Below are 57197 nucleotides of genomic sequence, written 5' to 3'. Positions count from 1 at the left end.
GACTTCCTCGAAATAGACGGCCAGCTTGTCGGTCAGATGGATATCGCAGTTCATCACACCGGCCATGAATTCGACCGGATGGTTCGCCTTCAGCCAGCCGGTCTGATAGCTGACCACAGCGTAAGCTGCGGCGTGGGATTTGTTGAAGCCGTAGTTGGCGAATTTCTCCAGCAGGTCGAAGACCTCGGAGGCCTTCTTGGCATCCACGCCATTCTCGCCCGCGCCCTTTTCGAATTTCGGGCGTTCGGCATCCATCGCCTCTTTGATCTTCTTACCCATCGCGCGGCGCAGCAGGTCAGCACCACCGAGGCTGTACCCGGCCATGACCTGCGCGATCTGCATCACCTGTTCCTGATAGACGATGATGCCCTGAGTTTCCTCAAGGATGTGATCGATCAGCGGATGCACGGATTCGATTTTGCGCAGGCCGTTCTTGACCTCGCAATAGGTCGGGATGTTCTCCATCGGGCCGGGGCGGTACAGCGCCACGAGGGCGACGATATCCTCGATACAGGTGGGCTTCATGCGCTTGAGCGCATCCATCATGCCCGAGGATTCCACCTGGAACACCGCCACCGTCTTGGCCGCTGAATAGAGTTTATACGTCGCCTCGTCATCCAGTGGGATGGCGTTGATCTGGTTCTCGGCCCCGTCGGCGGGTTCATATAGTTCCGTGCCATCCGCCGCCACGTGCAGGGGACGTCCGGATTTGAAGATCAGATCCATCGCGTTCTGGATCACGGTCAGCGTTTTCAGACCCAGAAAGTCAAACTTCACCAGCCCGGCCTGTTCCACCCATTTCATGTTGAACTGGGTCGCGGGCATATCGGACCGCGGGTCTTGATAGAGGGGCACCAGCGCGTCCAAAGGCCGGTCCCCGATTACAACACCTGCCGCGTGGGTCGAGGCATTGCGCAGCAGCCCTTCGACCTGCTGGCCATAATTCAGCAGCCGTTCGACAACCTCTTCGTTTCGCGCCTCTTCGCGCAGGCGCGGTTCGTCTTTCAGCGCCTTTTCGATGGAAACGGGTTTGACCCCCTCGACCGGGATCATCTTGGACAGGCGATCCACCTGCCCGTATGGCATCTGCAGAACCCGCCCGATATCGCGCACGGCTGCCTTGGACAGCAAGGCACCGAATGTGATGATCTGCCCCACCTTGTCGCGGCCATATTTCTGCTGCACGTAGCGGATCACCTCTTCGCGGCGGTCCATGCAGAAGTCGATGTCGAAGTCGGGCATCGAAACCCGCTCGGGATTCAGGAACCGTTCGAACAGCAGCGAATAGCGCAACGGGTCAAGGTCGGTGATCGTCAGGGCATAGGCCACCAGCGACCCCGCACCCGAGCCCCGCCCCGGGCCAACCGGGATGTCGTGGTCCTTCGCCCATTGGATAAAGTCCGCAACGATCAGAAAATAGCCGGGGAACCCCATGCCTTCGATGATGCCAAGTTCGAAGTCCAGCCGCTCTTGATACTCTTCCGTGCTCACCGCATGGGGGATCACGGCCAGACGTTTCTGCAAGCCTTCGTTGGCGATCCGGCGCAGCTCGGCCACCTCGTCATCGGCGAATTTCGGCAGGATCGGATCGCGGCGATACGCCATGAAGGCGCAACGTTGCGCGATCTCGACCGTGTTCTCAATCGCCTCGGGCAGGTCGGCAAACAACGTCACCATCTCCTGCTGCGACTTGAAATAATGCTGCGCGGTCAGGCGGCGGCGGCCGTCCTGCTGATCGACATAAGCCCCTTCGGCAATACAGATCAGCGCATCATGCGCCTCGTACATATCCGAGGTCGGGAAATAGACGTCGTTGGTGGCGACCAGAGGCAGGTTCTTGGCATAAGCCATCTCGACATGGCCGCGCTCGGTCAGGCGTTCAGCCTCGGGCTGGCCATCCTCGCCGGGATGGCGCTGCAATTCGATATACAGACGATCCGGGAACATTGCGGCCAGACGATCGACCAGAGCCTCTGCCGCCGGGCGCTGCCCCTGTTGCAGCAGGCGGCCCACCGGGCCGTCCGGGCCACCGGTCAGGCAGATCAGGCCCTCGGACCGCGCTGCCAGTTCCTCGAGTGTGACCTGCGGCAACTGCCCGCCCTTGTCCACATACAGACAGGAACTGAGCTTCATCAGGTTCTCATACCCCGCCTCGGACTGCGCCAGCAGCACCAGCGGAGCGGGTGCTTTTGGCTTCTCGCCGGGCTGCGGCTGCACATATGTCAGATCGACCTGACAGCCCATGATCGGCTGCACGCCCGCCCCGCTGGCGGTCACGGAAAACTCCAGCGCCGAGAACATCGAATTGGTGTCCGTCACCGCAACGGCGGGCATCTCTGCTTTTTCGCACAAAGCGGGCAGCTTTTTCAGCCGCACAGCGCCTTCCAACAGGGAATATTCGGTGTGAACGCGGAGGTGAATGAATCTAGGGGTACTGCTCATGACGCCTACGCTATCCCAGCCAGCGGCGCTGCAAAAGCGGGAACCGCAGCATTGAAATGGGCAAACAATCACCGCCTATTATTCGGAAATTTCAGAAGGTGCTTCGGGTGACGGCACATTCAGCAATCAGAAAATACTTTAGTTTCAAGCAGCTGATCCCTAGAAATACACGACACACCGCCGTCGGCTGGGTTCAATGATGTATCGTGCAGGTAGTTTTTCTTGCCAGATGAGGCGCGCTGTTTCTAACATCTTACGGCAAGCTACCGCCCGCCACTCTTTCTACGTCGCATCGAAGGAGGGCCGAACGGGCGCAACCGGGTAACGCGACGGGTTTCTCGTATGAATATCACGTTTCTTCTGAACGGAGAGACAGTGGAGTTGTCGGATGTCAATCCGACGGCCACCCTGCTGGATTGGCTGCGCGAGGATCGCGGCCTGACCGGCACCAAGGAAGGCTGCAACGAAGGCGATTGCGGTGCCTGCACCGTCATGGTGACGGATGAAGACGGCCACAAGGCGCTGAACTCCTGCATCCTGTTTCTGCCGCAACTGCACGGCAAGGCAGTGCGCACTGTCGAAGGGGCAAGCGGGCCCAATGATGAGGCGCACCCGGTGCAACAGGCGATGGTCGACCTGCACGGCTCGCAATGCGGCTTCTGCACGCCGGGCTTCGTGATGTCGATGGTCGCCAGCCATGCCAATGGCGCGACCGATCACGACACCCAACTTGCCGGAAACCTCTGCCGCTGCACCGGTTACGCTCCGATCATCCGCGCCGCCAAAGCTGCCGAGGAACAGCCTGTACCGGTCTGGGTCAAGGACAAACCGGTCGCTGCGCAAGTATCCTCACCGAGGCTGCCGGGCTCGTCCGACGAATTGGCCAATGTGTATGCCGAACACCCGAACGCGACGCTCGTCGCCGGAGCCACGGATGTAGGCCTCTGGGTCACCAAACAATTGCGCCATCTGGACCCGGTGATTTTCCTGAACCGCTGCGACGACCTGAAACAGATCGCCATCACCGAGGATGAAATCCGATTTGGCGCCATGGTCGACATGAACCGCATGGGCGACGCGCTGTCCGATCTGCACCCCTCTTACGCCGAGATGATCCGCCGCTATGCCAGCGTTCAGGTGCGCCATGCCGCGACCGTGGGTGGCAACATCGCCAATGGCTCGCCCATCGGGGACAACCCGCCCGCGCTGATCGCCTTGGGCGCAACCCTGCATCTGCGCAAAGGCGATGCACGCCGATCCTTGCCTCTTGAAGATTTCTTCATCGACTACGGCAAACAGGACCGCGCCCCGGGTGAATTCGTCGAGGCCGTCAGCTTCCCGCGTCAGCCGGACAGGTTGAAAGCCTATAAGCTCAGCAAACGGTTCGATCAGGATATCTCGGCTGTCTGCGGCTGCTTCAATATCACCGTCTCGGACGGCACTGTCACACAAGCGCGGATTGCCTTTGGCGGCATGGCGGGCATTCCCAAACGCGCCACGAACGTCGAGGCCGCGCTGGCCGGCAAACCGTGGACGCACGAGACCGTACAGGTCGCTCTGCCGGCCTTTGCCGACGACTTTACCCCGATGACGGATATGCGCGCCTCGGCCAATTACCGTCTGGAGACCGCCAAAGCGATGCTTGAACGCTATTTCTTCGAGGATCAGGGCGAAGTGACCAACGTGCTGGAGGTATCGGCATGAGCGTGACCAGACCCCTTCCCCACGACGCGGCCCCATTGCACGTTTCAGGAACCGCGCGCTATGTGGATGACATCCCGACACCCAAGGGCAGTTTGCATCTGGCCTTTGGCCTCAGCCCGATTGCCAAGGGCAAGATCACCGCAATGGACCTGTCTGCGGTGAAGGCTGCAGAAGGCGTCGTGATGGTGATGACGGCGGATGATCTGCCCTTTGCCAACGACGTCTCTCCTTCGATCCATGATGAGCCGCTGCTGTCGGACGGCACCGTCCACTACATCGGTCAGCCGGTGTTTCTGGTCGTCGCCACCAGCCATCTGGCCGCCCGCAAGGCAGCTCGGTTGGGTAAGATCGACTATGCCGAGGAAACCCCGATCCTGACGGTCGAAGAGGCTCTGGCCGCCGACAGCCGGTTCGAGGACGGCCCGCGCATCTATGCCAAGGGCGATGCGGATGCGGCCATCGCCGGGTCCGCCCATGTGATCGAAGGTGCCTTCGAGCTTGGCGGGCAGGAGCATTTCTATCTGGAAGGTCAGGCCGCTTTGGCCGTGCCGAATGAGGGCGCGGATATGCTGCTCCACAGCTCGACCCAGCACCCGACCGAGATCCAACACAAGGTGGCGGATGCATTGGGCGTTCCGATGCACGCTGTCCGGGTCGAGACCCGCCGGATGGGTGGCGGCTTTGGCGGCAAGGAAAGCCAGGGCAACGCTTTGGCCGTTGCCTGCGCCGTGGCCGCCCGCACGACCGGCAAGGCGTGCAAGATGCGCTATGACCGCGACGATGACATGACCATCACCGGCAAGCGCCATGCGTTCCGCATCGCCTATAAGGCCGGATTTGATGAGAACGGCCATATTCAGGGCGTCTCGTTCCATCAATATGCCATCTGCGGTTGGGCGCAGGACCTGTCCCTGCCCGTCGCCGACCGCGCGATGCTGCATTCAGACAATGCTTATCTGCTGCCCAATGCGCGGATCGAAAGCCACCGGCTGAAGACCAACACCCAATCCGCCACCGCCTATCGCGGCTTCGGCGGTCCGCAGGGCATGGTGGGAATCGAACGCGTGATGGACCACGCCGCGTATGAGCTGGGTCTGGACCCGGTGGAACTGCGTCGCCGGAACTACTATGAGCCGGCCCATGCGGTTGCCGAGATCGATCCGTCCGAGAAGCCTTTGGGTCATCCCGAACCGCATGAGGACCTGACCAGCCGTGGCGCGGTTGAAACCGGGGACGCCCCCGTGCGCCCTCTGCCCGCTGGCGGCAATACCACGCCTTACGGGATGGAGGTCAGCGATTTCGAGCTGCACGGGATGACTCAGGCCCTGCTGAAATCCAGCGACTACGAATCACGCAAGGCCGCCATTGCGAAATGGAATGCCGAGAACCGCGTGATCAAGAAGGGCATAGCCTTCTCTCCGGTCAAGTTCGGGATTTCATTCACACTGACCCACCTGAACCAGGCGGGCGCGCTGGTGCATGTGTATCAGGACGGCTCTGTCCACCTGAACCATGGCGGCACCGAGATGGGTCAGGGCCTGTTCCAGAAGGTCGCGCAGGTGGCCGCCTCGCGCTTTGGCATCCCGCTGGAGTTGGTGAAGATCACCGCCACGGATACGGCCAAGGTACCGAACACCTCGGCCACGGCGGCGTCCTCGGGCAGTGACCTGAACGGCATGGCGGTGAAAGCAGCCTGTGACACGATCCGCGACCGGATGGCGGACTATCTGGCCGAACGGCACCAAGCCGACCCATCGGTGGTGGTCTTCGCAGATGGCCATGTGTCGGTCGGCGAAGAACGCTACACCTTCGCAGAAGCCGCAGCGCTGGTCTATCAGGGCCGGGTCAGCCTGTCGGCGACCGGTTTCTACAAGACACCCAAGATCGAATGGGACCGGATCGCCGGACGTGGCCGCCCGTTCTTCTATTTCGCCTACGGCGCGTCGATCACCGAGGTCGCGGTCGATACTCTGACCGGTGAGAACCGTATCCTGCGCACCGATATCCTGCATGACGCGGGCGCATCGCTGAACCCTGCACTGGATATCGGGCAAGTGGAAGGCGGTTATGTGCAGGGCGCAGGCTGGCTGACGACCGAGGAACTGGTCTGGGACGGCAAAGGCAATCTGCGCACGCATGCGCCATCGACCTACAAGATACCGGCCTGCTCGGACCGGCCGGACATCTTCAACGTGTCTCTTTGGGATGGCGAGAACCGCGAGGATACCATCTATCGCTCGAAAGCGGTGGGCGAGCCGCCCTTCATGCTGGGCATCTCTGCGTGGCTGGCGCTGTCCAATGCGGTGGCAGCCTGCGGAGACAGCTATCCGGCATTGGATGCACCGGCCACGGCCGAAGAGGTCTGGAAGGGCATCCAAAGGATGAAGGGAGGCATCTGATGGGATTTGACCTGGAAGCTTTGAGGGAGGCGGTCAAAACCCACGGAACGGTGACCCGGGTGGTCATCGCCGGGATCAAAGGGTCGTCTCCGCGTGAAGTTGGCGCCGCGATGCTGGTCTGGAATGGCGGGCAATCCGGCACCATCGGAGGCGGCACGCTGGAATATCAGGCCGCCGAGGCCGCACGGACGCAAGCCGCCGCAGCCCGCCTGACGCATCACGCGCTTGGGCCCGACATGGGGCAATGCTGCGGCGGGGCGGTTTCCCTGCTGAGCGAGATCTATGACGAGAAAACCGTTGAGGTGCTGGACGACACCGTCATCGCACGGTCAGCCTCGGGCGGAGATATGCCGCTGTCGGTCAAACGCGTCCTCGCGGCCGCACGCGGTCAGGGCATTGTTCCTGCACCACAGCTTGTCGACGGCTGGATGGTCGAACCCGTTCACAAACCGAACCGCCAGTTTTGGATCTGGGGTGCGGGCCATGTGGGGCGTGCTTTGGTCGATGTTCTGGCACCGCTGCCTGATCTGGCGATCACCTGGGTCGATACCGGCCCCGAACGGTTTCCGGATGCAATTCCAGCCAGTGTAACTGCGGTTCCGGCTGCAAAACCCGCCGAACTGGTACGCCATGCGCCGCACGATGCCGAACATCTCGTGCTGACATATTCGCACAATTTGGATCTGGAGTTGTGCAACCGCCTGCTTTCGCACGATTTCCGCTTTGCGGGACTGATCGGCTCGGCTACGAAATGGGCGCGATTCCGGTCGCGGCTGGCGGCTCTTGGACATCCGCCCGAACGGATCAGCCGGATCACCTGCCCCATAGGGGATCCCGGCCTGGGCAAGCACCCGCAGATGATCGCCGTGGGCGTCGCAGCACAACTGCTGCGCCCCGCCCGGCAAAACGATTTGAAGAAGGACCTGAGCGCGTGACCACTCCACTTCTGAGCCTGCAAGGGCTGACCAAAGCCTATCCCGGCGTCGTGGCCAATGATCAGGTGTCTTTTGACATCGGAGAAGGCGAAGTTCATGCCCTGCTGGGCGAAAACGGCGCGGGAAAATCCACGCTGGTCAAGATGATCTATGGGCTGGTGAAACCCGACAGCGGCACGATGCTGCTGCGAGGTCAACCTTTTGCCCCTCCCGAACCGCGCGCCGCGCGGGCCGACGGGATCGCCATGGTGTTCCAGCATTTCTCGCTGTTTGACGCGTTGAACGTGGCTGAAAACATCGCGTTGGGGATGGAGAACCCACCCCCGATGGGCGATCTGGCTTCGCGCATCCGAGAAGTGTCGGAAACCTATGGCCTGCCGCTGGATCCCTATCGCACGGTAGGCGATTTGTCCGCAGGTGAGCGGCAACGGGTCGAGATCATCCGCTGCCTGCTGCAGGACCCCAAACTGCTGATCATGGACGAACCGACCTCGGTTCTGACGCCGCAGGAGGTGGATATCCTGTTCGAGACGCTGAACAAATTGCGGTCCGAAGGCACCTCGATCCTGTATATCTCGCACAAGCTGGAGGAAATCCGCACCCTGTGCGACCACGCCACGATTCTGCGGCTGGGCAAGAATGTGGGCGAATGTGTGCCCGCCGAAACCTCGGCGCGGGATATGGCCGAGATGATGGTGGGCTCGACCCTGCAAACCCCGGAACGGTCGGGGCGTGAATTCGGCGAAGTTGCGTTGGACGTCAGCGGACTTTCGGTACCTTCACCGTCCGAGTTCGGCACCGCGCTGAAGAACGTACACATGACCGTGCGCAAGGGCGAGGTTCTGGGAATCGGCGGCGTTGCCGGGAACGGACAGGACGAGTTGCTGGGCGTGCTGTCGGGCGAAATCCCGACGGCGGCAGATGCGATCAAGTTCAACGGGCAGCGGATCGGCAAACTGGGTCCGACCGCGCGGCGCAAACTGGGCGTACTGACCGCGCCCGAGGAACGGCTGGGCCATGCGGCAGCGCCGGACATGAGCCTGACCGAAAACGCGCTGCTGACCGGCTCGGTGCGCGAAGGGCTGGAAAACAACGGCTTTCTGAAATGGTCCGAGACCAAGAGCTTTGCCGAGAAGATCATTCAGGACTTCGACGTCCGCACGCCCGGGCCCGAGAACGCGGCACGGTCGCTGTCGGGGGGCAACCTGCAGAAATTCGTCATAGGCCGCGAGGTGTTGCAGAACCCCGATGTGCTGGTAGTGAACCAGCCGACATGGGGGGTGGACGCGGCAGCGGCGGCGGCAATCCGGCAGGCCATTCTGGATCTGGCAGCCAAAGGAACGGCGGTGATCTGCATCAGCCAAGATCTGGATGAGCTGATGGAGATTTCGGACAGTTTTGCCGCGCTGAACGAAGGGCGGCTGAGCGCGCCGCGCCCGACCACGGGTCTGACCGTGGATGAGATCGGCCTGATGATGGGCGGTGCCCATGGCATGGAGGTGGCACATGTGTGATCCGTGGCGTCGCCTTCGGCGAGAGAATTTGAAAAAAGATGAAGAACGCAGGGGGATGAGCAGATGATAGTGTTGGAGAAACGGCCTCAGCCGTCCAAGGCGTGGTCTTATGCGACCCCCTTGGTTGCGGTGATCGCCACGATGGTGTTCGGCGGCATTCTGTTCGCCATTCTGGGCAAGAACCCGATCGAAGCAATCGGAACCATTTTCTGGGAGCCCCTGTTCGGCGAATTCGCCTTTTACTATCGCCCGCAATTGCTGGTGAAAGGGGCGCCTTTGGTGCTGATCGCCATTGGTCTGTCGCTGGGCTTTCGGGCTGGTATCTGGAATATCGGCGCCGAGGGACAGTATATCATGGGTGCCATTTTCGGTGCTGCTGCGGGATTGGCCTTCTATCCGCTGGATGCCTGGTACATCTTTCCGATCATGATCATGGCCGGGGCCCTGGGAGGCTGGATATGGGCGATGATTCCGGCCTTTCTGAAGGTCCGTTTTGGCACCAATGAAATCCTCGTCTCGCTGATGCTGGTCTATGTGGCCGAGCAGATGCTGGCCTCGGTTTCGCTGGGTTTGCTGAAGAACCCCGAGGGGTTCGGCTTTCCCGGCTCGCGCAACCTGCAATCCTATGACAGCGCGCATAATGCCGAACTGATCGCCGGATCGGGGATGCACTGGGGCGTCGTGACCGCGCTGATTGCGGTGATCTTTGCCTATATTCTGCTGAACCGGCACATGCTGGGCTTCCACATCCGCCTGACGGGCGAGGCCCCTAGGGCGGCGAAGTTCGCCGGTGTGAATCCGGCGCGTCTGATCCTGTTCTGTCTGGGACTGTCGGGCGCTCTGGCAGGGCTTGCGGGGATGTTCGAAGTCTCGGGTCCCTCGGGCGTGGTCAGCATCGACTTCAACGTCGGCTATGGCTTTACCGCGATTATCGTGGCCTTTCTGGGACGCCTGCATCCGGTGGGTATTCTGTTGGCCGGTGGCCTGATGGCGTTGACTTACATCGGTGGTGAAATCGCGCAGTCTCAACTGGGCCTGCCTGCCGCCGCCATTCAGGTGTTCCAGGGGATGCTTCTGTTCTTCCTTCTTGCCTTCGATCTTCTGACAAACTACCGCATCCGTGCGGCCCGTAGCGAGGTAGCGTAACCATGGACCTTGGTGAAATTAACCCCATCCTTCTAGTCGCCTCGCTGATGGTGGCCGCAACCCCCCTGCTGCTGGCCGCGATCGGAGAGCTGGTTGTCGAAAAGGCAGGCGTTCTGAACCTCGGCGTCGAGGGCATGATGATCGTGGGCGCAATCAGCGGCTTTGCGATTTCGGTCGAGACGGGCTCACCCTGGCTGGGCTTCGTCGCCGCGGCCATCGGCGGCGCCGTTCTGTCACTGCTGTTCGTGCTGCTGACACAGGTGGCGCTGGCCAACCAAGTGGCCAGCGGTCTGGCGCTGACGCTGTTCGGTCTGGGGTTCAGCGCCCTGATGGGGCAGAGCTATGTCGGCGTCAAACCTCCCAGTATGGGCGACATCCACATCCCGGTGATCAGCGATATCCCGGTGATTGGCCCGATTCTGTTCCAGCATGACCCGATCCTCTATGTCGGGATCGCGCTGACGGCAGCTGTCTGGGCGGTGCTGAAATATACCCGTGTCGGCCTGATCCTGCGCGCGGTGGGTGAAAACCACGATGCGGCGCACGCGCTTGGCTACAAGGTCATCAAGATCCGCATCATGGCAATCCTGTTCGGCGGTGCCTGCGCGGGCCTGGGTGGGGCCTATATCAGCCTGATCCGCGTGCCCCAATGGACCGAGGGCATGACCGCCGGTGTCGGCTGGATCGCCCTGGCACTGGTCGTGTTTGCCAGCTGGAAACCATGGCGGGCGTTGCTGGGTGCCTATTTGTTCGGCGGAATCACCGTGTTGCAGCTGAATCTGCAGGCCGCAGGCGTTGCCATTCCGGTCGAGTATCTGGCAATGTCGCCCTACATCATCACGATCCTTGTGCTTGTGATCCTTTCGGCCGACAAGAGCAGCGCACCTGCCGCACTGGGCCGGACATTCCATGCCTCGCACTAGGGGCCAACTGAACCAACCTGGGGAGTAACCACATGAAATTCAAATCACTTCTGACAACCGCTGCGATAGCGTTGGGTCTGGCGACCGGCGCTGTGGCGCAGGACAAGACCAAGGTCGGGTTCGTCTATGTCGGCCCGGTGGGCGACGGCGGCTGGACCTATGAGCACAACAAAGGCCGTCTGGCCGTGGAAGAGCATTTCGGCGACAAGGTTGAAACCGTGTTCGTTGAATCGGTGCCTGAAGGTCCGGATGCCGAGCGTGTGATGACTCAGATGGCGCTGGAAGGCGCGGACCTGATCTTTACCACCTCGTTCGGCTATATGGACCCGACCATCAACGTGGCGAAGAAATTCCCGAACGTGAAGTTCGAGCACGCCACCGGCTACAAGACCGCCGACAACGTCTCGGTCTATTCGGCGCGCTTCTATGAAGGCCGCGCCGTGCAGGGTCACATTGCGGGCAACATGACCAAGTCGAACATCATCGGTTATATCGGCTCGTACCCGATCCCCGAAGTGATCCGTGGCATCAACTCGGCCTATATCCACGCCAAGAAGGTGAATCCGGACGTCGAGTTCAAGATCGTCTGGGCCTACACCTGGTTCGATCCGGCGAAAGAGGCTGACGCCGCCACCGTGCTGATCGAACAGGGCGCGGATGTCATTCTGCAGCACACCGATTCAACCGCACCGCAGGCCGCCGCGCAGGAGGCTGGCAATGTTGTCACCTTTGGGCAAGCCTCTGACATGAGCGAATACGCCCCCTTCCCGCGCGTCTCGTCGATCATCGACGACTGGGCACCCTATTACATCGCGCGCACACAGGCGGTAATGGACGGCACCTGGGAAACCGTGAACACCTGGGACGGCATCCGGGAAGGCATGGTCGGGATTGGTGAGATTTCGGACGCTGTTCCGGCGGATGTCAAAGAAGAAGCGCTGGCATTGAAGGCTGCCATGGCGGCTGGCGAATACCATCCCTTCACCGGCCCGCTGAAAAAGCAAGACGGCAGCGACTGGCTGGCCGAAGGTGAAGTGGCCGATGACGGAACGCTGGCAGGCATGAACTTCTATGTCGAAGGGCTGGAAGGCGACATTCCACAGTAAGCCCATAAGGTAATCAACAACATCAAGGCCCGCGCGATTGCGCGGGCCTTTTTCCGTGCACCGAATATCAAGCGGAGGTCATCTGAAAGAAGTGCGCTTTCAGCGGCATGGTCGAAGGTTCCTGACCAAATCGCGCACGCATCAGGCCCGCAAGTTCACGCGCGATTTCATCATGATCGCCGCTGCGTTCGAGCACTTCAAAATAGGCTGGGCTGCCAAGCATCAGGCCCTGTGCGAAGCTGTAGTAACTATCCACAGACGGGGCGTGTTCAACGATCTCATGGTGTGGATCAACGAACCCCGCCTGGGCCACCTCATTCAGAATTTCCGGCGCATCGTTCAGCGAAAACGGAACCTTCATGAAACCCGGCGGGTCACCTTCGAACGCTGCTGACAATGTCTCGATCACCATCTCGGAATACGGGTTTTCAGCGTTTGTTCCCCATGTCGAGAACAAATACTGCCCCCCTGGCTTCAATACCCGCGCCGCTTCGGCATAGGCCTTGTCACGGTCGGGAAAGAACATGTGCCCGAATTGGCAGACTACCGCATCAAATGTCGCGTCTTCAAACGGCAGGTCCTGCGCGTCGGCGGTTTGAAAACGCACGTTATCCGCTTCAGAAAATTTCCCGCGTGCGATGTCCAACATCGGTTCGTTCAGGTCGGTGGCGACCACATGTGCGTCACCCAAAACTGTCGAAAGGTGCCGTGTTACGATCCCTGTGCCAGCCGCCAGTTCCAGTACGCGCTGCGGTGCAATGGCTGCAGTCTTATCAGCCATAACGCGGGCCATGTGATCGAATATGACCGGCCCCATCCCCCTGTCGTAATTTCCCGGGATATCACCCACAAATGCGGTATTCGTATCAACCATAGCAATCTCCAATCACCAAACCCATCCCCTGCCAGAAAAGCGGCCGAGGATAGGCTGGAGAAACTATAGCACAAACTGCACGCCCCCAGAGAAACCGTGACGTTCATAAACAAACCGCTGGCGGTTTACTTTGGCTGAAAGGCGACTTCGGGACGTAATCAATGCCCTCCCAGCACCAGCGTGTTCACCGGCATCAGGATCAAGCGCAGGCGCAGGCCCGCTGCGTGAACCACGCCAATCGTGTCGACCACATGCAGGAAGGACTTCTCCCAGAATCCGAGGCCTTCTTCTTCAAGCTTGGCATGGTTATCCGTGTAGACATTCGCCAGACAGTTGCTGCCCGGCGGCACATCATCGGCCATGTTCTTGTAGAGCGGCTCAAGATAGACAAGGATCGAACCCGGATTGGTATTGGTCTGCACGTCGCGCAGCTCATCCGTGGGGCGAATCTGGCCCGAGGGGATGACATCCTGCACCTCAACCACCACGACAGGAATCACGGTGAAGGGTTTGGTCATGCAGCCCAGCTCTCCGATCATGCCGGGTTTGATGACCTGCGCGGAAAGCTGGTTGAACGCGGCCTGAAACCGGTTGTGGCCCGATGACGAAGGCACAAGGATACCGGCGGGGCGCAGCAGCGGACTGACATAGTCGCCGACCTGAAGGCCGAACTGCTCGACCCGGCCCGTCACCCCGGCATTGATCACGGTCTTGTCCAGTTCGGTCAGGGCCGCATCCAGTTGGGCGTTGGCACTGTTGAGCTGCGCCGGGATCAGTTCCTCGATCTGTTGCACCACGGCGGCGCGCTGCGATTGCGCTGCGACCACTTTGGCCTCTCGCTCGGCCACGAGGTTTTCCAGCCGGTCAATCTCGGCCATCCGCACCGCGCTGGAGCCTTCGTCGCGCAGGGTGGTGTTACGCTCAAGATCTTCCAGCGCCTGATCCAGTGCCGCCTTGGCCCCGGCGATACCCGCCTCGGCCTCGGCCAGATCGGTCTCGGCCACTTTCAGCGAGGCCTGAACCTGCGCGATCTGCGCGTGCGCCGCCTCGACCTGTGCGGTCTGGGTGAAATCCTCGATCCGGAAAATCGGCTGGCCTGCCGTGACATGCTCGTTATTGCGCACATACACCTCGGACACGCGCCCGCCCAGTTGGGGCAGGATTGTCACGGTGCGGAAATAGGATGCCGCGGTTTTGCTGGAGGGGTGGAAGTAAAACAGCGTGGTGATCACCGTCAGCGCCAGAATGGCGCAGGTGGTCAGACCCCAGCGCAATTCATACCACATGGTGAACAGAGTAATCTCGTGCCCGATCCGTTTGCCTTGCACGAAGCGGCGGAACAGATAGTCGGGAAGCACCGTAATCAGGGCGCACAGCATAGTCTCGATCATGGTTCAGTGCCCCTGTGCCGTAGTTTCGTTGGTTTCAGGTTCTGGCTCAGGTACCGGTGCAGGGACCTGCCCCGGCGCCAGCGACCGGATTGCATCGGCAATCGAACGCAGGGGGGCTGCGAAATCGGGGAACTGGAAGCCTGCGACCAGAACCGCCGCAATCCAGAAGATGCCGTTATGGGTAAACAGCGCCAGCAACGCCAGAATGCCAACCAGCTGGAATTGCGGGTGGTTGGTCTCGTGCGCCATTTTTTCCGGGATCGAATGCAGCGTGAAATACGCCACCCCGATCAGGACGACCACCGCAATAGTGAAAATCAGCATAAAGGTAAAAAGAAAATCACTGCCGTCGGCTTGTGTAACATAAGACGGAATGTGGCCCGTCGCCATTGGATGAAGGTCTGCCGAGTCCACGTCTGTCTCCGAATCCGTTGTTTGGTGCACTTCAACCAGTCTGGCGGCATGCAATCAAGTTTCCAATACCCTGAACTTGTGTCTTTTCGGACGGCGATGCCCGTGCAATGGTCCGCGCAGGACAGTTTGTGCGGTTCCGAACACCGGAATCAGAAAGGTGCGAATGATCGATTTTCTGGTTATCGGCGGCGGCATCGCGGGCCTGAGCGCAGGGGCCCGTTTGTCGGCGCATGGTGCAGTCACCGTGCTCGAGGCCGAGGACGCCTTGGGCTATCACACATCAGGCCGCTCCGCCGCCTTGTTCGAACCGGAGTATGGACCAGAGACAGTTGTCGCGCTGAGCAAGGCGAGCGCCACCTATTTCGAAGAAAACGATTACCTGACCCCGCGCGGGCTGATGCTGGTTGGCGCGAAGGATCAGGGGGACCAATTCGAAAAAGACGTCGTTGATCTTGGTGTTGAGCCGATAGGGTTGGAAGAGGCGCAGCATCGCATCCCGATCCTGAATCCTGCGACGGTAGGGCATACCGCGCTCAGCTACAGCGCCCGGGATGTCGACACAGACCGCGTGCTGCAGGATTTCGCGCGCAAGATCCGGGCCAACGGAGGCCAGGTCCTCACGCGCCAGAAAGTGTCAGGTATTCGCAAGTCCGGGCACTGGATCGTCGAGGCGCACGACACGTTCGAAGCGCGCGATATTGTGAACGCCGCCGGAGCCTGGGTGGATGAAATCGCGCTGATGGCCGGGATTGAGCCGATCGGGATCAGCCCGCGCCGCAGGTCGGTCGCGCGCATCCCCGCCCCGGGTGGCCATGATGTGCGCAACTGGCCGATGATGCTGGGTGTGGGTGAAAGCTGGTATGCCAAACCGGATGCCGGAAAGCTGCTGGTCTCGCCCGCGGAGGCCGACCCAACCACGCCGCATGACGCCTATGCCGATGATATGGTGTTGGCCGAGGGTCTGGCCCGTTATGAGGAAATGGTGACCGAGGCCGTTACGCGTGTTGAAAGCAACTGGGCCGGTTTGCGTAGTTTCTCACCCGATGGAACTCTGGTTCTGGGGCCGGACCCGGCGGACCGGTCATTCGTCTGGTCTGCAGCACAAGGCGGATACGGGTTCCAGACCGCGCCTGCCGCGTCCCAACTGGTCGCCGATCTGGTGTCGGACTCGACGCCTCAGATCGACCCGGCCGTGGTTGCTGCGCTGAAGCCCGAAAGGCTGCGTCGATGACCGAAAGAAAACTGCCTGCAAATGCCAGCGTGGCCCATGACGGCGACGGCGCGAAACTGATTGCGCCTGCGGCCAGCCGGAATGCCGCCGTTCTTTGCGATCTGTTGGACCGCATCGCGCCTCACACGGGCAATGCACTGGAACTCGCAAGTGGCACCGGGCAGCACGTCCAGGCGTTTGCCCAGCGCCTGCCCGGCCTGACCTGGCAGCCCAGCGAGATTGCCGAGGAACGGCGCGCCAGTATCCGGGCCTATACTGACGGGCTGAGCAACGTCGCCGCGCCGGTCCATTTGGATGCAACCGCTGCGGGCTGGCACACCCGATTTGCACCCCAGGACCTTATCGTTCTGATCAACCTGCTGCACCTGATCAGCTGGGCCGAGGCAACGACACTGATTACCGAGGCTGCGCTGGCCCTGAAACCCGGTGGCCGCCTTGTCCTTTATGGCCCGTTCATGCGTGACGGCAAGCTGACCAGCGACGGAGACCAACGCTTCCACGATGCGCTTAGACAGCAAGACCCCGAGATCGGCTACAAAAACGATGCCGAGATACTGGGGCTATTGCATAGAAATCAGCTCGGGTTGATTGAAGTCGCTGAGATGCCCGCCAACAATCTGGCTTTCGTCGCAAAAAAGCCTGCGATCTGATCAAGATCAAAGCCGCGCAGGCTCCTCCTCATTCATATGCTGTTTTTGATATATATTGAAAGGACAGCATCATGACATGGCAGGACACATTGGACGGAACCCGCAAAGGTCTGCGCAATCTGAACGGCGCCATTCCTGACACAGCCCGTGCCTTTGGGGCATTGGGGAAATTGGTCAAGGAAGGCGGAATTCTGGATTACAAAACCAAGGAATTCATCGCGCTGGGCATGTCGATCGCCGTAAGATGCGAACCCTGCATCACATTGCACACCGAGGCCCTGATCAAAGCCGGCGCGTCCCGGGAAGAGGTTTCGGACGTGCTCGGCATGGCCATCCAGATGGGCGGGGGCCCGTCCATGATGTATGCCGCAAAAGCGTTGGAGTGTTTTGACGAACTGAACACGTGACAAACCCGGGAAACGCTGCTTATCCGGGCGGCAAAGACAAATGCCGCCCCTTACGGCACCCCTGCTGGGGTAATGAACTCAACTGCTTACACAGTACAGGCATTCTTGCCCCCGCATAGCCGGAGCCGAACCCGGTGCCAGATCGTGACTTTTTCGGCCTTTCTTGCTAGGATACACACAGAGGTGTAGCCGCGATGAAAGTCTTACTAGCTATACTGTTGACGCTGTTTCCCGCGCAGTTGCTGGCCCAGGACGATCCGATCAGGGGCCGTTTTCTCTGCGATGTTCTGGCCAGCCGATTTGTACCTGCTGATAAAAGTCAGGCGATTTCGGAGGTTGAACTTCCCAGAGGTTACACAGCCGATACGACTTTGATTGTTGACTATACGCATGATCCGGGAAGCGGCCTGACAATCTATCTTGGGGAGCCAAACCGTACGAATGTCCTGATCGAGGAACCGTTTCCCGAAACCAGTTTCAAAGGTATTTCCAAGATTACCCGCAAAGCTGAATACCGCTCGACCTTTAGCGAGGTTTCTCTTGGAAAGTTCTCAGTAAACTACAAAGGCAACGACCAGCTTAACATTAAAAGATCCTGCAGCGCCGGGTGGTCAGGCCACTACGTCCAGACCTATGTCAGCGGACGTTTCATTCAGGTCGTTTCGCTTGAATGCCGCCCCTTGGTTAACGCAGCAGAGGCCTTGTTGGCGCGATTGAAACTGTACAACTAAATCATTTGACGTGTGTGGCAGGCAGAATTTCCCGCCGCGCCCATGAATAAAGCCCCGGTTTTCACCGGGGCTTTTTCAATTTAACCGTCTTTGCGGATGGTTTCGTTCTTCGGGTCGTAGGGGCTGTCGCAGGTCACGACCGCATCCCACAATCTGTCCTGAATCTTGACCTGCAGCTTGGTGCCCTCAACCGCCAGTTCGGGTTTCACATAGCCCATGCCGATGGATTTCTCGAACGCAACCGAGTAACCGCCCGAGGTCAGACGGCCAACACGCTCACCTTCCGGAGTATACAGCACTTCGCGACCCCACGGATCGGCATCGTCCGGCCCGTCGATCAGCAAGGTGCAGCATTTCACGCGCACACCGGTCTCTTCCAGCTTGGCCTTGCCGTAGAAGTCCTTCGACAGATCGACAAAGCGCGGCAGGTCGGCTTCCAGCGGGGTCGCGTCGCGGCCCAGTTCGGTGCCGAAGGCGCGATAGGATTTCTCCTGCCGCAGCCAGTTTTGGGCGCGGGCGCCGACCAGCTTCATGCCGTGTTTCTCACCGGCTTTTTCCAGCAGGTCGAACAGGTAGTTCTGCATCTCGATCGGGTGGTGCAGTTCCCAACCCAGCTCACCGGTATAGGCCACGCGGATCGCGTTGACCGGGCACATGCCCAATTCGATCTGACGGGCCGACAGCCACGGGAAGCGCTTGTTGGACAGAGCGGTTTCCGGATCGGCGTCTTTGATGACCTCTTTCAGAACATCACGCGACTTGGGTCCGGCGATGGCGAAGACGCCCCATTGGGTGGTCACGTCCTGGATTTCGATATAGCCGAATTCCTCCATCTTGTCCTCGGCCGCCTTACGCAGGTAGTCGGCGTCATACTCGGTCCAGGCACCGGCAGAGACGATGTAGTAGTTGTTCTCGCCGTTGCGGACGATGGTGTATTCGGTGCGGGTGGTGCCGTGCGAGGTCAGCGCATAGGTCAGGTTGATGCGTCCGACCTTGGGCAGCTTGTTGCAGGTGAACCAGTCGAGGAACGCGGTCGCACCGGGGCCTTTGACGACGTGCTTGGTAAAGGCCGACGCATCGATCAGGCCAACGCCTTCGCGGATCGCTTTGGCTTCTTCGACGGCATACTGCCACCAACCACCCCGGCGGAACGAGCGGCTTTCCTTGTCGAAATTGTCCGGCGCATCAACGGGGCCGAAATAGTTCGGACGTTCCCAGCCGTTCACCCAACCGAACTGCGCACCGCGCGCTTTCTGACGGTCATAGGCCGGAACGGTGCGCAGCGGACGGCAGGCTTCACGCTCTTCATCCGGGTGGTGCAGGATATAGACGTGCTCATAGCACTCTTCGTTCTTGCGCGCCGCGAACTCGGTGGTCATCCAGTTCGACGAATACCGCTTGGGGTCCAGCGAGGCCATGTCGATCTCGGCTTCGCCATCGACCATCATTTGCGCCAGATAATAGCCGGTACCGCCTGCGGCGGTGATACCGAAGCTGAAGCCTTCGGCCAGCCACATGTTGCGCAGGCCCGGTGCAGGACCAACCAACGGGTTGCCGTCGGGGGTGTAGCAGATCGGGCCGTTGAAATCGTCTTTCAGGCCGGATTCGGCGCAGGACGGCACGCGTTCTGCCATCGCCATGTATTGCTCGGCAATACGGTCCAGATCCAGCGGGAACAGGTCGGCGCGGAAGCTGTCGGGCACGCCGTATTCGAAACGAGCCGGGGCGCCGTGTTCGTAGATGCCCAGAATCCAGCCACCACGCTCTTCACGTGCGTAGGATTCGTTGTCGGCGTCACGCACAACGGGGTGTTCGGGATTGCCCGCTTCGCGCCATTTGACCAGCTCGGGGTCTTTGTCCATGACGATGAAGGTGTGCTCGACCGGAATGGCAGGCATCTTGATGCCCAGCATCTTGGCCGTGCGCTGCGCATGGTTGCCCGATGCGGTCACCACATGCTCGGCGGTGATCACAACCTGCTCATCGCTTTCGACCAGGTTGCCGCCTTTTTCCACCATCTTGGTGCAGGTGACTTCCCAATGGGTGCCGTTCCAGTGGAAGGCATCGGCCTGCAGCTTGCGGACGATATCGACGCCACGCTGACGGGCGCCCTTGGCCATCGCCTGTGTCACGTCGGCAGGGTTAATATAGCCGTCTTCGGTGTGATAGATCGCGCCTTTCAGGTCGCCGGTTTCAATCAGCGGCCAGCGTTCCTTGATCTGATCCGGGGTCAGCCATTCATATTTCACGTCGCAGGTTTCAGCGGTGGATGCATAGAGCATGTATTCGTCCATGCGATCCTGAGTCTGCGCCATGCGCAGGTTGCCGACCACGGCAAAGCCCGCGTTCAGGCCGGTCTCTTCCTCAAGCGTCTTGTAGAAATCGACCGAGTACTTGTGAATGTGGGTCGTCGCATAGGACATGTTGAACAGCGGAAGCAGACCGGCGGCATGCCAGGTGGAACCGGAGGTCAGCTCGTCCCGCTCGATCAGCATCACGTCGTCCCAGCCGGCCTTGGCCAGGTGATAGGCAATCGAGGTCCCGATGGCGCCGCCGCCAACGACCAGTGCTTTGACTTGGGTTTTCATAGCCGGGTGTCTCCCCTTGAATTCAGTTGACACCATATGGCGCATTTGCTGCCCCCGGCGCGACATTCATCCGACCAGTGATATAAGAAAAACGACCCGCACATGCCGCAGCTCACCTTTTGGCGCGGATCGACGACTCAGTTCTTGCCGACCGAGCAGCGATTGAGCAAGCCGAACATGTTGCAGGACGACGCGGACCCGCCCCCTTCGCGCACGCGGACTTCCGTGATCTTGGCAACCTCTGTACGGCTTCCCGAGCTGAACTTGGGCAGCTTGTCCATCAGCCCACGCAGAAATCCTTTACCTTGCGTCCGGACTTCGGTCTTATTTTCGGCCTGGCTCTGGTCCGAGCACAGCAGCACCTCAATGCTTTGCCGTGGGCCATTTGCAGATTGTTCGGTCTTGCAACCACACAGGCAACCAACAAAGCCCATTGACACGCAAGGCGGCCATGAATGACCTCGGATTCAAATACTGCTCTGGCCCGGATCACTCGCTCAGAATTGAAGCGCCGCTATGGCCAGCACGCAAGATCGGTCAAAGAATCTTGCCCGGATTCATGATGTTATCAGGGTCCAGCGCCGCTTTGATCGCAGACATGTAGTCTGTCGCAATACCAAGTTCTTTGACCAGATAGGGCCGTTTGCCCTGCCCGATCCCGTGCTCACCGGTGCAGGTGCCGTCCATCGAGATCGCCAGATCGTTCAACCACCCGACAAAATCTTCCGCCGCTGAAACTTCCTTCGCGTTCTGCATATCGATCAGCAGCAGAGTGTGGAAGTTTCCATCACCGACATGGCCGACGATCGGGGCCAGCAATCCCAGTTCCTGCGCCTTGTCCTGAGCAGCGGTCACGCATTCGGCCAGACGCGAGATCGGCACGCAGACATCGGTCGAAATGCCACTGGCGCCGGGGCGCAATTGCAGGCAGGCCCAATACATATCGTGCCGCGCCTGCCAAAGCTTGGTGCGCTCTTCCGTGGTCGAGGTCGCGGCGAAATCCGTACCGCCGAATTCCTCGGCGATCTGTCCGAAGGTTTCGGCCTGTTCCGTGGCACCGCTTTCTGATCCGTGAAACTCGAGCAGCAACAGCGGTGTTTCCGGCAGATCAAGCCCCGAATAGGCATTGGCGGCGCGCACCGACATCTGATCCAGCAGCTCGATCCGGGCCACTGGAATGCCGTATTGGATGGTCATCATCACCGCCTGACAGGCCGCATCCACAGTTGGAAAGGAACAGCGGGCCGAGCTGATCGCCTCGGGAATGCCTTGCAGGCGCAGCGTGATCTCGGTGATGATCCCCAGTGTCCCCTCGGCCCCGATCAACAGGCGGGTCAGGTCGTATCCGGCCGAAGATTTACGCGCTCTGTGACCAGTGCGGATGATCTGTCCGTCGGGCATGACCGCCTCAAGGCTCAGCACATTGTCCTTCATCGTCCCGTACCGCACCGCATTGGTGCCCGAGGCGCGGGTCGCCGCCATACCACCCAGCGAGGCATTGGCCCCCGGATCAATCGGAAAGAACAGACCCTGATCGCGCAGATGCGTGTTCAGATCGGCGCGGGTCACGCCGGGCTGCACGGTGCAATCCAGATCCCCCGCATTGACCGCCAGAATCTTGTCCATCCGGGTCAGATCAACCGACAGCCCACCCGCAGGCGCGTTCACATGCCCTTCGAGTGAGGTTCCGGTGCCAAACGGGATCACCGGCACCTTATGCGCAGCACAAGCGCGCACAATCTCGGCAACTTCTTCCGTGGACTGCGGGAACACCACCGCGTCCGGGCTTTGATTCTCGATCCATGTGGTCGTATGGCCGTGCTGTTCGCGGATCGCCGCACCAGTTTGCAGCCGATCTCCAAAGCGTTGCTTCAACACTCCGATCACCGTTTCGATCCCGGCCTCATTTCGTGGCAGAGTGGATGCCTGCACCATCGTGATCCCCCTTTTGCGCCTAAAGCATCGCGGGCACGACCTGATCCGGTGGGCGATGACCATCTTCAAAAGTCTTGATGTTGATAATCACCTTCTCGCCCATCTCGACCCGTCCTTCCAACGTCGCCGAGCCCATATGCGGCAGCAGCACCACGTTGGGCAATTGCCGCAGACGCGGGTTCACATCCGTACCGTGTTCATAGACATCCAGCCCCGCCCCTGCGATCTCGCCCGAGCGGATCATCCGGGTCAGCGCATTCTCGTCCACCACCTCTCCGCGTGAGGTGTTAACGATCACCGCCGAGGGTTTCATCAGCTTCAATCGCCGCGCATTCATCAAATGGAAGGTCGACGGGGTCGAGGGACAGTTGATCGAAATAACGTCCATCCGCGCCACCATCTGGTCCAGACTTTCCCAATAGGTCGCTTCCAGTTCCTGCTCGACCTCGGGGCGCAGGCGGCGACGGTTATGGTAATGCACCTGCATTCCGAAGGCGCTGGCGCGCCGGGCCACGGCCTGTCCGATCCGGCCCATACCCAGAATGCCCAGACGTCGCCCGCCGACCCGACCACCCAGCAGAGCCGTGGGCGCCCAGCCTTCCCAGTCGCCCTTTTGCATCACGCCCAATCCCTCGGGGATACGGCGCGTCACGGCCAGGATCAGCGCCATGGTCATGTCCGCCGTGTCGTCGGTCAACACACCGGGTGTGTTCGACACCAGAATACCCCTCTGGCGGGCGGTTGCCACGTCGATATTGTCGACCCCGGCGCCATAGTTTGCAATCAGGCGCAGCTTGTCGCCCGCCTGACCCAGAATACCGCCGTCGATGGTGTCGGTGATGGTCGGCACCAGCACATCGGCCTCTTTCACCGCCGCAACCAGCTGTTCGCGGGTCATTGGCGTATCATCGTCGCGCAGGCGCACGTCGAACAGCTCACTCAACCGGGTTTCCACTGCCTCGGGCAACCGTCGCGTAACGACAACACTCAGACGTTCTCTTGGCACCTCAGCTCTCCTACCGCTTTGCAATCAGTCGCGCGCCATGGCATCGTGGCGCAGGATGACACGGGGCACAAGAACCCCTAGGGCATAGGCTCGACCTTTTTTCGAAACACGATCGACAGGCAAAAAGAGCAGGCAGGCAGTGAGTGCGCGTATTTTAGTGAATTACCGTGTGGTGGCGGTGCTTACCGCATTGCTGATCGCGTTTGCCGCAGCCACCGCATCCGCGCAGGACAGGCGCGGCCCGGTGACCAACCTGCCGCTTCCGCGCTATGTCTCGATGAAAGCGGCCGAGGGCAATGTTCGCCGCGGCCCGTCCCTGACCCATCGAATCGACTGGGTGTTCAAGCGGCGCGGCATGCCGCTGCAGATCACCGCCGAATACGGCAACTGGCGGAAGGTGCAGGACCGTGACGGTGCCGGTGGATGGGTCCATTACGCGCTGCTGTCGGGCGTCCGCACGGTGCTGATTGAATCGGATATGTTGCCCGTCTATGCAACGCCGGATCCCAACGCGCAGATCAACGCACATTTCGAGACCGGAGTGGTGGCGCGTCTGGGCACCTGCACCCCCGACTGGTGCCGAATCTCTGCAGGCGGTTATCGCGGCTGGACCCTCAAGACCAACCTCTGGGGCGTCGACGCCGCTGAGGTTCGGGAATAGCTATTCCCCTGCCCCGCTGTCGCCCCGCTGCGCCAGTTCCTGATCCAACAGCAGAAGGTTCCAGCGATCCTCACCGGCTGCCTTTGCCTTGTCGAGGATCGTCGAGAACAAATCCTCTTCCTCGATCTGCTCGGCCAGGAACCAGTTCAGCATGTTCTGCGTGCTGTATTCCTTCTCGGAATGTGCCAGTTCAAACAAAGCATTGATCTGCCCGGTCACCGTCTGTTCCTGCGACAAGGCCTGTTCCAGCACATCGACCGCAGATTCATACTCGGTTTGCGGCTTCGCAATCCCATCCAGATGAATCCGCGCACCGCGTTTGGCGACAAAATCGAAGATACGCATTGCATGGGTTTCCTCTTCGGCCGAATGACCCCGAAACCAACTGGCAAAGCCCGGCAAATCCTGCGCCTCGAAATATGCCGACATCGCCAAATAGGTGTAAGAGGCGTGCAATTCGTTGTTGATCTGCTTGTTCAGTGCCTCGGCAACTTTTGGATTCAGCTTCATCACATATCTCCTGATAGCTGGACAGCGTATGAGACCATTATATTACCCTGCAAGGCTGCGCTCAATCTGATACTTATATTTTCCTTTAATAACAGAATTTTGCGCGCATTTCGACGCACATGACTTTCACTCGCAACTACAGATAGAACCGCGCCCCGAATACAACCCGAACGGATCAGCCTCACGTACAAACCATCCCTGTGAAGCTGAGCGTTCAAAGACAGATATTCCACTCTACAGCCCGTTCGTATCCGTTGCGGACGCCATTCAAAGCAAATTCGATCTTGATGTCATTTTTGTCCAAAAAAGCCCTTGAACCCGGAAACCAACAGTCGTAGATAGCCGCTCACTGTTGGGGTGTAGCCAAGTGGTAAGGCAGCGGTTTTTGGTACCGTGTATCGTAGGTTCGAATCCTACCACCCCAGCCACTTTTCCATGAATAGTCGAATAAATAGAAACAGCCGCACGCTCATGTTGGACAATGCGTTCAACCGACCGAGGCCGTGGCTCAATCCGTTATACATGAATGCAAGAGCGGGAGGGGTTGAACCGCAAGCTCCTTTCATTGACGATCACCGCTGCCTCAACATCGATCCGGCATTCTAGCGCTGAACAAGGACCGAGCAGGTGGCGCGGCGGGCGACGCGTGATGCGGTTGATCCGAGTGCATAGCCCTGAGCCCCCGGGCTGTGGGACCCCACGATGATCATGTCGACATCGTTTTTCCTGGCGAACTCGGCAACCTGTACGCCCGGCTTTCCAGACCCGACTTCGGTCCGGATATCGGGTGCGCCAGCAGCGGCCTTGTCCAGCGCCGCTTTGACGCGGTCCGTCAGGTGGTTGGCCTCTTTGATGGTCACGAATTCGTTGATGAACCCCGGAATACTTTCGAGCACAGTGATCAGGGTGATCCTGCCACCCTCACCCAAAAGACGGCGGGCGGTTGCAATCTTTCGATCAACCAATCCCTCATGGTCCAGCGCCACAGGTATCAAAATATGCTTGTACACATTGCTCTCCTTTTCTGAGCTGTGCTTCGTCGGATGATCTGCCTGGAATTTCTATCTATTTGGACCTCTTCGAAATCAGCCGTTCGGGTGCAGGATGGTTTTCGGGGCGGCAATCTGACCGGAGCGAATGGCCTGAAACACCTCGCGCCCCTCAGAAAGCGGGCGCTTTTCGACCCAGTTCAGATCTCCGAGGCGGCCATCAAAAATTGCCTGCGCGGTGTCGTGAAAATCCTGCAAGGTGTAGGTATATGTACCGATGAAGGTGATCTCTTGCAGCGTGATGCGGCGGACATCCAGTCCCCCCGTATCTTCGCCCAATCCGATGTGGGCAATCACACCGCCGGGTTTCACCTGCTGAGACGCAGCCGCTCGTGTCGCCGCAAAGCCAACCGCGTCAACCACCAGAGGCACCGCTTCGCTGAATTGGTCCAGCGCTGTCACGCCGCAGTATTCATTCAGATAAGCGCGGCGTGAAGCGTTGGGTTCCACAACCGTAACATCGTCACACCCCATTGCCCTGAGCGCCAGAGCAGCCGCCAACCCGATGGCCCCGCCGCCCAGTATCAGGGCGCGGCGCTCATCTGATGGGTGCAAGGCCGCAAGACCAAGGCGCGCCGCGTGCCAACTGACGGCCAAAGGTTCAGCGAGCGCCGCCTTGTCCATGGATACGCCATCCGGGATCGTGATGAGGTTCTCACCTGGAATCGAGACGAATTGCGCAAACGCGCCCTCACGCGGTGGCATTGAAATGATCTGCCGTTGTGGGCAGAGGTTCTCACGCCCGGATGTGCAAGCCGCACATTTTCCGCAATTCACCAGCGGGTTGATGGTCACCCGTTCCCCGTCGCGGGCACCGCCTACAACGACGCCCGCCGCTTCATGCCCAAGGATCAACGGGGCAGGACGCCGGTTGTCGTGCCCCAGATAAGCATGCATGTCAGAGCCGCAAATTCCCACAGATTGCACCTGAATCAGATGCTCGTTCAGATCGGGAACCGGGTCTGGGACGTCCCGGTAGGAAATGACCTCGGGCCCATCGTAGACAAGCGCTTTCATTTCGCGGTGAACCCCCCATCCAGCATCAGAACCTGCCCGGTGACATATCTTGAAGCCTCCGAGCACAGAAATAGCAACGGACCGTTAAGGTCTTGTGGCTCGCCATTGCGGCCGATGCAGGTCTGCGCAGCATTCCGCGCGGCACGGTCGCCGTCCGCAAAGACCGCCTCGGTTAGCTCCGTATGAAAGAAGCCGGGAGCAATTGCGTTGGTGTTGATGCCCGATGCGGACCAGGCCTGCGCCATGGCGCGAGTCAGCTGTGCCACGCCGCCTTTGCTGGCACCGTAAGCGATACCGCCCGGGAACGCCCGGAAGGATTGCAGCGATGCGAAATTGACGATACGCCCCCACCCCTTGTTCTGCATATGCGGCACCATTGTCTGACTGAGGAAAAACGGGGCCGAAAGGTTCACGGCCAGCGTGGCGTCCCAGCCTTCCGCCGTCACTTCATCCGCTGCTTCCCGTGTATTGAGCCCCGCCGCGTGCACGATGATATCCGGGGGGCCGAAGGGTTCCCGGATACGGTCGGCAAGATCGCTCAGACCTTCGCGGTCGGCAACATCGCCCGGCACGCCAGCCCGCTGCCCATCCGCCCCCGCGCACCACGCTTGCAGCGCATCGGCACGGCGCGCGACGGCCACAACCGAGGCACCGGCCTGTGCCAGCACCTCAGCCGCATGCCGACCCAGACCAGAGCTGGCACCCGTGACGCAGGCGACACGCCCCTTCACGCTGAAGGGATCGGGTTGATGCGGTTCAGCCATCTGCGGACAAGTCAAAGCTTTCGTCGGGGAAGTACTTCTTCAACCGGATATCAGCGGTTCGGGCATGGCCTTCCATCCCCTCTAGCCGTGCAATACGCGCGGTCGCTTCGGCGACCGGTTTCGCCCCTTCGCGGGTTGCCCGTTGCCAGGTGACGATTTTCATATACTTGTGGACGCTCAGACCGCCCGTATAGCTGGCCGCCCCCGACGTCGGCAGAACGTGATTGGTACCCGAGGCTTTGTCGCCAAAGGCCACCGTGGTCTCTTCACCCAGAAAGAGAGAGCCATAGCAGGACAAGCGGCTCAGCCACCAATCCAGATCCTCGGCCTGCACCGTCAGATGTTCTGGCGCGTAATCGTCCGAACACGCGGCCATCTCCTCGCGATCTGCACACACGATCACCTCGGCATAATCGCGCCATGCCGCGGTGGCATTTTCGCGGTTCACCTGAGGCAATTCGTCAATCAGCAGCGGCACCAAACGCATGACCTCTTCGGCCAGAGACTGACTGTCCGTGACCAGCCAAACCGGCGAGTTATACCCGTGCTCGGCCTGTCCGACGAGATCGGTTGCGACGATCATCGGGTCGGCGGCACCATCAGCCAGGATCAGACTGTCGGTCGGCCCGGCTATCATGTCGATACCGACGCGGCCAAACAGCATACGCTTGGCCTCGGCCACGAACTGGTTGCCCGGCCCCACTAGGATGTTTGCCTTGGGCAGGCCGAACAGACCAAACGTCATCGCAGCAACGCCCTGCACACCGCCCATGGCAAGGATTTTGTCCGCACCACAGACATGCGCTGCATAGATGATCGCGGGTGCGATCCCGACATCCGGGCGCGGCGGTGAACAGGCGATGATGTTCTTGCAGCCCGCGACCTTGGCGGTGGTCACGGTCATGATCGCGCTGGCAATATGGCTATACCGGCCACCCGGCACGTAACACCCCGCAGCGGCCACGGGTATCGCCTTTTGTCCTGCGATCAATCCCGGCACTACCTCGGTCTCGAAATCCGCCACTGTGCTCAGCTGCGCTTTGGCGAATTTCTTCACATTTGCATGTGCGAACTCGATGTCCCTGCGCAGCTTCGCCGGCACCTGATCAGCTGCAGCGGCGATCGTCTCGGGCGACAACAGGATTTCCCCCTCGTACTTGTCGAATTTGCGGGCATATTCCAGAGCTTTGGCATCACCTCCCGCCTCGATGTCATCCAGAATTTCGCGGACGATTTTTTTAGTCTCAGAGGCATCGCTTTTGGACGTAAGCGTTGCTTTCTTAAGATAGAGTCTCGGCATTTGGTCTTACCTATTTATAGATGTCTGGCAGAAGAATTGTTGAGATTGTCGGGACGTAGGCGATGAACAGGGTCACGATCAGCATGAACAGTACAAATGGAATGGCCCGGTAAGCAATCCGCAAGATCGACTCGCCCGTTATCCCCGCGACAACGAAAAGGTTGAGCCCGAGAGGTGGCGTGATGAACCCCACACCAAGCGCGGTGATCATCATGATACAGAACTGGATCTCGTTCATCCCGATATCATCCGCCAAAGGCTTCAGGATGGGGGCAAGGATCACGATGTTCGGGGTCGTCTCCATCACACAGCCCGCTGCGATCAGGATGCAAACCATCATCAGGATCAGAACCAGCGGATCATCGCTGACCGAGGTAGCCGCCGCGACAAAGCCTTGCGGCACGCCAATGATGGCAAGCGCCTCGGCCAGCGGGGCCGAGAAGGCGATAATCGGCAGGATCACCCCGTTCACCTTGGCAGAGCTGACCAGCATCGCCGGAAAATCGCTGAGCTTGAGCGTGCGCAGGAAGAACCCCATGATGATCGTTACGACCACTGCGGTGGCGCCCGCCTCGGTGGGTGTCAGGCGGCCCGAGAAGATGCCATAAAAGATGATCCCGGGGACAAGAAACGCATACCAGCCAGATTTCAGCGCCGTACCAAGCCGCGAGAAATACTCGGGCATCGAGATATTGCCGCCCCCTTCCCAGCCGTAAAGCCGGTTCATGATCACGTTGGTTGCCAGGATCGACAACAGGATGGCGATACCGGGGATCAGCGCGGCCAGAAACAGCGTCGATGCCGAAATGCCCAACACAAGGCCAATAATGATATAGGCGATCGAGGGGGGGATCAGGATGCCGGTACAGGCCCCAGCCGCGACCAACGCACAGGCATAGGGACGCGGATAACCGGATTCGACCAGACGGTCGATTGTCATGCGGCCAACAGCGGCAGCCCCTGCCGCGTCAGACCCCGAGATCGCCGCGAACATACCGCAGACCAGCACTGTGGCCGAGCCGAAGCCGCCCTTGGCAAACTGGGTCAAAGCCTCGGCCACATCCAGGAATTTTCGACTGAGCCCGGTTCTGACCAGCACATCCCCGGTCAGGATGAACAGAGGCACAGCCGTCAGCGCGAAAAAGTCGATGCCCGAGAACAGTTTCTCGCCCACAAGGCTGAGCGGCAGCGCGCCGGACCACAGCAACATCAGGATGGCGGATGCGCCGATAGAGGCCCAGACCGGAACGGCCAGCGCGACGAGGACAACAAAGAGAATGACCGGTCCGTAAAAATCCCAACCAAGGATGACCGATTGATCCAGCTGATTCCAAAGCATAGTGTCGCCCCTCAGTCGAACAACTTGTCGCCTTCGTAGACGGGGCGGCCCGCTCGAAGGTCCGCGATATCGCGGATGATGGATTGAATGAGGCGCAGCAGCACCAGAGCGAAACCAATGGGAACCGCCATCAGAAACCAGACCCGGCTGATGCGCAGGCCGTCGGTCACGGACCCGAACTTTGCGGAAACATGAACCGTTTCATACGCATAGATCAGCGCGACAAGCGACACCGCGACCATCACGAAATCACCGAAGAGATAGAGCAGAGCTTTGATCCGGGGACCGACGTAATGCATGATCACGTCAATACGGATATGCCCGCGTTCCCGAACCGCGGCTGCGCACCCGATCCAGGCCAGATAGATGAAAGAATAACGAACGATCTCTTCGCCCCAGATGGACGAGTAGGACAGCACTTCGCGACGCAGCACCTCAACGAACATCGTGACGACGAGCATGGTGTAGAAGACCAATAACGCCCATCGCTCGGCATTCTGGTTCAGTTTTTGAAGAACGTGCTGCATAGGCAACTCCTTTGCATCGCAGGGCGACGCATCCGATTGCGCGGTCGGCTGAAAGTGTTTTGGGTCGGAAAGAGACGACGCCTTCGCGGCGCCTCTTTCCGGCTGATATTACGCGTCATGCACGTAGTAGCGCCCTCTGGTGCCTGCGGCTTCTTCAAGCTTGGCAAAATTGTCCATCGAACCGGCCAGCTCAACCTTGAACTCATCCCATTCGGAGCGCTGGAAACCGCCAGCTTCCTGCCATTCACCAAGCTGATCGTCGTTCAGCGAGTGGAACTCCACACCAGCCTTGACCAGTTCGGCCATCGCATAGGCGCGCGCCGACGGCACTTTGGCCAGGTTCTGATGCGATGTGAGTTCACCGGCGAATTCAATGCCGTCCTGAACATCGCTCGGTAACGCGTTAAACCACTCCAGGTTCATCGAATACACCTGGCTGTCCGGAACGGCCTGGGTGAAGGTGACATGGCTGAGGATATCCTTGAAGCCAAAGACAAACAGCGCCCCGACCGACGGATCCAGTGCATCTGCGACACCCTGCTTGATCGCCGACGGCGTCTCGCCCCAGGCGACCGGAGTCGGGTTGGCCCCCACCATCCGATAATACTGCTGCAGCATTTTCGAGCCAGGCACCCGGAACTTGATACCTGCCATATCTGCAGGCGTGATCACGGCGTTCCCACCTTTGCGTACAGCGACAACACGGGGGTCAATGTTGACGTAGAACAAGGCTTTGAAACCGGCGGCTTCAATCTTTGGGTGCACCTCGGACTTCCAGGCGTCCGACGTCACCAGATTGGTGAAGCGCTGGTTCGAACCGCAGAAGTAAGGCATGTTGATCAGGTCAGCCGCGCTGGCAAAGGGCGCGAAGTTCGACAGCGAATGCTGCGCGCACTGAATCGTTCCCGCCTGAACCGCCTGAACCAGAGCACCACCCGCACCCAACTGGCCACCCGGCGCGAGCTTTACATAGACCTTGCCGTTCGTCGCGTTCTGGATGTTTTCCTTCAGATCAAGCTGCATGATCGGATAGCTGCGCGACGCCCCAAGAACATAAGCGGTCGCCAGTGTCATGGTGTGCTCTGCCGCAGCTTCACGCTCGCGCTCTTCCTTGGCGGTCTGGGCCGAGGCCTCGGATGACCACAGCATCCCTCCCGCACCCGCAACCATGGCTGCGGTGAACGCGCCGGTGCTGGTAAGCTTCAAGAAATTGCGCCGCTCCTCCGAGGCGAGCTCACGTTTATCACGGTTCATGATTTCCTCCCTAAGAATCATTCTTGTTTTCTTGGTTTTTGGCGGCCGCTTCGCGTTGAAGCGTCACGACGACAAACGCCAGCGAAGCGCACAGCAGGATAAGCATTTCACCAACATCCCCCATGAACTGAGAGCGCCCGAAGGCGCCAAGAGCGACATTTGCAGTGAAAACGCCAAACAAGGCTATTGATGCGACCAAGAACAAAGTTGCCTCCCCAACCCTGATTCTCGATGAATGTAAGCGCTTACATTTCTTATTGCAAGCGCTTACATTCACATGAAGACCTCTGTTGTTTTGCCGCCTGACACGTATTATTGGGTCACGAATTGGAAATTTTCGGGCATATTGCCGTATGGCTGACGCTAACAGACAGCAGAGTTTCGCAGACAAGCCGGTGTCTTCACCGACATTGAAAGACGTAGCTCAACTGGCAAATGTGTCCACGGCGACGGTGTCCCGCTGCCTCAACACCCCGACACAGGTTTCGCAGACAACCCGTGAAAAGGTGCTGAGCGCGGTTAAAACTCTGGGCTATGCACCCAATTTCGGGGCGCAGGCGCTGGCGGCCAAACGCACGAATACTTTCGGTGCGATTATTCCGACCATGGAAAATGCCATCTTCGCCCGGGGTTTACAGGCCTTTCAGGAAGAGCTTGGTCGCCACGGGGTAACACTGCTTGTCGCCAGTTCCTCCTACAGCCCCGAACTGGAAGACGAGCAGATACGCGCGCTGGTCGCACGCGGCGCGGATGCGTTGCTGTTGATCGGTCATGATCGAACGCCGCAAACCTATGCCTTTCTCGAACAGCGCCAGATCCCCTATGTCGTCGCGTGGACCTATAACGAGGCTGAGAACCGCCCGTCGATTGGGTTCGACAACCGCAAAGCCATGGCAAAACTGGCTGAGCACGTCCTGAACCTGGGCCACAGCTCGATCGCGCTGGTTACGGCACCGCGTTCCGGCAATGACCGGGCTCGTGAAAGGTTCGAGGGCGTGCGCGACGCGATGATCCGTCACGGATTGGACCCGGATGATCTGGCCGTGGTGGAAACGCATTACTCCATCGGCAACGGCGCGGATGCTTTCGCCGAGCTCATGTCCCGCAAATCGCGCCCCACAGCCGTTCTTTGTGGCAACGATGTCCTTGCGGCAGGAGCTATATCAATGGCCCGGACACTGGGCATCGACGTACCCGGAGAAGTCTCGATCACAGGCTTCGACGACATCGAAGTCGCCGAAATCGTTTCCCCGAGTTTGACAACCGTTCATGTGCCTCACAGGACTATGGGGCGCGGTGCAGCTTCCTTACTGGTCGATCTGCGCAACGGAGATGACCGGGTCGCTAGGATTGAACTGGACGCCCATATCAAACTGCGGGACTCGCTGGGCCCTGTCTGACTTTGGGCGTTGCTTCGGACAACGCCAGCATCAGACAACCTTTGGCGATCAAGCATCGGTGCAAGACGCCCGTTATCCCATCGGTTGCGCAGCAGTCATCGACATCCAACTCCGGGCGCAGTTCACCCTTCCTCAAGCACGTTATGTCGCGACATGGGAAACATCCTTGTCCGGCGAGTAGATGTCCAGAATATTCCAATGTCCGGTCGTCGGCGTCGGGTTGTTGATCATTGGCACGTCCAGAACGGTTGGTTTGCCGCTGGCAATGGCTGCCTCCAATGCGGGCAACAGTTCGTCAGCCGCGCTGAGTCTGTGTCCTTCCGCCCCATAGGCGCGCGCAATATCGGCATATCCCGGTCCGTTCGCGGGCGCTTCGGCTGATCCCGGAAAGGTTGTTCCATAAGTCAGACCGTAATGTGCCTTTTGAAGGCCGGCGATGGTGCCAAAGGCGTTGTTGTTCATCACCAGCCAGATGATGCCCAGATCAAGCTCGACCGCCGTTGCCAGCATTGACGGGTTCTGACCGAAACCACCATCGCCAACCAGACTGAGGACGACGCGATCAGGTGCCGCCAGTTTTGCGCCCAGCGCGCCCGGAGGGCCGAAACCCATCGTCGCAAACCCGCCCGGTGTCAGGATCGAACCGGGCGTCAGAATATCGAACTGCTGTCCGACGCCGTTCTTGTTCCAACCAACATCCGTAGTGATGATGGCATCCTCCGGCAACGCTTTGCGGGTGTCTGCCAGAATGCGTTCGGGCATCATCGGAAAGGCGGACGAGGTCGCCATGTCTTCGTTGCGCGCTTTGAAGCCGGTCCGGAAGTCAGCAATCTTCTGTTCCAACGCAGGGCGTTTGAAGCCTTCCGGATACATCTCGCGGGCTACCCGGTTGAGAACACGCAGCGCGGCTTTGGCGTCGGCGACCACCCCGATCTCGGTGGGATAGTTCCGGCCAATCTCCTGCGGTTCGATGTCGATGTGAATGACCTTGGACCCGGGAATGTTGAACGTGTATCCGGGATACCAGCTGGAACAATCGGCCTCTTTGAAACGGGTGCCGACGGCAAAGATGTAGTCCGCATTCAGGCAGGACTGATTCACCAGTTCAGTGCCCCAAAACCCGGTCATGCCCAGCACAAGCGGATGATCGTCCCGCAGGGCGCCTTTGCCCATCAGGGAATGCGCGACTGGCAGGCCCATATGTTCAACGAACGCGCGCAATTCCTCGCTGGCTTGCGCCAGAAGTATGCCCCCGCCGACATAAGCAACCGGGTTTTCGGCCTTCGCCAGCGCCTCAATAATTTCGCGCGCGGTTTCATCGTCAATCGACGGCTTCTTGAGCGCGCGGGTATTGTCAAGAATACGGTCGAAGCTGTCCGAGGGGATCACTTCGGAAAAGATATCCATCGGCACATTGACCAACACCGGCCCGGGTTGCCCGCTTTCGGCCAGATGAAACGCCTTTTCCAGAATCTCGGCCATCAGGTCTGCCCGATCTACGCGCCAGGCGCGTTTCACGAAGGGTCGATAAATCTCCCACTGGGCGGCGTCCGCGTGCAGGTTCACTTCCTGATGCGGATGCTTGCCATAGTAATGCGTGGGAATGTCGCCCGCGATCACCACCATGGGGATACAATCCAACGCGGCATTGGCGACCCCGGTGGCGCAGTTTGTCAAACCTGGGGAGAGGTGGGACAACACCACCGAGGCCTTACCGGTCACGCGGGCATACGCGTCTGCCGCGTGGCTGGCGATTTGCTCGTGACGGACGGTTACGAAATCAATCGGGCTTTCAGCCAATGCGGCTAAAACTGCGATGTTCGTGTGTCCACAAAGGCCGAACACATGCTTGACCTCACGGCGTTCGAGGAAGTCGACGATGTGTTCTGCAACGGTTTTGCCTTCAAGTTTTGTCCCGTCCATCACGCGACCTCCTGTCCGTAGAACTCACCGAACAGGTCCGGCTCCGAGGGGCGATCCTCGGGGATCGGACGGCTGACCCAGGTGTAGTTCATCATATGTTTCATGGTGACGTTTTCATTGGTGATGTTGCCGCCCCAGATGCCGCAACCCAGGCTGCTGGTCATAGGCATGCCATTGGTCCAGGCACCTGCGTTTGCCTTAGACTGAGGCTGCCGCACCATCATGCGGCTGACCGGAGCCAGACGCGCCAACCGATCAATGTGATCGTCATTGTGGCTGTAGATGCCGCAGGAATGGCCTTTGCCACCAGTGTTGTAGATCTGCCTGACCGTTTCCAGCGCATCATCGAACGTGTCGAAGTGATACAGCGCCATCAGTGTGGTCAGTTTTTCCTTGGAGAACTTGTGCTGCGGTCCGATTTGCCCCTGATTTTCAACCATCAGAAACTTGCGATCTTCGGGGATCGAGAACCCGGCGACCTTGGCCGTTTGCTGAGGCGGACAAGCGATGGTCGGGAAAGTACGGTTGCCTTTGTCGTCCCACATGGCCGCTTCGAGCATCGACTTCTCTTCTTCAGAACACAGGTATCCGCCTTCGGCCTCAAGCGCCTTGACCATATCGTCGTAGACCGAGCGCTGGATGATGATGTTGCCGTCAGCCGAACAGCCAGACCCGAAGTCCGACGTCTTTGAAATACGCGTATTCTGCGCGGCGATATCCAGATCGGCGGTCTCATCGATGACGATGGACGAATTGCCCGCGCCGACACCATAGGCCGGGCGCCCAGAACTGTAGGCCGCTTTGACCATCGGCTTGCCACCCGTTGCCAGAGTCAGGTCACAAATCTCCATGAGGTGCTGTGTTAACGGGATCGATGGTTTGCGGATCGACTGGAATAGGTCTTCAGGTGCGCCCGCTGCTCGACAGGCCGCGCGCATGACCTCGACCATCTCAAAGGTGGTATGGGCGGTTCGCGGGTGCGGACTGAAGATGACCGCATTCCGGGCGTTCGCAGCCGAAACACCGGTCACTGGTGGCGTCATCGCCGGGTTGGTCATGGGGATCAGAGACGCAATCACACCGGCAGGTTTGGCATATTTAACCAGGCCCTTTTCTTCGTCGACTTCGACGATACCGGTCGATGGCGTGCGCAGGACATCACGCAGCACCATGTGAATCTTGAACCGTTTCGCAGGACGCCCTTCGCGATCTCCGATACCGCTTTCGTCCACGCCTTGCTGGGCAAGCCGGGTGAAGGTTTTCTCGTTCCCTGCATACCACGCAATGGCCTGAGACAGGCGGTCCAGCCTGTCCTGATCCCAATCCTCGATCTCGGCCATGGCAGCGCGGGCGCGTGCCAGCATATCGGCCGCCATGTTGCGGTCGTTTTCAGTGAGCTCTTTGCCCATGATGATCCTCTTGGTGTTTTGGAATTGCTGTATCGGGCATACGACGCTGTGACCGCGCCGCGCCGAATGTTCGCTTGGCGTGGCTGAGACAGCGACGCGCATGTTCTTCGTATCCCAACTCGGCAACGCGGCTTTGGTTGGGCAGTTCAATGGAATAATCGACGGGCGGCATCCGTTCGATGATGCCAGTGAAATCGATCCAGCCTTCGCCGGGATAGAGCCGCGCATCACGCGCCAATTGGATCATGCCCTCACGCGTATCGGCGATGCCGGGCAGGCAGTCAGAGATATGCAGGAAGTGAAACAGGTCCGAGGGAACGTGCAAGAGCTCCCCCAGATCAACACGGCTGAGGTGCAGATAAAGCGTATCGACCAGAATACCGCCGTTTGGCTGATCAGAGGCACGGACAATATCCAGCGCCTCATCCAGAGTGCGCAGGCGGGAAAAGCTTGGGAATTCCAGATCGACCGTCAGCCCATAGGGCGCGGCCAGTTCGCAGGTCTCAGAATAGACGTCGATCAGAAAGTCACGATCATCGCGGGTGTTGGTCCACGCGCTCATGATCATACGCTTTGCGCCCAGTTCTCCGCCGATCTCCAACGATCGCTCAAAACTGCGCGGATCGACATCTTCGGTGATGCGCGCAATCTCAACATCGAGGACTTTCAAGCCAGTCGTAGAAAGAGCCGTTTTGGTGGCATGCACCTGTGCCTTGTCGATCGGGGATTGGGTGAATTCGCCGGGCACATGCATCGGAATGAACCGGGGGCTGACGGCATCGTAACCGGCCCGCGCGGCGATATAGACCAGCTCGGGCGGTGTACAGCCAATCAGCGTCAGATGCGCCAAGGAGTAAAGAGAGGGGCTTGTGCCAGCCTCTTCAGGTTTCACCATAAACGACAGCTCCACGTGTCTGCGAATCTAAAATTCATCACACGTAGTAAAAAATATCTGATATTTTTTAAAATATCAACTTTTAATGCTGGGCAGGAATTGGAAACGCCCGAGCGATGGCCCGGGCGCGTTTAACCTTTGTGTTGGCAGAGCTTTAGATCGCGACCCAGTCGCCTCCGGACTGATGCGAGCGCACAGAGGCATCTATGAATCGGACGCCGTCTGAACCTTGACCGACGCTGGGGTAAGTAAGCCAATCGGCCGGAACTGTAACGCCATCTCGGCGTGCAGCCACTGCCATGGCAAATTCCGTATAGAGATTGGCCCAGGCTTCGATAATCCCTTCGGGGAAGCCGCGCGCAGTACGGATCAGACGTTCCGCGCCGGGGCCGATGCCATGCCCGTGACCTCGGCTTATGATACGATCCGGCTCACCGAACCGATTGAACTTCAGACGTTCCGAATTCTCCAGGTCCCACTCGAGGCCTCCTTCGCTGCCGAAGATCCGCAACCGCAATCCACCCCGATTTCCCGGGGCAAGGCGTGTCGCCATCAGGGTTCCCGGAACCTTGTTTTGATATCGGGTGAACATGAACACTGTGTCTTCCAAAGGCTTTGGCGCGCCGCAGACATGGAACTCGGCCCTCAGATCGGTCATGGGCAGGCCCGAGACAAAACTTGCAAGATGCGCGGCATGAGTGCCGATATCACCGACACAACTGGTCGGGCCAGAAATCTTTGGGTCCAGCCGCCACTTTACATGAGGCGCATCGGCCACATCTTCGGGCGTCATCCAGTCTTGCATGAACTCGACGTGGATTTGGTTGATTTTACCGATGCCGCCTTCCGCCACGATTTGCTTAGCCTGCCGGATCACTGGAAAACATGACATCGCATAACCGACAGCAAAGACCTGCCCCGTGCGCGCGGTGATCTCCTCAAGCCCCTCGGCCTCAGTAACCTCATTGGTCAGAGGCTTGTCGCACAGCACGTCAATGCCCGCCTCGAGAAACGCATTGGCCGCGTCGAAATGAACGTGGTTCGGGGTGGTGATCATCACGGCATCTACGCCATCCGACCGCGCCGCCTCGGCCTGTGCCATCTCTTCGAACGACGCATAGCACCGATCAGCCGGTAGGAACCACTCGGCCCCGCGCGCCTTGCTGCGCTCGGCATCTGAACTGAGCGCGCCTGCAGCGACCTCCCAACGATCGGTCATCCGTGCAGCCGTTGCTTGCGTGACCGAGATCCGTCCACCGCCAACAACGCCCAGCCGCAAGCGGCGAGACAGCCAAGGGAAAGGTCCGTCGAAATTCAGGTCGTTGGGTAGAAGCTTCTCAGCCATTCTGAACCTCCATTCCGGGTACCCACGCGCCTTCGGGCAGTATTTCGACAGCCATGAAAATGCTGGGGGTAATCGTCTCGTATTGATGCCAGGGATAGTTGCCTTCGTCGTCATACATCGGCTTGTGCGTCGTGCCCGGCGCCATGAATTCTTCGAGATACAGGGTCTCAACATCCCGTTCGCGGCATTGCTGCATTTTGCCAAAGCCAACGATCTGCGTATGCACTTCGCGGAACCCCGGCACCGGGCAGAACGGATGATCCTTGTGCAATCCGACATTCAGCGGAACCGAACCGGAATGGTACATGGTCAGCCCAACGTTACCGACAAAGACCTTCGGCGACATGTAATGGCTGACACCGCGCAAGCGTTCTTCTTGCCGGACATCAAAAGCAGAAGGCCAAGTAGCTTTCGCCCTTGCGAAAAGCGCGTCGTCATCACCGTGGGCGTCAAAGTCGCGAATTATCACCGCGCGCTCCACGTTGTTCAAAACACTGGCTTGTACAATCACAGATGAAAGCGGCGCGACGGATTGATCCTCGACGGTGAAATCCCGTTCACCGAGGTTTAGAACGATGGCGCGCCCTTCGACCGACAGGTTATCTTCGCCCGTGACATGCTGCACACAAAAGAACGGTTGAGCGAAATCCAATGTTTCAACCGGCATGGGCCAGCTCCTTCATCTGATCATTCAAGAAATTGAACGGCAGAGGATCTGGAGCCTCACAGCTGCTTTCTATTGTCTGATACGCCCCGAATTTTGGTGCCCGTTCAATCGCGTCCATGACCTCGAACACGTGGTAGGCCAGCGCGCCACTTGCACGGGGTTGGCGTCCTTCTTGCGCCGCCAAGGCGAGATCCAACAGACCGAGACCGCGGCTGTCTTCATTGAACCCATGTTTGTTTTCGACCACCTGCCAGTCTTCGCGACCCGTCGGACGGGGTTGATAAGACCAACGCGAGGTATCCCGCGTTTTTAGCCAGACATCGCCTTGAAAGATGTTGGCACCATGAACCGGGTCAGGGTCAGGGATGCTGATGGTTCCGTCTTCGCCATAGATCTCGAACCGGGGCGTTTCACTGTCCCAGACGTCGAAACTCATGGTCATCGAGCCAATGGCACCGGATGAGAACTGCAACAGGCTCAGGGAATGCGTGTCGACCTCGACATTCATCCATTCACCGTTGCGTGGACCGTTTTCGATCATCCGCTTGCCAAAGGTCCGCCGCGCCATTCCGGCGACACGGTCAACGGGCCCAAGACAACAAATCATGGCGGTCAGATAGTAAGGTCCAAGGTCCAGCAAAGGGCCACCACCGGCCTTGTAGTAAAAATCCGGATTGGGGTGATGACGTTCCGTGCCGTGTGTTCCGACATGGGCAAATACCCCTGTTGGTTTGCCGATGGCGCCTTCATCAATCAAACGCCGAACGGTCTGCCAACGACCGCCCAGAAAGGTGTCGGGCGCGCAACCGACCAACAGCCCCTTTTCAGTGGCCATGTGCAGGATCGCCTTTCCATCCGTTCGATTCATGACCAGCGGCTTTTCGGAATAGACATGTTTGCCCGCCTCCAACGCGCGCAAACTGATTTCCGCATGCGCCGCCGGAATTGTCAGATTCAGAACGCAGTCAATCGTCGGATCAGCGAACACCTCATCCGGCGTGCAGGCCTTGGCGATGCCATATTGATCCGCCTTGACGCGGCTTTCCGAAGGATCGAGGCTTGAACATGCCGCAACCTCGACGTTCGAAAATTTTGATAGTGTTTTTAGATAGATATCGCTGATACGACCACAGCCGATAAGGCCGACCCGGAAGGATTTCGATGTCTCACGTGTCATCATTCCTGTCTTCGTAAAGGGGTAGGTATTTCGGGGGCATGGGCCCTTTATTGCGACCACCCTGCCCCATCTGCTCCCAGGCGTGGGCGAGTATCCCGACCGAGCGAGACAGACAGAACAACCCTCGCGACAAGGGCGCAGGGAAGCCGAGTTCACAGAAGATCACGGCTGTCGCGCCGTCGATATTCATGGCAATCGGCCGACCGCCGCGTTGGCGGCCAAGCTCGGCCTGAACCTCTTCGCCGATTTCCGCAAAGCGACCGGAAACGGTGCCTTCATTCGCGGCGTCGCGCACAAGCTGCATCAATCGGGGCGCGCGGGGGTCCACGGGTTTGTGAAACCTGTGCCCAAAGCCCGATACGATCTTGCCATAGATCTCGCGCCAGGCGTCCAGTCCACTTTGAACGGCGTCATTCAGCGATGCCCCAGCATCCATGCGGGCCGCAATATCATAGTAAAGCTCGGCACATTGCTCCCCTGCCCCACCGTGCACATCGCCCAGCATGTTCACCGCCGTCGCCATTGCGTTATTGAGACCAACCCCGCATGTAGCCGCCATACGCGCAGCCGCAATCGAAGGGGCCTGTGGGCCGTGATCTACACCTGCGACCAGAGCAGCCTCGAACAGACCCGCCTGTGCATCGCTGGGCAGATCGCCCCGCACCATCAGCCAGATCATCTGGGGAAAGGATACGTTCCCGATCAGGTCCTCGATGGGATGGCCGCGAAACGCGATATGGCCGGGTTTCATATCGATGATGGAAGTCCGCCACCATTGGCGCACGGCATTTTCATCGCTTGTCATCATGTTTGCACCTCTGTCACCGTCTGGGTTTTGCTTTGCGCGGCAAGGCGAATGGGTGCGTTACGCGCGCCATAACCGGCATAGCCCATACGGCGTTCAACAATTTCGAAGAAGAAGCCGTTGAAGATGGGTTGGCTGTAGATCTGAAAATACTCCGCATCCGCTGCTTGGTCGTAGAGAATGTTGCCTCTGCGCAGTCGCGCGATCATCTCGTCACCCAATCCGAACGTCGCTTGCAAATCAGCGTAGTAGTTTTCCGGAATAGACAGGCTGGGAAAACCTGATTTGAGCAACTGAGCTGAGGTTTCAAAAATATCGTCCGTCTGGAAGGCGATGTGTTGAACCCCCGCCCCGAAGCCATCTTCAAGGAATGACGCCGCCAGTGTTCGGCGCCCAACGGCCCCGTTCAGGTTCAGGCGCACTTCGCCTTCTGGGCTTTCAATGGCCTGACTTTGCACGACACCCGACGGGTCTGCGACGTTGACGATGGGCGACTTCGCCATCTCAAATGTCGAGATGTAATAGAGCAGCCAGCTTTGCATCTCTTCGTGGCGCATCGTCTGGGCCAGATGGTCGATACGGCGCAGACCGGCGGGCTGGGTTGCTTTGGTTTTGGCAACCGGCTCGAACTCGATATCCCAGACCCGATGCAGGTCGGATTTTTCATCGATGAAATGAACGACATTGCCGCCGACGCCGCGGATGGCTGGAATATCCAGTTCCCCGCTCCCCACCGGCTGCGAGAAATCCGGCGCGCCCAACGCGGTCGCGCGTTGAACCGTCTGATCCGCGTCTTTCACACGCAACCCCATGTCGCACACAGAGGGACCGTGACCCAGAAACGCCGAGTGGGCAAAACCTTCCTTTTCGGTGTTCACAACAATGTTTATCGCGCCCTGCCGCCACAACTCGACGGACTTGCTCACATGCTTTCGCTCCATTCGAAAACACATCGCCGACAGCATGTCCGCCAGTTGCGCGCCGCTTGTTTCGTCGGCAGTGAATTCGACGAATTCAAAGCCTGACGCGTAGACGCGTTCCGGCAGGTTCGGGATGCCGAAATCCGTGGCAGGCTCGGTCCGTGACACCTCATCCAGAAGGTTGACCAGCGACCTGTAGCTGTCTCGGGCCAGTGTTCGACCACCGGGTTGCGGCGCCGCTTCATTGACACGTGCAATGGACCATGGCCCTTTGTACCCCGCGCGGGCCAACACACGCACGAAGCCCGCAAGGTTCAGCGACCCGAGCCCGGGCAACAACCCAAAGTGCCGTTTGAGCCTGCGAATATCCATCTCTAGTCGGGGTGCATCGGACAGTTGCACATGGAACAGCCGCTCTCCGGGAATGTCCCGCAGACCGGCGGGTTTCGAGCCGTCCGCAAGTGAGAAGAACGAGTTCAATGCTAACCCGAAATGAGGGCTGTCAATCGCCTCAACGATGCGCAGCGCCTGAGCGTCCGAGTGGACGAGATTGGACCACGGCAGGCCCAAATAGGCCAGACGCAACCCCATCTGTTTGGCGATCCCGGTCGCCTCGCTGAGGTCGGCGATCACTTGATCTTCGGTGGCCGCAGGATCAACCTCGAACGCGGAGCCGACCAGCAGCATATCCGTGCCCAACGCGCTCATCAGATCGAGTTTGCGTTTCAACCGATCAAAGGCGCGCTGCCGGTCACTGCCGGACTGGCCCTCGAGATTATGGAAAGGTTGCAGCAGGCAGATCTTTAGACCGAGGTCCGATGCAATATCGCGGATTTGCGATGGCGGCCCGTCAAAGGCCGTCAAATCCGGTTCATGCAGCTCGACGCCATCAAATCCGGCCCCGGCGATGGCATCCAGTTTTTCAGCCAGATCGCCGGGTATGGAAGTTGTCGAAACCGACAGGCACATTAGCCCTGATACCCGAACATACGCGGCAGCCACAGGACCAGGTCGGGCATCAGCATCATGATGACCAAGGCAAAGATGAGCACCGCCAGGAAGGCCCAGATTTCCGAGATGATTTCACGCAGCGGAATGTCCGTCACGGCGTTGATCACAAAGAGCAGAATACCATAAGGCGGTGTGATCAGGCCGATCATCGAGTTCACAACGACCAGCACCCCGAAATGCACCAGGTCAATGCCAAGCGCTTCGCAGGTTGGAATGAACAGGGGCACGATCACCAGGATGATCGTCGTTGCGTCCAATACGCATCCCAGCGCAAGGATCAGCAGGTTCACGAGGATCAGGAAGACGATGGGACTTACATCCGAACCCTCCAGCAATGCCGAGATCGACTGAGGGATTTGCTCCTGAATGACGATGAAGTTCAGAATGAACGCGCCGCCAATGACCACCCCGACAGCGGCAGACGACCGGGCGCTGTCGACGAAGACCTGATAAAGGCCACGGAAGGTCAGCGCGCGGTAGAACAACGCTGCCAGCAGCAGAGCGTAGAATGCAGCAACCGCGGCGGCCTCGGTCGGCGTGGTGACGCCACCGTAGATGCCATAAAGCAGGATCGCGGGCATCAGCAGTGCAGGAAACGCATTGGCGGTTTTGGCTGGCAACTCGCGCAGCGGAACAGGTTCTTCCAATGCAAAGTTCCGCTTTCCGGCCAGATAATAGTTCATCGCCATCAGGACGACGCCCATGATCAGGCCAGGCAGAATGCCAGCAAGGAACAGCGACCCGATAGACGCCTTCGAGACCAGCGCATACAGAACCATCGGGATCGACGGCGGAATGATCGGGCCAATCGTCGCCGATGCCGCGGTGATCGCAGCAGCATAACCTCGGCTGTAACGGCCATCCTTGGTCATCATCTCGATGATGATCTTGCCGATCCCTGCCGCATCCGCGACGGCAGAGCCGGACATTCCGGAAAATATCAGCGACGCGACCACGTTGACGTGCCCAAGGCCGCCCTTGAATCGCCCGACAGCAGCAACGCAAAAGTTCAGCAGGCGGTCGGTGATCGAACCCGCGTTCATGATGTTGGCGGCGACGATGAACAAAGGCACGGCAAGCAGGATCGTGCTTTTGTAGAAGCCTTGCAGGATTTTCTCACCCGCCAGCGCGACGTCCAGACCCGCCGTGCCGAGATACATCAACGAGGCCAGCAGAATGGAATAGCCGATAGGTGTCCCGATGCCTGCCAGAACAAAGAGTGTGAGCAGGCAGGAAAGAAGTTCAAAACTCATTTGTCAGCTTCCTCGTCGTCTTCCACGTCGACACGGGGATGATCGTCGACCACGTTGTACCCCACGACCAGTTCAAGCTCGGTCTTTGGTGGGCCGTTGCGCAGGATGTCAAAGAACAGCCACCCATAGCGCGCGGCGACAACCAGCATGAAGACCGCATAGATTGAGAACACAGTGCGCAGCGGAACCTTCTCGCCCGAGAACGGGTTGCGCACGGTCGCGGTTTTGCGGATTTTCATCCAGTCGATGTAGTCCCACGTCGGCAGGAAACTGTAGAGCATCCCGACCACAATCGCTGCGGCGGCCAGCATCGCAAAGACCTGACGCACACGCATAGGGACCGAAAGATAGATAATGTCGAACTTCACATGATCCCGCTCGCGCACGATAAAGGCGCAGCTGAAGAAGATCACCCAGACCCAGAGGATGCCGATCAGCTCAAGCGTCCAACCGGCGGGGGTGAAGAAGTAGCGCAAGAGAATTTGCAGAAGAAAGATCAGGAAGATTGCCGCCAGCATCCCGCCGGCAATCGCTTCGGTCAGTCGGGAGAACCCCTTTAGAAAGCCTTTCATTGTGGTTCTCCCTCCCTTGTCTTGGCGGACTTAGTTGCCCAGCGCGTTGATCTGATCCAGAACGCCCTCGGGCCATGCCCCGGCAAACTCGCTTTCAAGATACATCGACTGTACCTGATCGCGGAATGCTGCGAGATCTGGTTCGTAGATCTCCATGCCCTGCTCTTTCAGGAAGCTGACCAGATCTTCTTCTTTCTGAAGCTGTTTCTGGCGGCCCGACTCAGCCGCTGCATCCGCTGCGGCCTGAACTTTCTCCTGCTGTTCCGGTGTCAGCCCGTCCCAAACCTCTTTGCCGATGGCGATATAGTTCAGGTCAACCAGATGCGACGTCAGAACGATCTGATTGGTCACTTCATAGAACTTGGCATCCACAACGGTCGGCAGAGGATTGTCCTGCCCATCAACAGCGCCGGTCGACAGCGCGGTGTAAACTTCCGAGAACGCCATTGGCGTTGGGGCGGCACCCAGCGCCTTGCCGAGGAACTGCCATGCGTCGGTGCCCGGCATCCGCAGGTTCACACCTTCCAGATCGGCAGGTGTAGACACAGTCAGCTCATCCTTGGGCTGGCGCAGGTTCACCTGTCGACGGCCCAGATACATGACCGACAGCAGTTTGACGCCCAATTCGTCCTCGGCCTTTTGCTTGAAGGCATCCATCAGGGGATCGTTGAAGACCGCAACCTGATGCGCCGCGTCCTGATGAACGTATCCGGCGGTAAAGATCGAAAACTCGGGGAAGAACTGTGCCAGTTCCTGCGCCGAGGTGATCGACATTTCCAGATTGCCCCGGCTGATGGCGTCAAGCTCGGTGCCCTGCGCGAAGATCGTGCCGTTGTAGCTGGGTTCATAGCTTGCGAAATCGGCAACCATCGGCGCGAAAACCTCGGCCATAGCGACCGAACGCTGATCGGTTTCCGATCCAGACGTTGCCATACGAAGTTGCACTTTATCCTGCGCCAGCGCGCCAGTTGTTGCGCTGAACAGAACACCGGTTGCGACCAGGGCTGATACAGCAGCCCGGCGGGTAAGTTTGTTAATCACTTTGCTCCTCCCTGAGACATCATGACGTTTCTTTTTTGACGATTCCGAGTTTTGACCTATTTTGGGATTTTTGCAAGATTTTTTGCAAAATATCTGATATTTTATCCTGCAGGTACTCTCTCACCTTGCATTTGCTGAAGACTTTCGATCCTTACGGTTTTTCCAGTTCGGCAAGAATTTTGTATAGCTTCAATGACTTGAAGCGTTCTCAGGCCTTCCCACCCGGACATAATCGGTTCTGCTTCGTGCCGTGCCACTTCGACAAAGTGCCTGAGTTGATTGACCAGTGGGTCAGAGGCCCCCTTCTTCAGCGCCGTGGACGAGATCGGGGTCCACCAGTCGCGCTGCTCCTCATTATAGCTCCACAAACGAAGATCAGGGACAGATAGCGATCCATGAGAACCGCCAATCATATAGCTGCTTTCGCTGGTGGACGGGTAAATCGGATATTCCTGCGACGTCATCTCCCAACTCCACGGAGCGACAATACTGTCGGACACGGTAATGGTCCCGATCGCCCCGCCTTCGAAGGTCAGCAAGGCCCCTGCAACATCCTCATTGTCGTAACCGCGCCGGGAAACTGCCGATTGCGCTTGGACTGTCACCACCTCACCGGCAAGATACCGCAAGAGGTCAACGTCATGGACGAGATTGACCGATATTGGGCCCGCACCGGATTTCTTACGCCATGGCGCGGCGTCGAAATACGCGTCCGGTTTGTAAAACCAGCAATTCGCATGGACAGCGCGGACGTCGCCGATCCGCCCGTTTGCTATCGCCTCTTTAGCGGACTTGATCAGAGGATTGTACCGGCGATGATGTCCAACCATGAGCGGCACATTTGATTTCTCGGCAGCCTGAACAAGTTCCAATGCTGCGATGGATTCCACGGCAATAGGTTTTTCGACCAGAACCGGGCACCCGTGCCGAACACAGGTGAGGCCTTGTTCGACATGCAGCGTCGTAGGAGTGGCAAGCACGGCCCCATCCGGTGACTGGTTTGCAAACATCTCTTCAAGGGTTTCATAGCACGTCACCCCATGCTCAGAGGCATATGCACGACCTTCAGCGCTGGGATCGACGACCGCAACGAGATCGACATCACGCAACGCCTGGATTGCATCCGCGTGGCGGCGCCCAACAAGACCGATGCCAATGATGGCAATGCGAAAGTTCTGAGACACTTTGCTTCCTTCCGGCTGCTTGGAATTACCCAGAGGCCAATGTTTGCGACTGAGCTGGTTTGCTCAACTTGGCATGACCGTATTGGGGTTTTTTCGATTCCGCAATAATGTATGATATTTTTATTTATACCATACATCAGTTTGGATTGCTGATGACTTCGGGAAATGGTAGTTGAAAGAGGAAACAAGGAATGTCAGGTGAAACGCATGGCGAAACAGCCGTCTACAATTGGCGCAAGCACCTATCAGCGCATCAAGCGGGATATCATCTTCGGAGAGCTGCAACCCGGTTCCAAACTGAAGCTGGACGCCTTGAAGGATCGCTACTCGGCAAGCCTTTCGACACTTCGTGAGACCCTGAACAGGCTTGCCAGCGATGGATTTGTCGAAGCCCCCGAGCAACGGGGGTTCCTTGTTACGCCGGTCTCTCGCGAAGACCTGACTGAGATAGCAGAGCTGCGCGTCCTATTGGAGTGTCACGCATTGGAGTTGTCGATCGCGAACGGCGACACGGATTGGGAAGGCAACCTTGTCGCGGCACACCACAAACTGCACCTGATGGAACAGCAGCTTCTCAAGGGCGACGAATCCGAGAAAGAAACCTGGAAACGGTATGATTGGGAGTTTCATCAGGCAATGATTGCTGCCTGCAACTCCAGAAACCTTCTGTCTCTGCACTCGATCATCTACGACAAATACCTTCGCTATCAGATGCTCGTGCTGACCTATCGCGGCGAAGAGGCTGTCAAGGAACACAAGGGCATGTTCGATGCCGCATTGGCCAGAGACGCGGATACGGCGAAGAGACTGTTGGAAGCCCACATCCGAAACGGCCTCGCGCATACTATTGAGGCGATGTAGGCGATTGTAATTGCGCCGCTGCTCAGCCATCGGGGGCAACAGCAATATACCTGGATCACATCCACATTCGACACCAGGCAGATCAGCGCGTGCAGATGGCCGATCCAACATGGCGATCAGACGGACAATGCACATCATCGGAGGGAACTACACCCCCCCAACACTCCATGTTCTCAACTTAGCCACCGACTCTTTCGAACGGCCCCCATGCGACCATAACGGCAGCGATCAGTTACTTTGATTTCTGGCTTCCAGCCGCTCAAGATTTACCACTGTAGAAAGCATTATTCGATCATGGCTCCAATCCTGGGTTTGGCGGACTGATGCGGATCCGATGGCAAGGACCATAGCCAGGGTCAAAGTCAGCCCAAAGAAAATCGCCGTCATGTGTGCCGTCGTGATCGGTGCCTCGGTCAGCGCGACGACGCGTTGCCGCAATATCTGCTTTGCGTTGGGGCCGTTCACCAAGGCCACGTGAAGAACGCGCGGATTACTCAGGGCAACGGATTGCGCGCAATAGTCCAGCAGGCACGTGGTATAGTCTTTTGCGTTGATCCCTTTGCGCGAAACGACGGACTGGTCGCAGGCCAATTCACGAAGCCGGTCAAATTGATGCTTCAATACCAGATAGGCCGGATTCCAGAACAGTACCGGCCGCAGGAGTTCGAAGCCCAACTCCCATTCCACGTCTCTGGCACGGATATGCTGAAACTCATGAGCCAGCGCGAACCGAAGCTCGGCAGGGGTGTTCAGCAGATGGCTGGGCAAAACTACATGCCGACGACGCAAACCCCGCACCGCGAAAGGAACGGTTGTTCGGTCGGAGAGGCGAATATCAACACGCGATGAGCGCCGCCAAAGGAAGCTGGACCTGACGACTTTGCGGATAGACCAGGCATCGTGCATTACCCTGACTGCCAACATTGCCGAGATCAGCGCCAGCGCAATCAAAATGCAGGTCACAAAGGCATTGTCACCGGAGAGGATGTGATCGATCCAACGTTCGCGGCTATTCAACAGAGCTTCGAATTCTGCCGCTGGCATGGCGATGTCCCCGCGCAGGTAGGCGGCAACGGCGATATCGCCCAAAGCAACCGCAACTCCTGGCCAGATCAGATTGGCGATTGTTGCCACTGCCAGCGCAAGAACCGGACTAAGCACAACACAAAGACACAGCGTTTTGAGCGAACGGAGTTGTTCCACAAAGCCGTATCGCATCGACGTCCGCGCGAACAGGGCACGGGCCGCAAGCCAGATCAGTGCTGACAATCCAAGCACGACATTGAATTCAAGAAATGCATCGAGAACCGGTTTAACCGCCGTCATTTTGCAGCCTCCTCTCTACCAGTGCCCGAATTTCCTCAAGATCGGCTTCACTCAGCCCTGCGTCATCGACAAGACGCGCGACCAGCGTTGCCGGGGTGTCATCGAACAGAGTCCGAGACAGGTTTTGCAGCGACCGCGCCTGATATCTGTCTTTTTCCAGCAGCGGCTTGTAGATCAGCGTCTTGCCGTCCTTGCGGCTTTCAACAAATCCCTTTTCGTCCAGAATGCGTAGAATTGTTGCGCCGGATGTGTAGGCCAGATTGCGTTCCGATGGCAGTCGATCCAGTACATCCCGCACCGACCCTTGCCCAAGCGCCCAGAGCTCATTCATGAACTCCAGTTCAACTTCGGTCATCAGATTTGTCGTTTTCTTCTTACGCATCGGGTATTGTGCCGCCATTCTTAGTATGCCTGTCAGACAAGCATCCTTTCGCCGTTTCGCAAAGCCTAAACTTTCCAGAACACAAAAACGCCCCAGCCGATGGACAGGAAAAGCGGTATCCAAACCGGCTGCCCCACCAATCCAAGCCAGGCCAGAAAGATATAGGCTGATCCCAGAAGCGTGATGAATAAGCGGTCGCCGAGCGTTGTGGTCAGGCCCAATACGCCCCTCCGTTCGATTCCGTCACGGTATTTGAAACCCTCGAGAATGCCGATCAGCGCAATCGCCGAGAAGATGCCGACAAACACCGCCAGCGTTGCCGGGGTCCAAGCCATCCAGAAATCGGGCCACAGGGGGTCAGTCCACGAGAACCCTTTTTCTTCCTGTTGGCCGACATTGCCCCATCCGGCCTGTGCTTGTGCAAAGGCCGTCGAGGGCAGAAAGAGAAGCGCGAGAAGACGTTTACGCATATCGAACCTCATACACGTCCCATCGCGAAACCACGCGCGATGTAGTTGCGGACAAACCAGATGACGATTGCCCCGGGGATAATGGTCAGAGTGCCGGCAGCGGCAAGCAGGCCCAGTTCATATCCGGCGCTTGATGCGGTGCGGGTCATCACGGCGGCGATGGGTTTGGCCTCGACCGCAGTGAGCGTCTTGGCCAGCAGCATTTCGACCCATGAGAACATGAAGCAGAAGAAAGCCGCGACGCCGACGCCTGCTTTGATGTTGGGCAGGAAGATCGTCACAAAAAAGCGCGGGAAGGAATAGCCGTCGACATAAGCCGTTTCATCCAGTTCCTTCGGGATGCCGCGCATGAAGCCTTCCAGAATCCACACCGCCAGAGGCACGTTGAACAGCGTATGCGCCAGCGCCACCGCCAGATGAGTATCGAACAACCCGATGGACGAATAGAGCTGGAAGAAGGGCAAAGCAAAGACCGCCGCCGGGGCCATGCGGTTGGTCAGCAGCCAGAAGAACAACTGCTTGTCACCCAAGAACCGATAGCGCGAGAAGGCATAGGCGGCAGGCAGGGCCACGCTGACCGAAAGGACCGTGTTCAGCGTCACATAGGTGATCGAGTTGATATACCCCCAGTACCACGTCGGATCGGTGAAGATGGTGATGTAATTCTCAAGCGTGAAGGTCTGGGGGAACAGGGAAAAGCCCGACAGAATCTCGTTCGTGGTCTTGAAGGACATTGCCACCAGCCAATAGATCGGCAGCATCAGGAACGCGATATAGAGAATCGGGATGATGGACCGCTTTTTCATTCTGCGTCGTCCTTTGTCATCAGTGTGTAGAAGAGCCACGAAACCAGCAGCGTGATGGCGAAATAGATCAGGCTCATTGCGGCCGCAGGGCCAAGGTCGAACTGCCCCAGCGCGATTTTAACAAGGTCGATCGACAGCAGAGTGGTCGAGTTGCCAGGGCCGCCACCGGTCAGAACGAAGGGCTCGGTATAGATGTTAAAACTGTCCATGAAGCGCAGCAGAACGGCGATTGTCAGGACGGTTTTCATCTTCGGCAACTGGATATATCGGAACACCGACCATGGGCTGGCGCCATCGATCTTGGCCGCCTGATAGTAGGCGTCAGGGATCGACACGAGGCCCGCATAGCACAGCAGCACAACCAGTGACGTCCAGTGCCAGACATCCATGACGATGACGGTAATCCACGCCGAGAGCGGCTGTTGCGTCATGTCATAGTTGATGCCAAGAACGTCATTCAGGAAATAGCCCAGCAGGCCAATTTTTGGCAGGGTGAAGATGTTCCACATCGACCCGACCACGTTCCACGGGATCAGCATCGGCAGCGCCATCAGCACAAGACAGACCGGCACCCAGAAGCCTTTGCGCGGCATGGAAAGGGCGACGATGATGCCCAAGGGCACCTCGATCAGCAGGATCAGGAAAGTGAACAGAAACTGCCGTCCCAGCGCGGCCTGAAACCGGTCCGACCGCAGAATCTGTTCGAACCAGCCCAGCCCCTCCCAGAAGAACTGGTTGTTGCCGAAGGTTTCCTGCACCGAGTAGTTGACCACCGTCATCATCGGCACCAGCGCGTTGAACGCGACCAGGGCCAGAACCGGCAGGACAAAGAACCATGCCTTTTGGTTTTCCGTTCTCATTGCGCCCGCTCCTCAGTTGCGATCCAGCCGTCACGGTAGACGCGCGATTGTTCGGGTTTGAATTGCAGAAAGACCTGTGATCCGGGTTCGGGTACTTCGTGTTCGGTCACTGCCTTCAGCGCGGTATTGCCGACCATGGCGCTGACCACATAGTGGCGACCAATGTCCGATACTTTGGTCACATGGGCCGGAATACCCGTGTCGCCAAAGCCGACATATTCGGGGCGGATACCCAGATCAGTGCGGCCCCCGTCGCCATGGGTCGGGCCTTCCAGCATGACCTCGTGCCCTTCGAATATGGCGCGGTCGCCTTTGGCGTCGCAGGGCAGGACATTCATGCCGGGCGATCCGATGAAATGGCCGACAAACGTGTGTTGAGGGCGTTCAAACAGTTCAACCGGGGTGCCGATCTGCACCACTTCGCCTTCCTGCATCACCACGACCTCATCCGCAAAGGTCAGCGCCTCGGTCTGGTCGTGGGTGACATAGATCATCGTGGCCTGCACGCGCTGGTGCAGTTCTTTCAGCTTCGACCGCAGCTTCCACTTCAGGTGCGGGTCAATCACGGTCAGCGGCTCATCGAACATCACCGCGTTCACATCGTCGCGCACCAGACCACGCCCCATCGAGATTTTCTGCTTGTTGTCCGGGCTGAGGCCGCTGGCGCGGGTGTTCAGCATGTCCGCGACATCCAGCATCTCGGCAATCTCATCGACGCGGCGCTTGATCGTTGCGGGGTCGACGCCCCGGTTTTTCAGGGGAAACGCCAGATTTTCGCCAACGGTCATCGTGTCATAGATCACCGGGAACTGGAACACCTGTGCGATGTTGCGCTGATCAGGTGGCAGCGCGGTTACGTCCCGGTCATCGAATAGGATCCGACCTTCCGAGGGGGTAAGAAGGCCGGATATGATGTTCAGCAGCGTGGACTTGCCGCAGCCTGACGGCCCGAGCAGGGCATAGGCCCCGCCGTCACGCCAGGTCACATCAATTTCTTTCAGCGCATAATCCTCTGGGCCTTTCGGCGCGGGCATGTAGCTGTGTCGCAGGTTGGAAAGCTTGATCTGTGCCATGTCAGGCCACCCTTTGGCCGTCTTGGCCGAAATACCGGCAATGGGCCGGGTTCATATAGAAGCTGTGATCCTCGCCCACCTGATAGGGATGTACGCCCGCCGCCAGAGACACCCAGTCATCCGATCCGTGCCGGAAATGCGCGCTGGAATCCGAGCCGGACAGCTCGGTCACGACCACGCGGCCCGTCAGTTCCACATCCGCATCCGAAGTGCGGAACGGCGTCACCCGGTGCGGGCGCACGGCGACCATGTATTCTCCATCCGCGATATCTGCGACCGACCAGCCGCCTCCACCCTCCAATTGTGCCTTAGCGTCAGAAACAGTGATACGGGCCACATTGATCGGCGGATCCGAGAACACGCGCGCGGCGGCGATGTTTTCGGGGTTGCGGTAAATGTCTGCAGTCGGACCAAATTGAGTTACACGCCCGTTTTCCATCAGCGCAGTATAACCCCCAAGCAGCAGCGCCTCTTCGGGCTCCGAGGTGGCATAGACCACCACGGCGCCGCGACCGGCGAACAGGTCGGGCAATTGCTCGCGCAACTCTTCGCGCAGCTTGTAGTCGAGGTTCGCCAGCGGCTCGTCCAGAAACACCGCGCGGCTTTCCTTGGCAATGGCACGCGCCAGCGCGGTGCGCTGTTGTTGACCGCCCGACAGCTCATGCGGACGGCGGTGCAACATCGGGCGCAGTTGCAACAGGTCGGCGGCCTCTTCCACGCGGCCTTCGATCTCGCTTAGGGCCATGCCAGCCACGCGCAGCGGCGAGGCAATGTTGTCGAATACGGTCATATGGGGGTAGTTCACGAAGAACTGGTGCACCAGGCTGATCTGCCGCTTTTGCGTGTTCAGCCGTGTGACGTCCTGACCATCCATCAGAACCCTACCCGAGGCGATCGGGTCTAGCCCGGCCATCATCTTGATCAGAGAGGTCTTGCCCGACCCCGTCGCGCCCAAAAGCACGTTGAAATGGCCCGTTTGCAGCGTCAGGTTGGTGGGTTTGATATGGATGACGTTGCCGACCCGTTTGGTCGCGTCTTTGAGTTCGATCATGTCCGTGGGTTCCGGTCCTTCAGTGCGCGGCACTGGTCTTGGGGTGGGGATGCCTGATGCGGCATCCCCGGTTTCAAAACGCTTACTGAGACTGCCAGCGCTGAACCAGCTCGTCATAGTTGACGGTCTGGCCTTGCGGCTTTTCGTTCTCGAGCTTGGCTTTCGGCGAACCCTCTTTCTCCAGCCAGAAGGACGCGTCCTGCGGCTCGTTCAGACGCGGACCACAGCCACCGTAGACACCGGCGCTTTCGTCCGCGGCCTGCATACGGGCCATGGTGATGTCCATCTCTTCTGCCAGACGGTCCATCGCCTCTTGCGGGGTGAACGCACCCGAGTTCACATCACCAATCTGCTGCCACCAGATCTGGGCCAGCTTCGGATAGTCGGGCACGTTGATGCCGGTCGGCGACCATGCCACACGGTCGGGCGAGCGGTAGAACTCGACCAGACCACCCAGCTTAGGCGCGCGTTCGGTGAACGACTCGTGGTTGACCGAGCTGTCGCGGATGAAGGTCAGACCCACATGGGATTTCTTCACATCGACAGTCTTGGACGTCACGAACTGCGCATAGAGCCACGCCGCCTGAGCACGATCCGCAGGGGTCGATTTCAGGAAGGTCCAGGAACCCACGTCCTGATAGCCAACCTTCTGGCCTTCTTCCCAATAGGGGCCGTGCGGGCTGGGCGCCATCCGCCACAGCGGCGTGCCTTCGTCATCCACAGTGTTGTTGCCTTCGGACTTCGGCTTCACCATGTCGGCGGTAAAGGCGGTGTACCAGAAGATTTGCTGGGCCACGTTGCCCTGGCTGAGTGCAGGCAGCGACTGGTAGAAGTCATAAGACGCCGCACCGGGAGGCGCATAATTGCGCAGCCACTCATCCCATTTACGGATCGCATAAACCGCAGCTGGACCGTTCGCAGCACCACCGCGCGAGACGGACGCCCCAACAGGGTTACAGGTGCCCGCTTCCATGCGGATGCCCCATTCGTCGACGGGCACACCGTTCGGCTCACCCTTGTCGCCGGCACCGGCCATCGACAGCCAGGCGTCGGTCATGCGCCAGCCCAGGTCAGGTGCGCGCTTGCCGTAATCCATGTGGCCATAGATCGCGACGCCGTCGACTTCTTTCACGTCATTTGTGAAGAACTCGGCAATGTCTTCGTATGCCGACCAGTTGACCGGAACGCCCAGATCATAGCCGTATTTGTCCTTGAACGCGGCCTTGTTGGCCTCGTCATCAAACCAGTCCTTGCGGAACCAGTAGAGGTTCGCAAACTGCTGGTCGGGCAGCTGATACAGCTTGCCGTCGGGACCGGTGGTGAACTGAATGCCCATGAAGTCATCCAGATCCAGCGTCGGCGAAGTTGTCGCCGCCCAGTCGCCCGCCATCATATCGGTCAGCGGATAGGCCAGTTGCAGACGCGAGTGCGTGCCGATCAGATCGCTGTCGTTGACATAGCCGTCATACAGGTTCCGGCCAGTCTGCATTTGCGTCTGAACAGCCTGTACCACTTCACCTTCACCAAGGATCTGGTGATTGACCTTGATGCCGGTGATTTCCTCGAACGCCTTGGTCAGAACCTCGGATTCGTACGAGTGGGTCGGGATGCCTTCGGACAGGACGTTGATTTCCATGCCAGCATAAGGCTGTGCAGCTTCGATGAACCACTGCATTTCCGACATCTGTTCGTCTTTCGACAGGGTCGATGGCTGGAATTCGTCGTCGATCCAACGTTGTGCTGCGGCTTCGTCGGCCCAAACGGGACCGTGCCCCGCAATGACGGCAGCAACCGCCACTGCGGAAAGTAGATGTCTCCGCATCTCTTTCCTCCCAAAAAATTATGGTTCTCCGGTTGAAACCGGATGGCAGGCAGCATCAGCGATTTTCTGCACACCTGTCAAACTAATTTTTTAGTAATTGAGCAAAACAGACGCAAGTCATTAACAATTATCACTTTTTACCCCTCACTCAGGTGATAGGATAAAGCTAATTCTATCTTTGCATGTGCGCCGGTCGCATCCCGCACATGCAAATGCAGCGCATCGGCCCCGGCATCCTCACACTCCATCGCATCAGCCAAAATCTCTGACATCCGCGTTCGCCACGTGGCAGATCAGCAGGAACAGGCGCTTTCGGCGACTGATCTGCAAATCAGCCCTGATTTTCCCAATGGAGAAGTCAGGATCATTGAAAACGGTCTAGGTGCTGGATGAAGGATGTGAGGCGAAAATGGAAAGGTTCTGTCGCTGGTGGCAGAACTATGTGTCGCCTGACAAGGATATGTCAGGCGACACATAGTATTGCCATTAACCAACAACTAAGCCTTTGATTTTGAATCATTCAAAATTTCATACCCGCACAGATATTGCCATTTGCGACTCAAAGGCCTTCCATCGACATCTACCGCTATTTATTTGCCAATTGAGCGGAATCAGTGTTGGCGGGGGGCATTGCCGGTATGAGGCAATACTCGACCTCGACCCGTCTGGCAGATTCGAATTGCTGTGACGCCACCGGATCTATAGCCTCGCCTTGCTCATAGGTCAGGATGGTGATCCTGTCGTCTTCCAGTTTGCGGTTCCCTATGGCGCTGGCTTCTGACGATGACAGGCCGAACATGTACTCCACCAGCAATTGCTTGATCCGATCAGCACGCCTGTCAGCAAGTTTCCTATTATCCTCAGGCAAGCCGGAGGTACTCGCGCGTCCTTTCAACTTTACAATCAGCCGCCCCTTACTGGGATCATGCCTCTCCATCCTTTCAGCAATATCCATGACCTTTTGGTTGTCAATCGGATCGACCATTCCCTCGTTAAAATAAATTGCTGTAGGCATTTCTTTTTCAGCCTCGGGGCGACACGCATTCAGAGCGTCCGATCCCAATTGGTCAGAGAGTTGACCCAAATAGACCTGCAAAGGACGTAACGGATCTTTATCGTCTGATCCC

Annotated in this window: 53 protein-coding genes and 1 tRNA gene (2 of these 54 cut by a window edge); 15 read left to right on the top strand and 39 right to left on the bottom strand. The window is 58.7% G+C overall.

Annotated features, from left to right (window positions below):
• Window positions 1–2442: the 5' portion of a DNA polymerase III subunit alpha gene (dnaE, locus tag ACR0K9_RS14240; RefSeq protein WP_480824109.1), read on the bottom strand. 1059 nt of this gene lie to the left of the window's left edge; 2442 of the gene's 3501 nt are visible here — the first part of the coding sequence; the start codon lies at window positions 2440–2442; its stop codon lies off the left edge, out of view.
• A 342-nt stretch (window positions 2443–2784) separates the two neighbouring features.
• On the opposite strand from dnaE, the gene xdhA reads away from it, so the two are divergent.
• The 7 genes from xdhA (at window position 2785) to ACR0K9_RS14205 (ending at window position 12169) form a co-directional block, all read left to right on the top strand.
• Window positions 2785–4146: a xanthine dehydrogenase small subunit gene (xdhA, locus tag ACR0K9_RS14235; RefSeq protein WP_480824107.1), complete on the top strand. Its 1362-nt coding sequence runs from the start codon at window positions 2785–2787 to the stop codon at window positions 4144–4146.
• The gene (xdhB, locus tag ACR0K9_RS14230) at window positions 4143–6545 is read left to right on the top strand and encodes a xanthine dehydrogenase molybdopterin binding subunit (protein ID WP_480824105.1); all 2403 of its coding nucleotides are present in this window, start codon (window positions 4143–4145) and stop codon (window positions 6543–6545) included. The genes xdhA and xdhB overlap by 4 nt, the downstream gene beginning before the upstream one ends.
• Window positions 6545–7480, top strand: coding sequence for a xanthine dehydrogenase accessory protein XdhC (xdhC, locus tag ACR0K9_RS14225; protein WP_480824103.1), 936 nt, complete (start codon window positions 6545–6547; stop codon window positions 7478–7480). Before xdhB ends, xdhC begins: the two co-directional genes overlap by 1 nt.
• Entirely contained in the window at window positions 7477–8994 is a 1518-nt protein-coding gene (locus ACR0K9_RS14220) for an ABC transporter ATP-binding protein (RefSeq protein WP_480824101.1), read from the top strand. The genes xdhC and ACR0K9_RS14220 overlap by 4 nt, the downstream gene beginning before the upstream one ends.
• A gap of 63 nt (window positions 8995–9057) precedes the next feature.
• Window positions 9058–10140, top strand: coding sequence for an ABC transporter permease (locus ACR0K9_RS14215; protein ID WP_480824099.1), 1083 nt, complete (start codon window positions 9058–9060; stop codon window positions 10138–10140).
• A 2-nt stretch (window positions 10141–10142) separates the two neighbouring features.
• Window positions 10143–11063 carry an ABC transporter permease gene (locus ACR0K9_RS14210; RefSeq protein ID WP_480824097.1) on the top strand — a complete coding sequence of 307 codons (921 nt, stop codon included), beginning with the start codon at window positions 10143–10145 and terminating at the stop codon, window positions 11061–11063.
• Window positions 11064–11095: 32 nt separating this feature from the next.
• Window positions 11096–12169, top strand: coding sequence for a BMP family ABC transporter substrate-binding protein (locus ACR0K9_RS14205; RefSeq protein WP_480824095.1), 1074 nt, complete (start codon window positions 11096–11098; stop codon window positions 12167–12169).
• 67 nt (window positions 12170–12236) lie between these two features.
• On the opposite strand, the gene ACR0K9_RS14200 is transcribed toward ACR0K9_RS14205, so the two are convergent.
• The 3 genes from ACR0K9_RS14200 to ACR0K9_RS14190 all read right to left on the bottom strand — a co-directional run bounded on the left by ACR0K9_RS14200 (window position 12237) and on the right by ACR0K9_RS14190 (window position 14848).
• Entirely contained in the window at window positions 12237–13043 is an 807-nt protein-coding gene (locus tag ACR0K9_RS14200) for a class I SAM-dependent methyltransferase (protein WP_480824093.1), read from the bottom strand.
• A gap of 158 nt (window positions 13044–13201) precedes the next feature.
• Window positions 13202–14434, bottom strand: coding sequence for an HlyD family secretion protein (locus ACR0K9_RS14195; protein WP_480535629.1), 1233 nt, complete (start codon window positions 14432–14434; stop codon window positions 13202–13204).
• Between the two features lie 3 nt (window positions 14435–14437).
• Window positions 14438–14848 carry a hypothetical protein gene (locus tag ACR0K9_RS14190; protein WP_480824091.1) on the bottom strand — a complete coding sequence of 137 codons (411 nt, stop codon included), beginning with the start codon at window positions 14846–14848 and terminating at the stop codon, window positions 14438–14440.
• 163 nt (window positions 14849–15011) lie between these two features.
• On the opposite strand from ACR0K9_RS14190, the gene ACR0K9_RS14185 reads away from it, so the two are divergent.
• From ACR0K9_RS14185 to ACR0K9_RS14170, 4 genes are all read left to right on the top strand, one after another.
• Complete coding sequence (locus ACR0K9_RS14185) at window positions 15012–16079, top strand: NAD(P)/FAD-dependent oxidoreductase (RefSeq protein WP_480824089.1); 1068 nt, start codon at window positions 15012–15014, stop codon at window positions 16077–16079.
• Entirely contained in the window at window positions 16076–16729 is a 654-nt protein-coding gene (locus tag ACR0K9_RS14180; RefSeq protein WP_480824087.1) for a DUF938 domain-containing protein, read from the top strand. The genes ACR0K9_RS14185 and ACR0K9_RS14180 overlap by 4 nt, the downstream gene beginning before the upstream one ends.
• Before the next feature lie 71 nt (window positions 16730–16800).
• Window positions 16801–17136 (top strand): carboxymuconolactone decarboxylase family protein, encoded by a 336-nt coding sequence (locus tag ACR0K9_RS14175; RefSeq protein ID WP_480824085.1) that lies wholly within the window; start codon window positions 16801–16803, stop codon window positions 17134–17136.
• A gap of 194 nt (window positions 17137–17330) precedes the next feature.
• A complete protein-coding gene (locus ACR0K9_RS14170; RefSeq protein ID WP_480824083.1) occupies window positions 17331–17867 on the top strand; it encodes a hypothetical protein in 537 nt (178 codons plus the stop codon).
• A gap of 80 nt (window positions 17868–17947) precedes the next feature.
• Here the strand turns inward: ACR0K9_RS14170 and ACR0K9_RS14165 are convergent, their stop codons facing one another.
• From ACR0K9_RS14165 to ACR0K9_RS14150, 4 genes are all read right to left on the bottom strand, one after another.
• Window positions 17948–20455 (bottom strand): GcvT family protein, encoded by a 2508-nt coding sequence (locus ACR0K9_RS14165; protein ID WP_480824081.1) that lies wholly within the window; start codon window positions 20453–20455, stop codon window positions 17948–17950.
• A 137-nt stretch (window positions 20456–20592) separates the two neighbouring features.
• On the bottom strand, window positions 20593–20889 hold the full coding sequence (locus ACR0K9_RS14160; protein ID WP_480824079.1) for a hypothetical protein: 297 nt from the start codon (window positions 20887–20889) through the stop codon (window positions 20593–20595).
• A gap of 103 nt (window positions 20890–20992) precedes the next feature.
• The gene (locus ACR0K9_RS14155) at window positions 20993–22390 is read right to left on the bottom strand and encodes an FAD-binding oxidoreductase (protein ID WP_480824077.1); all 1398 of its coding nucleotides are present in this window, start codon (window positions 22388–22390) and stop codon (window positions 20993–20995) included.
• 19 nt (window positions 22391–22409) lie between these two features.
• Window positions 22410–23396 carry a 2-hydroxyacid dehydrogenase gene (locus ACR0K9_RS14150; protein ID WP_480535620.1) on the bottom strand — a complete coding sequence of 329 codons (987 nt, stop codon included), beginning with the start codon at window positions 23394–23396 and terminating at the stop codon, window positions 22410–22412.
• Window positions 23397–23574: 178 nt separating this feature from the next.
• Between ACR0K9_RS14150 and ACR0K9_RS14145 the strand changes: the two genes are divergently transcribed.
• Window positions 23575–24057, top strand: a complete 483-nt coding sequence (locus tag ACR0K9_RS14145) for an SH3 domain-containing protein (protein WP_480824199.1) — start codon at window positions 23575–23577, stop codon at window positions 24055–24057.
• Here the strand turns inward: ACR0K9_RS14145 and ACR0K9_RS14140 are convergent, their stop codons facing one another.
• On the bottom strand, window positions 24058–24567 hold the full coding sequence (locus ACR0K9_RS14140; protein ID WP_480824075.1) for a ferritin: 510 nt from the start codon (window positions 24565–24567) through the stop codon (window positions 24058–24060).
• Between the two features lie 353 nt (window positions 24568–24920).
• Here ACR0K9_RS14140 and ACR0K9_RS14135 point away from each other — a divergent pair.
• Window positions 24921–24995, top strand: a tRNA-Gln gene (locus ACR0K9_RS14135).
• Between the two features lie 174 nt (window positions 24996–25169).
• Here ACR0K9_RS14135 and ACR0K9_RS14130 read toward each other — a convergent pair.
• From ACR0K9_RS14130 to ACR0K9_RS14095, 8 genes are all read right to left on the bottom strand, one after another.
• Window positions 25170–25577, bottom strand: coding sequence for a universal stress protein (locus ACR0K9_RS14130; protein WP_480824073.1), 408 nt, complete (start codon window positions 25575–25577; stop codon window positions 25170–25172).
• A gap of 75 nt (window positions 25578–25652) precedes the next feature.
• The gene (locus ACR0K9_RS14125; protein ID WP_480824071.1) at window positions 25653–26633 is read right to left on the bottom strand and encodes a zinc-dependent alcohol dehydrogenase; all 981 of its coding nucleotides are present in this window, start codon (window positions 26631–26633) and stop codon (window positions 25653–25655) included.
• Window positions 26630–27397 carry an SDR family NAD(P)-dependent oxidoreductase gene (locus ACR0K9_RS14120; RefSeq protein ID WP_480535598.1) on the bottom strand — a complete coding sequence of 256 codons (768 nt, stop codon included), beginning with the start codon at window positions 27395–27397 and terminating at the stop codon, window positions 26630–26632. Before ACR0K9_RS14120 ends, ACR0K9_RS14125 begins: the two co-directional genes overlap by 4 nt.
• Complete coding sequence (gene hisD, locus ACR0K9_RS14115; RefSeq protein WP_480535597.1) at window positions 27390–28697, bottom strand: histidinol dehydrogenase; 1308 nt, start codon at window positions 28695–28697, stop codon at window positions 27390–27392. The genes ACR0K9_RS14120 and hisD overlap by 8 nt, the downstream gene beginning before the upstream one ends.
• Before the next feature lie 10 nt (window positions 28698–28707).
• On the bottom strand, window positions 28708–30036 hold the full coding sequence (locus ACR0K9_RS14110; RefSeq protein WP_480535596.1) for a TRAP transporter large permease: 1329 nt from the start codon (window positions 30034–30036) through the stop codon (window positions 28708–28710).
• Between the two features lie 11 nt (window positions 30037–30047).
• Window positions 30048–30563, bottom strand: coding sequence for a TRAP transporter small permease (locus ACR0K9_RS14105; protein WP_480824069.1), 516 nt, complete (start codon window positions 30561–30563; stop codon window positions 30048–30050).
• Between the two features lie 108 nt (window positions 30564–30671).
• Window positions 30672–31817, bottom strand: coding sequence for a TRAP transporter substrate-binding protein (locus ACR0K9_RS14100; protein ID WP_480535593.1), 1146 nt, complete (start codon window positions 31815–31817; stop codon window positions 30672–30674).
• A gap of 10 nt (window positions 31818–31827) precedes the next feature.
• Window positions 31828–32022 carry a hypothetical protein gene (locus ACR0K9_RS14095; RefSeq protein WP_480824067.1) on the bottom strand — a complete coding sequence of 65 codons (195 nt, stop codon included), beginning with the start codon at window positions 32020–32022 and terminating at the stop codon, window positions 31828–31830.
• A 148-nt stretch (window positions 32023–32170) separates the two neighbouring features.
• Between ACR0K9_RS14095 and ACR0K9_RS14090 the strand changes: the two genes are divergently transcribed.
• Window positions 32171–33217, top strand: a complete 1047-nt coding sequence (locus tag ACR0K9_RS14090; RefSeq protein ID WP_480824065.1) for a LacI family DNA-binding transcriptional regulator — start codon at window positions 32171–32173, stop codon at window positions 33215–33217.
• A 141-nt stretch (window positions 33218–33358) separates the two neighbouring features.
• Here ACR0K9_RS14090 and ACR0K9_RS14085 read toward each other — a convergent pair whose 3' ends face one another.
• From ACR0K9_RS14085 to ACR0K9_RS14030, 12 genes are all read right to left on the bottom strand, one after another.
• Window positions 33359–35140, bottom strand: coding sequence for a thiamine pyrophosphate-binding protein (locus ACR0K9_RS14085; RefSeq protein ID WP_480824063.1), 1782 nt, complete (start codon window positions 35138–35140; stop codon window positions 33359–33361).
• Entirely contained in the window at window positions 35140–36549 is a 1410-nt protein-coding gene (locus tag ACR0K9_RS14080) for an aldehyde dehydrogenase family protein (protein ID WP_480824061.1), read from the bottom strand. Before ACR0K9_RS14080 ends, ACR0K9_RS14085 begins: the two co-directional genes overlap by 1 nt.
• Window positions 36530–37444, bottom strand: coding sequence for a sugar phosphate isomerase/epimerase family protein (locus ACR0K9_RS14075; RefSeq protein ID WP_480824059.1), 915 nt, complete (start codon window positions 37442–37444; stop codon window positions 36530–36532). The genes ACR0K9_RS14080 and ACR0K9_RS14075 overlap by 20 nt, the downstream gene beginning before the upstream one ends.
• Window positions 37445–37598: 154 nt before the next feature.
• Entirely contained in the window at window positions 37599–38789 is a 1191-nt protein-coding gene (locus ACR0K9_RS14070; RefSeq protein WP_480824057.1) for a Gfo/Idh/MocA family protein, read from the bottom strand.
• Window positions 38782–39456 carry a hypothetical protein gene (locus ACR0K9_RS14065; RefSeq protein WP_480824055.1) on the bottom strand — a complete coding sequence of 225 codons (675 nt, stop codon included), beginning with the start codon at window positions 39454–39456 and terminating at the stop codon, window positions 38782–38784. The genes ACR0K9_RS14070 and ACR0K9_RS14065 overlap by 8 nt, the downstream gene beginning before the upstream one ends.
• Entirely contained in the window at window positions 39446–40633 is a 1188-nt protein-coding gene (locus ACR0K9_RS14060) for a Gfo/Idh/MocA family protein (RefSeq protein WP_480824053.1), read from the bottom strand. The genes ACR0K9_RS14065 and ACR0K9_RS14060 overlap by 11 nt, the downstream gene beginning before the upstream one ends.
• Window positions 40623–41438: a citryl-CoA lyase gene (locus ACR0K9_RS14055; protein WP_480824197.1), complete on the bottom strand. Its 816-nt coding sequence runs from the start codon at window positions 41436–41438 to the stop codon at window positions 40623–40625. Before ACR0K9_RS14055 ends, ACR0K9_RS14060 begins: the two co-directional genes overlap by 11 nt.
• Complete coding sequence (locus tag ACR0K9_RS14050; RefSeq protein ID WP_480824051.1) at window positions 41438–43327, bottom strand: bifunctional sugar phosphate isomerase/epimerase/4-hydroxyphenylpyruvate dioxygenase family protein; 1890 nt, start codon at window positions 43325–43327, stop codon at window positions 41438–41440. The genes ACR0K9_RS14055 and ACR0K9_RS14050 overlap by 1 nt, the downstream gene beginning before the upstream one ends.
• Entirely contained in the window at window positions 43327–44622 is a 1296-nt protein-coding gene (locus ACR0K9_RS14045; RefSeq protein WP_480824049.1) for a TRAP transporter large permease, read from the bottom strand. The genes ACR0K9_RS14050 and ACR0K9_RS14045 overlap by 1 nt, the downstream gene beginning before the upstream one ends.
• Window positions 44619–45194 (bottom strand): TRAP transporter small permease, encoded by a 576-nt coding sequence (locus ACR0K9_RS14040; protein ID WP_480535575.1) that lies wholly within the window; start codon window positions 45192–45194, stop codon window positions 44619–44621. Before ACR0K9_RS14040 ends, ACR0K9_RS14045 begins: the two co-directional genes overlap by 4 nt.
• Before the next feature lie 30 nt (window positions 45195–45224).
• The gene (gene dctP / locus ACR0K9_RS14035) at window positions 45225–46235 is read right to left on the bottom strand and encodes a TRAP transporter substrate-binding protein DctP (RefSeq protein ID WP_480535574.1); all 1011 of its coding nucleotides are present in this window, start codon (window positions 46233–46235) and stop codon (window positions 45225–45227) included.
• Between the two features lie 101 nt (window positions 46236–46336).
• Window positions 46337–47419 (bottom strand): Gfo/Idh/MocA family protein, encoded by a 1083-nt coding sequence (locus ACR0K9_RS14030; RefSeq protein ID WP_480824047.1) that lies wholly within the window; start codon window positions 47417–47419, stop codon window positions 46337–46339.
• Between the two features lie 207 nt (window positions 47420–47626).
• Here ACR0K9_RS14030 and ACR0K9_RS14025 point away from each other — a divergent pair, with 207 nt between their 5' ends.
• Window positions 47627–48280: a GntR family transcriptional regulator gene (locus ACR0K9_RS14025; RefSeq protein WP_480535570.1), complete on the top strand. Its 654-nt coding sequence runs from the start codon at window positions 47627–47629 to the stop codon at window positions 48278–48280.
• Between the two features lie 228 nt (window positions 48281–48508).
• On the opposite strand, the gene ACR0K9_RS14020 is transcribed toward ACR0K9_RS14025, so the two are convergent.
• The 10 genes from ACR0K9_RS14020 to ACR0K9_RS13975 form a co-directional block, all read right to left on the bottom strand.
• Entirely contained in the window at window positions 48509–49606 is a 1098-nt protein-coding gene (locus ACR0K9_RS14020) for a M56 family metallopeptidase (RefSeq protein ID WP_480824045.1), read from the bottom strand.
• The gene (locus ACR0K9_RS14015; RefSeq protein ID WP_480536117.1) at window positions 49593–49988 is read right to left on the bottom strand and encodes a BlaI/MecI/CopY family transcriptional regulator; all 396 of its coding nucleotides are present in this window, start codon (window positions 49986–49988) and stop codon (window positions 49593–49595) included. Before ACR0K9_RS14015 ends, ACR0K9_RS14020 begins: the two co-directional genes overlap by 14 nt.
• 65 nt (window positions 49989–50053) lie before the next feature.
• Entirely contained in the window at window positions 50054–50458 is a 405-nt protein-coding gene (locus tag ACR0K9_RS14010; RefSeq protein WP_480824043.1) for a DUF2160 domain-containing protein, read from the bottom strand.
• Window positions 50459–50466: 8 nt separating this feature from the next.
• Complete coding sequence (locus ACR0K9_RS14005; protein ID WP_224855122.1) at window positions 50467–51264, bottom strand: carbohydrate ABC transporter permease; 798 nt, start codon at window positions 51262–51264, stop codon at window positions 50467–50469.
• Window positions 51261–52124: a carbohydrate ABC transporter permease gene (locus ACR0K9_RS14000; protein ID WP_209595792.1), complete on the bottom strand. Its 864-nt coding sequence runs from the start codon at window positions 52122–52124 to the stop codon at window positions 51261–51263. The genes ACR0K9_RS14005 and ACR0K9_RS14000 overlap by 4 nt, the downstream gene beginning before the upstream one ends.
• Window positions 52121–53197, bottom strand: a complete 1077-nt coding sequence (locus ACR0K9_RS13995; RefSeq protein ID WP_480824041.1) for an ABC transporter ATP-binding protein — start codon at window positions 53195–53197, stop codon at window positions 52121–52123. The genes ACR0K9_RS14000 and ACR0K9_RS13995 overlap by 4 nt, the downstream gene beginning before the upstream one ends.
• Window position 53198: 1 nt before the next feature.
• The gene (locus ACR0K9_RS13990) at window positions 53199–54248 is read right to left on the bottom strand and encodes an ABC transporter ATP-binding protein (RefSeq protein ID WP_480824039.1); all 1050 of its coding nucleotides are present in this window, start codon (window positions 54246–54248) and stop codon (window positions 53199–53201) included.
• An 82-nt stretch (window positions 54249–54330) separates the two neighbouring features.
• Window positions 54331–56070, bottom strand: a complete 1740-nt coding sequence (locus tag ACR0K9_RS13985) for an ABC transporter substrate-binding protein (protein ID WP_480824037.1) — start codon at window positions 56068–56070, stop codon at window positions 54331–54333.
• A 137-nt stretch (window positions 56071–56207) separates the two neighbouring features.
• Entirely contained in the window at window positions 56208–56342 is a 135-nt protein-coding gene (locus ACR0K9_RS13980; RefSeq protein ID WP_480824035.1) for a 3-keto-5-aminohexanoate cleavage protein, read from the bottom strand.
• A 314-nt stretch (window positions 56343–56656) separates the two neighbouring features.
• Window positions 56657–57197 carry the end of an OmpA family protein gene (locus ACR0K9_RS13975; protein ID WP_480824033.1) on the bottom strand. 1508 nt of this gene lie beyond the right edge of the window, so 541 of the gene's 2049 nt are visible here — the last part of the coding sequence; its start codon lies beyond the right edge, outside the window; it ends in the stop codon at window positions 56657–56659.

It is taken from the genome of Ruegeria sp. L12, assembly GCF_056531745.1.
The sequence above is the reverse complement of the archived record's forward strand: the minus strand, read 5'-3'. Positions and strand labels throughout refer to the sequence as shown.

What these genes read in the sequence shown, in the direction of transcription:
- xdhA (WP_480824107.1), top strand. Translation starts at nt 2,785, where the DNA reads ATGAATATCACGTTTCTTCTGAACGGAGAGACAGTGGAGTTGTCGGAT.
- xdhB (WP_480824105.1), top strand. Translation starts at nt 4,143, where the DNA reads ATGAGCGTGACCAGACCCCTTCCCCACGACGCGGCCCCATTGCACGTT.
- xdhC (WP_480824103.1), top strand. Translation starts at nt 6,545, where the DNA reads ATGGGATTTGACCTGGAAGCTTTGAGGGAGGCGGTCAAAACCCACGGA.
- ACR0K9_RS14215 (WP_480824099.1), top strand. Translation starts at nt 9,058, where the DNA reads ATGATAGTGTTGGAGAAACGGCCTCAGCCGTCCAAGGCGTGGTCTTAT.
- ACR0K9_RS14210 (WP_480824097.1), top strand. Translation starts at nt 10,143, where the DNA reads ATGGACCTTGGTGAAATTAACCCCATCCTTCTAGTCGCCTCGCTGATG.
- ACR0K9_RS14205 (WP_480824095.1), top strand. Translation starts at nt 11,096, where the DNA reads ATGAAATTCAAATCACTTCTGACAACCGCTGCGATAGCGTTGGGTCTG.
- ACR0K9_RS14200 (WP_480824093.1), bottom strand. Translation starts at nt 13,043, where the DNA reads ATGGTTGATACGAATACCGCATTTGTGGGTGATATCCCGGGAAATTAC.
- ACR0K9_RS14195 (WP_480535629.1), bottom strand. Translation starts at nt 14,434, where the DNA reads ATGATCGAGACTATGCTGTGCGCCCTGATTACGGTGCTTCCCGACTAT.
- ACR0K9_RS14185 (WP_480824089.1), top strand. Translation starts at nt 15,012, where the DNA reads ATGATCGATTTTCTGGTTATCGGCGGCGGCATCGCGGGCCTGAGCGCA.
- ACR0K9_RS14180 (WP_480824087.1), top strand. Translation starts at nt 16,076, where the DNA reads ATGACCGAAAGAAAACTGCCTGCAAATGCCAGCGTGGCCCATGACGGC.
- ACR0K9_RS14175 (WP_480824085.1), top strand. Translation starts at nt 16,801, where the DNA reads ATGACATGGCAGGACACATTGGACGGAACCCGCAAAGGTCTGCGCAAT.
- ACR0K9_RS14170 (WP_480824083.1), top strand. Translation starts at nt 17,331, where the DNA reads ATGAAAGTCTTACTAGCTATACTGTTGACGCTGTTTCCCGCGCAGTTG.
- ACR0K9_RS14165 (WP_480824081.1), bottom strand. Translation starts at nt 20,455, where the DNA reads ATGAAAACCCAAGTCAAAGCACTGGTCGTTGGCGGCGGCGCCATCGGG.
- ACR0K9_RS14160 (WP_480824079.1), bottom strand. Translation starts at nt 20,889, where the DNA reads ATGGGCTTTGTTGGTTGCCTGTGTGGTTGCAAGACCGAACAATCTGCA.
- ACR0K9_RS14155 (WP_480824077.1), bottom strand. Translation starts at nt 22,390, where the DNA reads ATGGTGCAGGCATCCACTCTGCCACGAAATGAGGCCGGGATCGAAACG.
- ACR0K9_RS14140 (WP_480824075.1), bottom strand. Translation starts at nt 24,567, where the DNA reads ATGAAGCTGAATCCAAAAGTTGCCGAGGCACTGAACAAGCAGATCAAC.
- ACR0K9_RS14125 (WP_480824071.1), bottom strand. Translation starts at nt 26,633, where the DNA reads ATGAAAGCGCTTGTCTACGATGGGCCCGAGGTCATTTCCTACCGGGAC.
- ACR0K9_RS14120 (WP_480535598.1), bottom strand. Translation starts at nt 27,397, where the DNA reads ATGGCTGAACCGCATCAACCCGATCCCTTCAGCGTGAAGGGGCGTGTC.
- hisD (WP_480535597.1), bottom strand. Translation starts at nt 28,697, where the DNA reads ATGCCGAGACTCTATCTTAAGAAAGCAACGCTTACGTCCAAAAGCGAT.
- ACR0K9_RS14110 (WP_480535596.1), bottom strand. Translation starts at nt 30,036, where the DNA reads ATGCTTTGGAATCAGCTGGATCAATCGGTCATCCTTGGTTGGGATTTT.
- ACR0K9_RS14105 (WP_480824069.1), bottom strand. Translation starts at nt 30,563, where the DNA reads ATGCAGCACGTTCTTCAAAAACTGAACCAGAATGCCGAGCGATGGGCG.
- ACR0K9_RS14100 (WP_480535593.1), bottom strand. Translation starts at nt 31,817, where the DNA reads ATGAACCGTGATAAACGTGAGCTCGCCTCGGAGGAGCGGCGCAATTTC.
- ACR0K9_RS14090 (WP_480824065.1), top strand. Translation starts at nt 32,171, where the DNA reads ATGGCTGACGCTAACAGACAGCAGAGTTTCGCAGACAAGCCGGTGTCT.
- ACR0K9_RS14085 (WP_480824063.1), bottom strand. Translation starts at nt 35,140, where the DNA reads ATGGACGGGACAAAACTTGAAGGCAAAACCGTTGCAGAACACATCGTC.
- ACR0K9_RS14080 (WP_480824061.1), bottom strand. Translation starts at nt 36,549, where the DNA reads ATGGGCAAAGAGCTCACTGAAAACGACCGCAACATGGCGGCCGATATG.
- ACR0K9_RS14075 (WP_480824059.1), bottom strand. Translation starts at nt 37,444, where the DNA reads ATGGTGAAACCTGAAGAGGCTGGCACAAGCCCCTCTCTTTACTCCTTG.
- ACR0K9_RS14070 (WP_480824057.1), bottom strand. Translation starts at nt 38,789, where the DNA reads ATGGCTGAGAAGCTTCTACCCAACGACCTGAATTTCGACGGACCTTTC.
- ACR0K9_RS14065 (WP_480824055.1), bottom strand. Translation starts at nt 39,456, where the DNA reads ATGCCGGTTGAAACATTGGATTTCGCTCAACCGTTCTTTTGTGTGCAG.
- ACR0K9_RS14060 (WP_480824053.1), bottom strand. Translation starts at nt 40,633, where the DNA reads ATGACACGTGAGACATCGAAATCCTTCCGGGTCGGCCTTATCGGCTGT.
- ACR0K9_RS14055 (WP_480824197.1), bottom strand. Translation starts at nt 41,438, where the DNA reads ATGACAAGCGATGAAAATGCCGTGCGCCAATGGTGGCGGACTTCCATC.
- ACR0K9_RS14050 (WP_480824051.1), bottom strand. Translation starts at nt 43,327, where the DNA reads ATGTGCCTGTCGGTTTCGACAACTTCCATACCCGGCGATCTGGCTGAA.
- ACR0K9_RS14045 (WP_480824049.1), bottom strand. Translation starts at nt 44,622, where the DNA reads ATGAGTTTTGAACTTCTTTCCTGCCTGCTCACACTCTTTGTTCTGGCA.
- ACR0K9_RS14040 (WP_480535575.1), bottom strand. Translation starts at nt 45,194, where the DNA reads ATGAAAGGCTTTCTAAAGGGGTTCTCCCGACTGACCGAAGCGATTGCC.
- ACR0K9_RS14025 (WP_480535570.1), top strand. Translation starts at nt 47,627, where the DNA reads ATGGCGAAACAGCCGTCTACAATTGGCGCAAGCACCTATCAGCGCATC.
- ACR0K9_RS14020 (WP_480824045.1), bottom strand. Translation starts at nt 49,606, where the DNA reads ATGACGGCGGTTAAACCGGTTCTCGATGCATTTCTTGAATTCAATGTC.
- ACR0K9_RS14015 (WP_480536117.1), bottom strand. Translation starts at nt 49,988, where the DNA reads ATGCGTAAGAAGAAAACGACAAATCTGATGACCGAAGTTGAACTGGAG.
- ACR0K9_RS14010 (WP_480824043.1), bottom strand. Translation starts at nt 50,458, where the DNA reads ATGCGTAAACGTCTTCTCGCGCTTCTCTTTCTGCCCTCGACGGCCTTT.
- ACR0K9_RS14005 (WP_224855122.1), bottom strand. Translation starts at nt 51,264, where the DNA reads ATGAAAAAGCGGTCCATCATCCCGATTCTCTATATCGCGTTCCTGATG.
- ACR0K9_RS14000 (WP_209595792.1), bottom strand. Translation starts at nt 52,124, where the DNA reads ATGAGAACGGAAAACCAAAAGGCATGGTTCTTTGTCCTGCCGGTTCTG.
- ACR0K9_RS13995 (WP_480824041.1), bottom strand. Translation starts at nt 53,197, where the DNA reads ATGGCACAGATCAAGCTTTCCAACCTGCGACACAGCTACATGCCCGCG.
- ACR0K9_RS13990 (WP_480824039.1), bottom strand. Translation starts at nt 54,248, where the DNA reads ATGATCGAACTCAAAGACGCGACCAAACGGGTCGGCAACGTCATCCAT.
- ACR0K9_RS13985 (WP_480824037.1), bottom strand. Translation starts at nt 56,070, where the DNA reads ATGCGGAGACATCTACTTTCCGCAGTGGCGGTTGCTGCCGTCATTGCG.
- ACR0K9_RS13980 (WP_480824035.1), bottom strand. Translation starts at nt 56,342, where the DNA reads ATGTCAGAGATTTTGGCTGATGCGATGGAGTGTGAGGATGCCGGGGCC.